This is a genomic window from Arthrobacter silviterrae (genome assembly GCF_011045165.1).
GTDB classification, from domain to species: domain Bacteria; phylum Actinomycetota; class Actinomycetes; order Actinomycetales; family Micrococcaceae; genus Specibacter; species Specibacter silviterrae.
Genome location: NZ_JAAKZI010000028.1, coordinates 1 through 57,199, shown reverse-complemented (window position 1 = coordinate 57,199; position 57,199 = coordinate 1). Strand labels below are relative to the sequence as shown.

General features: G+C 61.9%; 56 protein-coding genes (1 of these 56 cut by a window edge). 31 read left to right on the top strand and 25 right to left on the bottom strand.

Going from position 1 to position 57,199, the window contains the following annotated elements:
* Both mobF and G6N77_RS14835 read left to right on the top strand, forming a co-directional pair.
* Positions 1 to 1,100: the final stretch of a MobF family relaxase gene (gene mobF / locus G6N77_RS14840; RefSeq protein ID WP_165182947.1), read on the top strand. It extends 2,449 nt beyond the left edge of the window; the window shows 1,100 of its 3,549 coding nt (coding positions 2,450-3,549); its start codon lies off the left edge, out of view; it ends in the stop codon at positions 1,098 to 1,100.
* Positions 1,101 to 1,129: 29 nt separating this feature from the next.
* Positions 1,130 to 1,657 carry a DUF4381 domain-containing protein gene (locus G6N77_RS14835; protein ID WP_165182946.1) on the top strand — a complete coding sequence of 176 codons (528 nt, stop codon included), beginning with the start codon at positions 1,130 to 1,132 and terminating at the stop codon, positions 1,655 to 1,657.
* Between the two features lie 118 nt (positions 1,658 to 1,775).
* On the opposite strand, the gene G6N77_RS14830 is transcribed toward G6N77_RS14835, so the two are convergent.
* The 17 genes from G6N77_RS14830 to argH form a co-directional block, all read right to left on the bottom strand.
* On the bottom strand, positions 1,776 to 3,476 hold the full coding sequence (locus tag G6N77_RS14830) for a hypothetical protein (protein ID WP_165182945.1): 1,701 nt from the start codon (positions 3,474 to 3,476) through the stop codon (positions 1,776 to 1,778).
* A gap of 414 nt (positions 3,477 to 3,890) precedes the next feature.
* Complete coding sequence (locus tag G6N77_RS14825; RefSeq protein WP_165182944.1) at positions 3,891 to 5,096, bottom strand: ArdC-like ssDNA-binding domain-containing protein; 1,206 nt, start codon at positions 5,094 to 5,096, stop codon at positions 3,891 to 3,893.
* A 112-nt stretch (positions 5,097 to 5,208) separates the two neighbouring features.
* Positions 5,209 to 5,673: a hypothetical protein gene (locus tag G6N77_RS14820; RefSeq protein ID WP_165182943.1), complete on the bottom strand. Its 465-nt coding sequence runs from the start codon at positions 5,671 to 5,673 to the stop codon at positions 5,209 to 5,211.
* Positions 5,674 to 5,685: 12 nt separating this feature from the next.
* A complete protein-coding gene (locus G6N77_RS14815) occupies positions 5,686 to 7,494 on the bottom strand; it encodes a type IV secretory system conjugative DNA transfer family protein (protein ID WP_165182942.1) in 1,809 nt (602 codons plus the stop codon).
* Positions 7,494 to 8,708, bottom strand: a complete 1,215-nt coding sequence (locus G6N77_RS14810; protein WP_165182941.1) for an ATP-binding protein — start codon at positions 8,706 to 8,708, stop codon at positions 7,494 to 7,496. Before G6N77_RS14810 ends, G6N77_RS14815 begins: the two co-directional genes overlap by 1 nt.
* A 239-nt stretch (positions 8,709 to 8,947) precedes the next feature.
* Positions 8,948 to 10,414, bottom strand: a complete 1,467-nt coding sequence (locus G6N77_RS14805) for an SCO6880 family protein (RefSeq protein WP_165182940.1) — start codon at positions 10,412 to 10,414, stop codon at positions 8,948 to 8,950.
* Entirely contained in the window at positions 10,407 to 11,828 is a 1,422-nt protein-coding gene (locus G6N77_RS14800) for a type IV secretion system protein (protein ID WP_165182939.1), read from the bottom strand. Before G6N77_RS14800 ends, G6N77_RS14805 begins: the two co-directional genes overlap by 8 nt.
* 9 nt (positions 11,829 to 11,837) lie before the next feature.
* Positions 11,838 to 12,128, bottom strand: a complete 291-nt coding sequence (locus G6N77_RS14795; RefSeq protein ID WP_165182938.1) for a hypothetical protein — start codon at positions 12,126 to 12,128, stop codon at positions 11,838 to 11,840.
* A 324-nt stretch (positions 12,129 to 12,452) separates the two neighbouring features.
* A complete protein-coding gene (locus G6N77_RS14790; protein WP_165182937.1) occupies positions 12,453 to 13,661 on the bottom strand; it encodes an amidohydrolase family protein in 1,209 nt (402 codons plus the stop codon).
* Between the two features lie 97 nt (positions 13,662 to 13,758).
* The gene (locus G6N77_RS14785) at positions 13,759 to 15,135 is read right to left on the bottom strand and encodes an amidohydrolase family protein (protein ID WP_165182936.1); all 1,377 of its coding nucleotides are present in this window, start codon (positions 15,133 to 15,135) and stop codon (positions 13,759 to 13,761) included.
* A 75-nt stretch (positions 15,136 to 15,210) separates the two neighbouring features.
* Positions 15,211 to 16,545, bottom strand: coding sequence for an MmgE/PrpD family protein (locus G6N77_RS14780; protein WP_165182935.1), 1,335 nt, complete (start codon positions 16,543 to 16,545; stop codon positions 15,211 to 15,213).
* The gene (locus G6N77_RS14775) at positions 16,542 to 17,444 is read right to left on the bottom strand and encodes a polysaccharide deacetylase family protein (RefSeq protein WP_165182934.1); all 903 of its coding nucleotides are present in this window, start codon (positions 17,442 to 17,444) and stop codon (positions 16,542 to 16,544) included. The genes G6N77_RS14780 and G6N77_RS14775 overlap by 4 nt, the downstream gene beginning before the upstream one ends.
* A complete protein-coding gene (locus G6N77_RS14770; RefSeq protein WP_306986730.1) occupies positions 17,441 to 18,283 on the bottom strand; it encodes a polysaccharide deacetylase family protein in 843 nt (280 codons plus the stop codon). The genes G6N77_RS14775 and G6N77_RS14770 overlap by 4 nt, the downstream gene beginning before the upstream one ends.
* A gap of 4 nt (positions 18,284 to 18,287) precedes the next feature.
* A complete protein-coding gene (locus tag G6N77_RS14765) occupies positions 18,288 to 19,136 on the bottom strand; it encodes an ABC transporter substrate-binding protein (RefSeq protein WP_165182932.1) in 849 nt (282 codons plus the stop codon).
* A 20-nt stretch (positions 19,137 to 19,156) separates the two neighbouring features.
* Positions 19,157 to 19,933, bottom strand: coding sequence for an amino acid ABC transporter ATP-binding protein (locus tag G6N77_RS14760; RefSeq protein WP_165182931.1), 777 nt, complete (start codon positions 19,931 to 19,933; stop codon positions 19,157 to 19,159).
* Positions 19,930 to 20,823, bottom strand: a complete 894-nt coding sequence (locus G6N77_RS14755) for an amino acid ABC transporter permease (RefSeq protein ID WP_205678313.1) — start codon at positions 20,821 to 20,823, stop codon at positions 19,930 to 19,932. Before G6N77_RS14755 ends, G6N77_RS14760 begins: the two co-directional genes overlap by 4 nt.
* A gap of 25 nt (positions 20,824 to 20,848) precedes the next feature.
* Complete coding sequence (gene argH, locus G6N77_RS14750) at positions 20,849 to 22,294, bottom strand: argininosuccinate lyase (protein WP_165182929.1); 1,446 nt, start codon at positions 22,292 to 22,294, stop codon at positions 20,849 to 20,851.
* Between the two features lie 108 nt (positions 22,295 to 22,402).
* On the opposite strand from argH, the gene G6N77_RS14745 reads away from it, so the two are divergent.
* A complete protein-coding gene (locus G6N77_RS14745) occupies positions 22,403 to 23,122 on the top strand; it encodes a GntR family transcriptional regulator (RefSeq protein WP_165182928.1) in 720 nt (239 codons plus the stop codon).
* Between the two features lie 439 nt (positions 23,123 to 23,561).
* Here G6N77_RS14745 and G6N77_RS19960 read toward each other — a convergent pair whose 3' ends face one another.
* The 3 genes from G6N77_RS19960 to G6N77_RS14730 form a co-directional block, all read right to left on the bottom strand.
* A complete protein-coding gene (locus G6N77_RS19960; RefSeq protein ID WP_240902221.1) occupies positions 23,562 to 24,569 on the bottom strand; it encodes a C40 family peptidase in 1,008 nt (335 codons plus the stop codon).
* A 122-nt stretch (positions 24,570 to 24,691) separates the two neighbouring features.
* Positions 24,692 to 25,159 (bottom strand): hypothetical protein, encoded by a 468-nt coding sequence (locus G6N77_RS14735; protein ID WP_165182927.1) that lies wholly within the window; start codon positions 25,157 to 25,159, stop codon positions 24,692 to 24,694.
* A 283-nt stretch (positions 25,160 to 25,442) separates the two neighbouring features.
* Positions 25,443 to 26,459: an RNA polymerase sigma factor gene (locus tag G6N77_RS14730; RefSeq protein ID WP_165182926.1), complete on the bottom strand. Its 1,017-nt coding sequence runs from the start codon at positions 26,457 to 26,459 to the stop codon at positions 25,443 to 25,445.
* A gap of 172 nt (positions 26,460 to 26,631) precedes the next feature.
* On the opposite strand from G6N77_RS14730, the gene G6N77_RS14725 reads away from it, so the two are divergent.
* Positions 26,632 to 26,955 carry an ArsR/SmtB family transcription factor gene (locus tag G6N77_RS14725; protein WP_165182925.1) on the top strand — a complete coding sequence of 108 codons (324 nt, stop codon included), beginning with the start codon at positions 26,632 to 26,634 and terminating at the stop codon, positions 26,953 to 26,955.
* Here the strand turns inward: G6N77_RS14725 and G6N77_RS14720 are convergent.
* Positions 26,909 to 27,409: a helix-turn-helix domain-containing protein gene (locus G6N77_RS14720; protein ID WP_165182924.1), complete on the bottom strand. Its 501-nt coding sequence runs from the start codon at positions 27,407 to 27,409 to the stop codon at positions 26,909 to 26,911. The two genes, G6N77_RS14725 and G6N77_RS14720, sit on opposite strands and share 47 nt — an antisense overlap.
* A gap of 55 nt (positions 27,410 to 27,464) precedes the next feature.
* Positions 27,465 to 27,782, bottom strand: a complete 318-nt coding sequence (locus tag G6N77_RS14715) for a hypothetical protein (RefSeq protein WP_165182923.1) — start codon at positions 27,780 to 27,782, stop codon at positions 27,465 to 27,467.
* A gap of 126 nt (positions 27,783 to 27,908) precedes the next feature.
* Here G6N77_RS14715 and G6N77_RS20465 point away from each other — a divergent pair, with 126 nt between their 5' ends.
* The 7 genes from G6N77_RS20465 (at position 27,909) to G6N77_RS14680 (ending at position 33,383) form a co-directional block, all read left to right on the top strand.
* Entirely contained in the window at positions 27,909 to 28,229 is a 321-nt protein-coding gene (locus G6N77_RS20465) for an ArsR family transcriptional regulator (protein WP_420867316.1), read from the top strand.
* Positions 28,230 to 28,394: 165 nt separating this feature from the next.
* The gene (locus tag G6N77_RS14705; protein ID WP_240902219.1) at positions 28,395 to 29,246 is read left to right on the top strand and encodes an oxygenase MpaB family protein; all 852 of its coding nucleotides are present in this window, start codon (positions 28,395 to 28,397) and stop codon (positions 29,244 to 29,246) included.
* Positions 29,246 to 29,731, top strand: coding sequence for a hypothetical protein (locus G6N77_RS14700; protein ID WP_165182920.1), 486 nt, complete (start codon positions 29,246 to 29,248; stop codon positions 29,729 to 29,731). Before G6N77_RS14705 ends, G6N77_RS14700 begins: the two co-directional genes overlap by 1 nt.
* Positions 29,731 to 30,711: an MAB_1171c family putative transporter gene (locus tag G6N77_RS14695; protein ID WP_306986742.1), complete on the top strand. Its 981-nt coding sequence runs from the start codon at positions 29,731 to 29,733 to the stop codon at positions 30,709 to 30,711. The genes G6N77_RS14700 and G6N77_RS14695 overlap by 1 nt, the downstream gene beginning before the upstream one ends.
* 135 nt (positions 30,712 to 30,846) lie before the next feature.
* Entirely contained in the window at positions 30,847 to 31,905 is a 1,059-nt protein-coding gene (locus G6N77_RS14690; RefSeq protein ID WP_165182918.1) for a DUF4192 domain-containing protein, read from the top strand.
* A gap of 76 nt (positions 31,906 to 31,981) precedes the next feature.
* Positions 31,982 to 32,212, top strand: coding sequence for a helix-turn-helix domain-containing protein (locus tag G6N77_RS14685; protein ID WP_165182917.1), 231 nt, complete (start codon positions 31,982 to 31,984; stop codon positions 32,210 to 32,212).
* Positions 32,205 to 33,383 (top strand): tyrosine-type recombinase/integrase, encoded by a 1,179-nt coding sequence (locus G6N77_RS14680; protein WP_165182916.1) that lies wholly within the window; start codon positions 32,205 to 32,207, stop codon positions 33,381 to 33,383. Before G6N77_RS14685 ends, G6N77_RS14680 begins: the two co-directional genes overlap by 8 nt.
* A 371-nt stretch (positions 33,384 to 33,754) precedes the next feature.
* Here the strand turns inward: G6N77_RS14680 and G6N77_RS14675 are convergent, their stop codons facing one another.
* A complete protein-coding gene (locus G6N77_RS14675; protein ID WP_165182915.1) occupies positions 33,755 to 34,246 on the bottom strand; it encodes a hypothetical protein in 492 nt (163 codons plus the stop codon).
* Between the two features lie 1,339 nt (positions 34,247 to 35,585).
* Between G6N77_RS14675 and G6N77_RS14670 the strand changes: the two genes are divergently transcribed.
* From G6N77_RS14670 to G6N77_RS14635, 8 genes are all read left to right on the top strand, one after another.
* Complete coding sequence (locus tag G6N77_RS14670) at positions 35,586 to 36,575, top strand: ribokinase (protein ID WP_165182914.1); 990 nt, start codon at positions 35,586 to 35,588, stop codon at positions 36,573 to 36,575.
* Entirely contained in the window at positions 36,572 to 37,609 is a 1,038-nt protein-coding gene (locus tag G6N77_RS14665; RefSeq protein WP_165182913.1) for a LacI family DNA-binding transcriptional regulator, read from the top strand. Before G6N77_RS14670 ends, G6N77_RS14665 begins: the two co-directional genes overlap by 4 nt.
* A gap of 74 nt (positions 37,610 to 37,683) precedes the next feature.
* Positions 37,684 to 38,358: an ECF transporter S component gene (locus G6N77_RS14660; protein ID WP_165182912.1), complete on the top strand. Its 675-nt coding sequence runs from the start codon at positions 37,684 to 37,686 to the stop codon at positions 38,356 to 38,358.
* The gene (locus G6N77_RS14655; RefSeq protein ID WP_165182911.1) at positions 38,358 to 39,173 is read left to right on the top strand and encodes an energy-coupling factor transporter transmembrane component T; all 816 of its coding nucleotides are present in this window, start codon (positions 38,358 to 38,360) and stop codon (positions 39,171 to 39,173) included. The genes G6N77_RS14660 and G6N77_RS14655 overlap by 1 nt, the downstream gene beginning before the upstream one ends.
* On the top strand, positions 39,164 to 40,036 hold the full coding sequence (locus G6N77_RS14650) for an energy-coupling factor ABC transporter ATP-binding protein (protein WP_165182910.1): 873 nt from the start codon (positions 39,164 to 39,166) through the stop codon (positions 40,034 to 40,036). The genes G6N77_RS14655 and G6N77_RS14650 overlap by 10 nt, the downstream gene beginning before the upstream one ends.
* Positions 40,017 to 40,811, top strand: a complete 795-nt coding sequence (locus G6N77_RS14645) for an energy-coupling factor ABC transporter ATP-binding protein (protein ID WP_165182909.1) — start codon at positions 40,017 to 40,019, stop codon at positions 40,809 to 40,811. The genes G6N77_RS14650 and G6N77_RS14645 overlap by 20 nt, the downstream gene beginning before the upstream one ends.
* 84 nt (positions 40,812 to 40,895) lie before the next feature.
* Positions 40,896 to 41,843 carry a nucleoside hydrolase gene (locus G6N77_RS14640; protein ID WP_165182908.1) on the top strand — a complete coding sequence of 316 codons (948 nt, stop codon included), beginning with the start codon at positions 40,896 to 40,898 and terminating at the stop codon, positions 41,841 to 41,843.
* A gap of 30 nt (positions 41,844 to 41,873) precedes the next feature.
* A complete protein-coding gene (locus G6N77_RS14635; RefSeq protein WP_165182907.1) occupies positions 41,874 to 42,842 on the top strand; it encodes a nucleoside hydrolase in 969 nt (322 codons plus the stop codon).
* Positions 42,843 to 43,300: 458 nt separating this feature from the next.
* Here G6N77_RS14635 and G6N77_RS14630 read toward each other — a convergent pair whose 3' ends face one another.
* Positions 43,301 to 44,206 carry an IclR family transcriptional regulator gene (locus tag G6N77_RS14630; RefSeq protein ID WP_306986751.1) on the bottom strand — a complete coding sequence of 302 codons (906 nt, stop codon included), beginning with the start codon at positions 44,204 to 44,206 and terminating at the stop codon, positions 43,301 to 43,303.
* 138 nt (positions 44,207 to 44,344) lie between these two features.
* On the opposite strand from G6N77_RS14630, the gene G6N77_RS14625 reads away from it, so the two are divergent.
* The 12 genes from G6N77_RS14625 (at position 44,345) to G6N77_RS14570 (ending at position 56,339) form a co-directional block, all read left to right on the top strand.
* A complete protein-coding gene (locus tag G6N77_RS14625; protein ID WP_370875202.1) occupies positions 44,345 to 45,010 on the top strand; it encodes an ABC transporter permease in 666 nt (221 codons plus the stop codon).
* Positions 45,003 to 46,022: an ABC transporter ATP-binding protein gene (locus G6N77_RS14620; RefSeq protein ID WP_165182906.1), complete on the top strand. Its 1,020-nt coding sequence runs from the start codon at positions 45,003 to 45,005 to the stop codon at positions 46,020 to 46,022. Before G6N77_RS14625 ends, G6N77_RS14620 begins: the two co-directional genes overlap by 8 nt.
* Entirely contained in the window at positions 46,019 to 46,804 is a 786-nt protein-coding gene (locus G6N77_RS14615; protein WP_165182905.1) for an ABC transporter permease, read from the top strand. The genes G6N77_RS14620 and G6N77_RS14615 overlap by 4 nt, the downstream gene beginning before the upstream one ends.
* Before the next feature lie 90 nt (positions 46,805 to 46,894).
* On the top strand, positions 46,895 to 47,827 hold the full coding sequence (locus G6N77_RS14610; protein ID WP_165182904.1) for a glycine betaine ABC transporter substrate-binding protein: 933 nt from the start codon (positions 46,895 to 46,897) through the stop codon (positions 47,825 to 47,827).
* Between the two features lie 2 nt (positions 47,828 to 47,829).
* The gene (fae, locus tag G6N77_RS14605) at positions 47,830 to 48,357 is read left to right on the top strand and encodes a formaldehyde-activating enzyme (RefSeq protein WP_165182903.1); all 528 of its coding nucleotides are present in this window, start codon (positions 47,830 to 47,832) and stop codon (positions 48,355 to 48,357) included.
* The gene (locus G6N77_RS14600) at positions 48,354 to 49,457 is read left to right on the top strand and encodes a mandelate racemase/muconate lactonizing enzyme family protein (protein WP_165182902.1); all 1,104 of its coding nucleotides are present in this window, start codon (positions 48,354 to 48,356) and stop codon (positions 49,455 to 49,457) included. Before fae ends, G6N77_RS14600 begins: the two co-directional genes overlap by 4 nt.
* 11 nt (positions 49,458 to 49,468) lie before the next feature.
* A complete protein-coding gene (locus G6N77_RS14595) occupies positions 49,469 to 50,986 on the top strand; it encodes an aldehyde dehydrogenase (protein WP_165182901.1) in 1,518 nt (505 codons plus the stop codon).
* Between the two features lie 26 nt (positions 50,987 to 51,012).
* Positions 51,013 to 51,981 (top strand): NAD(P)-dependent oxidoreductase, encoded by a 969-nt coding sequence (locus tag G6N77_RS14590; RefSeq protein WP_240902207.1) that lies wholly within the window; start codon positions 51,013 to 51,015, stop codon positions 51,979 to 51,981.
* 1 nt (position 51,982) lies between these two features.
* Positions 51,983 to 53,170: an iron-containing alcohol dehydrogenase family protein gene (locus G6N77_RS14585; protein WP_165182899.1), complete on the top strand. Its 1,188-nt coding sequence runs from the start codon at positions 51,983 to 51,985 to the stop codon at positions 53,168 to 53,170.
* Positions 53,171 to 54,679, top strand: a complete 1,509-nt coding sequence (locus G6N77_RS14580; protein WP_165182898.1) for an NAD-dependent succinate-semialdehyde dehydrogenase — start codon at positions 53,171 to 53,173, stop codon at positions 54,677 to 54,679. It abuts the gene before it with no gap.
* The gene (locus tag G6N77_RS14575) at positions 54,679 to 55,356 is read left to right on the top strand and encodes an SDR family oxidoreductase (RefSeq protein ID WP_240902205.1); all 678 of its coding nucleotides are present in this window, start codon (positions 54,679 to 54,681) and stop codon (positions 55,354 to 55,356) included. Before G6N77_RS14580 ends, G6N77_RS14575 begins: the two co-directional genes overlap by 1 nt.
* A gap of 77 nt (positions 55,357 to 55,433) precedes the next feature.
* Positions 55,434 to 56,339: a DMT family transporter gene (locus G6N77_RS14570; RefSeq protein ID WP_165182897.1), complete on the top strand. Its 906-nt coding sequence runs from the start codon at positions 55,434 to 55,436 to the stop codon at positions 56,337 to 56,339.
* 16 nt (positions 56,340 to 56,355) lie between these two features.
* On the opposite strand, the gene G6N77_RS14565 is transcribed toward G6N77_RS14570, so the two are convergent.
* Positions 56,356 to 56,661: a putative quinol monooxygenase gene (locus G6N77_RS14565; protein ID WP_165182896.1), complete on the bottom strand. Its 306-nt coding sequence runs from the start codon at positions 56,659 to 56,661 to the stop codon at positions 56,356 to 56,358.
* Positions 56,662 to 57,199: the final 538 nt, after the last annotated feature.

Below are 57,199 nucleotides of genomic sequence, written 5' to 3'. Positions count from 1 at the left end.
GGATCATCAAACGCCCGCGAAGGGACGGCAGCGTCCTCGGGCGGCGCGTGGACACCGGTGCAACAGTCCGGCTTGATCCCCGCTATCTCGCTGAATCAGCCGAACTCGGCTACGCCACCACGGCCCACCGGTCTCAGGGCATTACCGTCGACACCAGCCACACCGTCCTCACCCAAGGCCGACTGACCCGCGAACTCTTCTACGTCGGCATGACCCGCGGCCGCACCAGCAACACCGCCTATGTGTGCGAATCCAACCCCGCCGCCGATGAACCGGCCATGACCATCCCGTCATCCAGCTGGCGGCAGATCCTCGGCGAAGTCCTCGCCGCGGAAGGGGCCGAGCGCACGGCCCACGAAGTCCGCACCAACGAGGCCAACAAGGCAGACACGCTCGAGAGGCTCGCCGCAGAATACGACTACCTCGCCCAACTCGCCGCCGGCGAGCACCTTGCCGCGGTCATCGCCAAGGTGATGCCCGACGTCGTCACCTACCTTCAGCAGTCCCCCTCCTGGGGTGCCGGCGTGGCTGCGTGGCGCCGGGCCACCGCATTGAATCCCGGAGGTGCTACGCGGGTGCTGGAGGGCGCACTCCTACACCCAGGCGACGCCCAGGACCACATGGCAGTCATCCACGCACGCCTACGCACAATTACCGGGACAGGACATTCCAGACAGTTGGACGCGCTGAGTGAGGAACTGACCACCACGAGGCCAGACCTGGAGGAGATGATCAACCAGATACGCTCCCGTACCGCCAGCCGCCGCACCCTGGTGGCCAGGGAAGCCCTTACGGGCATGCCCCCGTGGGTTCGCTCCCTCCGAGCCACAGCGGGAGGCGAGATTGACGCCCAACGCTGGGCCGCCGTCGTAAGTGACATTGCCGCCTACCGTGACCGCTGGGACATCGAAACGCCCGCGGATCCGCTCGGCCCGGTGCCCGCCACTTTTGAATGGGAGCAGACGCAGGAACATGACCGGATCCAACGGCTGATCCAGTCGATGCTCACAAGCTCGGCTGGGTTGGCGGACAAGGGCGAGGCTGCCATGCACGCGCCAATTGTCCACAAGCCCCTTATCGATGTCGGGCCGTCGCTCTAAACTGAATGTCGAAAGGAAGCGTGGTGGTCATGAACCCGATGATCAAGCCGGACGTGGTCTCACCGGTTGTCCTCGGCGGGAGCATTGTCGCTTTTCCGTGCACGCTCTACCTGGTTCCGGCGACCGTTGCGAACTGGCCGGCTCCCGGATGGCTGATTGCGACGACAGTTATTTTTCTCGTCATTTCTGCGCTTCTGGTGCTGCGATGGGTGTTCAAGGTCCGCCGTGCCCGGCGCTGGAAAGACAACGCAAAACGGCTGTGGCAGGAATTGGCGGACGTCAAACGAACCAGCGCCACGACCACCGAAGTGACGGTTCTCAGCGTTGAGGAAGTGCAGCCGACCGGTGCCTGGGTCACAATCACGTGGAACCAGTTCGGCTACCGGCAACCCGCCTGGATCGAAGGTGCTGGCGGAACGTACTGGCCGGGATCCGTCCTGCTCATTACTCCGGATCCGAACCAGGTCCACATCGGGCAACCCTGGCCACCGACATACAGGATCGCGGAGAGTGACTGCCGGGCAGTGGCACCGGCAGGCGGGTATGGAGACGGATAAATCATTTCTAATGATAAAAAGTATGACAGTAACCCAACTAAGTAGCCGGAATTGTAGCGGTGGGAAAAAATTATGGAACGAGATTTTCATTCTTTGCAAAAAGATAGGACTTAGATAACTACTGGATCACGTTCCTCCAAAAGATTCGAAGACCACTAAAAATGCTGCGAACGACATCCATATGGGCCGAACCTCCATCCGCAGCGGCGATTGATATCGCTATCGCGATTAATGCGGTGACGAGAGACAAAAGGGAGATCCAAAGAGCCCATCGTTGAACACGCATCCCCTCAATTGATCCTGTCAGCGATGCCACAACCCCCAAAATCTGCCTCGTTTCGGCGTCATCTCGTAGAAGCGATTTCGCCTGCTGCCGTTGATACAATAACATGCTTGAAAGCTGACTTTCAGGCTCTACGTGCTGGCTCACAGACTCAAGAGTGGGTATCAAATTGCGTTCCGTGAAGAACTCCATTACGTTCCATTTGTAATCATTTGGGAAAGTTGTAATCAACCGAACGCCACTGGCTATAGACAGCGTATCTAAGCTACCGCGGAGAAACGACTCGCGAAGCTTTTTGGTACTTCTGACTGCATGGCGGGAATGCAGATCGTGAGCTAAGTCCCGTGAAGCTGCTGAACTTCGTGATTTGAGTCCCAAAAGAGCTGTGATACCGAGACGAGCCAGGAAACGCGGCACGAGCTCGTTCACCTCATTGGCAATGATTCTAATTGACGGCGGCTCACCACCGGACGTCGCATCGTCGTTGTTAGGAATGTCCAACAAACAACCAGAAAGGGAATATAGGTCATACTCACGATTAGGGTCCGATTGATGACCGGGCGAGTATTGCGTGAACGATATCCCGGGCAGTTCGGGAGCAGTTGTTCGAAAGAGCCCGGGACTCAGGCCCAGCGCTGGAAGATAGTTGCCTCCATCTCGGAAAGTGGTCACGAATGGCTTAGCGATCTCAGTGATTATCAGATCCATGGTCGGCAGCTGTTTGCCTCTGCTTTCAGCCGCGAATACTCCAGGCATCCGCCGGACGAACCATCCGCGAGCCTGGTCATGGATTGCAGCTCGTTCCCTTTCTACCCATCGATTTGACTCATCCAATCTGCTTCGGACGCTATGGGCGCCTCGCCCCAAATTGGTGACGACAGGCTCACGTACGGCCCGCAACGCACGGTCCAATCGAAGTGAGTCATGCTGCTTTAGCTCGAAGCCAGCCACCAATGCAGTAAGTGAACTGCCAAGCTCGACTAGGGTTACATCAATGGACTTGAACATCGGTGGCAAGCGTTCCGCCTTATATCCGAATATCCGCCGGCTGCTTTGGTCCATTTCGGCCGGGTCCACCAGCTTGGCAATTGAGCGAGAGCCTAGATTGCCGGATTGCCGTGCCCTGCGAATAATGTTTTCAACGTTCGTCCCCAATAATGGGGAATCTTGTGTCCATCCGGCACGCCTTATCGACCGAAACATTCCGTCTGCATAACTCGGTGGAAACATTTCGACAACCCAAACATAGGGAACGCTGATCCGTTCATCCGTAGGGATAACTATGTTGTAGTTCCCATCGTTGAGGGGCCGAGATTTTTCATGATGGACGGAGCTCAGACGATACAACCATGCAATAAGTACATCGAAGGGCTTATGCACGAATGCAGGTAGTTGCCCGTAGAAGCGGCGACCAGCGAACGAGAGCAATCCATTCTGTAAACGATCGAACCAGGGAAGCCGACGGCCAGGTCCGTCCGGATCTGGCCGTCTACCTTCATCGCCGGTCGAGTTTGGAGGTTCCGTTTCATCCGCCACCAATTCCGCCTCTCTGGACACCGTTTCGCAGGAGTTTTCGAGCGAAATTCTTCGCACCGCGCGGCCTAAGCCGCACATTCATCGTAGCTGGTCAGCTAAGCTCATCTGGCCGTGATCTGTTTAGCCGATCTGTCGATCAACTCATCTGCCCCGCAGGGCGATAGCAAACTGAACTATCCAGTATGAGTGCATGGGGTGCCCATCTGTTGCACCCATCGGGCATACGACAGAAGCGACGCCCGTTCCCGAGGGTAACCAAATCCACACACCGGGTTTGGATACTAGCACCGGTGACGGGTCTTAGTGGTTGCAGTCGTCGCGACAAGGTGCGTGATTGTCGTATTATTCGCGGGGCGTTTGGCTGCACCATCGCACTTAGGAACAGCTTTCCGGTCCGACAGCCAAACCGGAATATCAGTCCAGTCGGTTTTGAAAAATATCGTAGTATTCAATACGATTACCGCAGCCTAATATCAGCCCATTGGTTATAGCGGATCGTGTACGCGTGACAACAGCATGATGCGGCGACCTTGAGGCTAAAGCCAAATCCCTGGATCCAGGCGAGAGCCGACCACCCGAGTCCGCAGGCTGGGTGACGTCCAGGATGCTTTTGGACGCTGACGTCACTCTCGCGAGGACGGACTTGGCAATGTCTGCCCGGGACAGTAATTTGCAGCCGGCGGCTGATTGCATGATTGAATCCGCTTCGGCCTCCAGGACTGCATCTGCCCAACCGGCCAAGTAGCTCGATGACTGCGGTCCGCGGTCGATTCCGTGGGCTTTCAGGACCGTGTAGGCAATCGATTCGGCCTCCACCTCGGCGAGTCCGCGGTGCTCGGTGCTGCTGCCGTAGAGCTTGCCCAGAGCGTCGTCGGGGCCGTGAAGCATGACGTGCCCGATTTCGTGGGCGAGGACCGCAACGCGTTCGACTGGCTCAAGCCATTCACCGACGCTGATGAGGTGCCGAGCAAAGTTGGTGTAGCCGCTAGCCAGCGAGTGCTGACTCTGGGAAACGTCAACAGCGAACCCCCGCTGCCCCGCAACAGTAACGAGTGATTGCCATAGCTCCTGATGCTTACCTTCGATGCTTGGATCAACTTCGGCACCACGGGTCGGCACCATGAGCGGCTCGCCTTCAGTTTGTGAAACGTCGAAGACGGCCTGGCCCCGCCAGCCAACAATCCGTGTTCGCTTGGAGCCGCCAGACTCTGTGGCAGCGGCCACCGACAGTGGATTCTTCGGATCTATCTCCTCTTCAGCCCTTGCGGTTCGTGGCGCGATCACCCACAGGGCGTGTTCACCCTTGAGTACGTACCTTCCGTGGCGTTCCCACTCCTTGTAGCCGGCCACGAGAGTCGGCGGCTCCTTGCCGCGTTCCTGCATCTGGGCCATCAGCATCGCGGCGTTCCCGCCGGAGTAGCGCCAAAGGGTGGCTGAGTTGTCCAGGAGTTTTTGCCAGCGCCACGGCTCGTTGACAGCCTGTTCGAGCAGTTCGATGAGACCTTCCGTTAAAGCCTCCACGCGTTCGGCCGGCGCCGGATGGCTTGGTGGCGGCGGCGCTTGCCGTTCCAAGAGGCCGTCCCCCTTGGCCGGTTCGGATTCCAACGGATCAGCACTCATTGCCGCCACCTCCACCGCATAGATCTTTGGCGGGCTTCCGTCCCGCCCATATGTTCATAGGGGCCAGAACCCCAAACAGCGTGAATTGGGCTGGGTCACCCGGGCCCGAATGCTAAGACTGGGGAATGGGGCCGCCAGGAGGCAATACCCGGCGTACCGTCTCCCTGTGGACCTGCAGGCCGACACACCCCGCCGTGCGCGTGCGGTCACGCATCCGCTCGATGCTGGATGTCAGCCGCTCGTGAAAGGCAATGGGACCGAAGCCGCCGTCGTCCTCGGTGTAGGAGGCTTGCTCGGCCCGCTGGAGCCCGTACAGTTCTGCCACCATGTCGCTGTGCTTCCACCAGCAGTCCGGGATCACAGAGGTGGGCAGGTGATACGTGTCCACCAACCACTGGACCCACTCCCCCAGGTGCTTCCAGACCGTCTCTGCCGTACGGGGATCCATGTCCCGCCACCTGTAGGTCATTGGTATCCGCTTTGACCGCTTGCCTTCGGCGGAGCCAAACAGCATCGCGGCAAATTCGTCCTCCGCTCCCCCGCCGACGGTGTATTCAAATGAATCTTCCTCATCCATTGCTTGCTCCAATCAATCCGTGGTTTCAGTTCTCATTACGACTTCCTGGCGGCGCCGGTGGCCGTCGGCAAGTTCGCGTTCGGTCTCGGCCTTGGAAAGTCCCAGCTGGACGGCGTCCTTGCGCTTGTGCCACTCACGCAGGTCCAGCAGGATGGGACGCGTCCTCCGGCCCAGCATGATCGCCGTCCCTGCTGGGAGCCGGCGAATCTCATGCAGAGGAATGACCGCAGTTTCCCGGACCTGCTCGCCGTGCTGGCTCCCTTGGGACGACCAGGACCTCGTGTTGACCGTGGTGCTGCGCTCCCCGATCAGCCCGGACAGAGCCCGGAGGTCACGTTCGTCGGAGCCGCCGCCGAAGATGACCTTAATAATGGCCGCGTCCCAGATGGTGGCGGCCTCGTCGATGGACCACCCGGACCGTGCCTGGGACAGGGATTGCAGCACAACAATCGTGGAGATTCCGATTCCGCCGCCGTCGGACAGCACCACTGGCAGCCCGGGCCACGGAGAGAGGTTGGCGATCTCGTCCAAAATGAGTGAAAGCGGAGGGTCCAGCCTTCCGCCGGGAGCCACGAAGGCCATTTCCCTGGCGGCGTGGTCGATGTCGTCGATCAGCGCAGACAGGTATGGGCCGGCCGCGGCAGCCCCGGACTTAGTGCCGATCAAATAGAGCGTGCCGCGCTGCCGGATGAAGTCCTTCGGGTCAAATTGCTCCGCCTCACCGCGGGGGTCAAGGGCGGACAGGACGGTTGGTGAGGAGAGAGGTGCGACGGCGGCGCTCACGCCGATCCAGGAATTGGAGGTATTGCGGGGGTCATCGTCGATAATCCCCATGAGATCAGCCTGCCAGCCAAGGGCTGCTTCAGGTCTGCCGAGGATTTCCAGTGCCTCCTTGGCCAGGACCGGGTTTGAGGCCCAGCGGCGGAATCCTCGGACGCCGTCGCCTGACAGGGCTGCGGCATGAAGCAGACACTGAAGGACGATAACGGCGCGCTTCTGCCACGCCGCATTTTCGCCCTTGAACTCGGTGTCCGCGGTAATGACGAGTGCCCGGCGGGTGGCAATGTCCGGGTCCACGCAGCCCCGGACAGGTGACCACCTCAGCGTCGTCGGCAAGCCCGACATGCCCTGTGGATCGAACACCGTCACCGGCCGGCCGCCAGAAGCGCGGGCCTTCATGGTCACCACCAGGTTGTCTGCCCGGGTAGAGGTCGTGACCACAGCGCCGGGTGCGTCGAGTATGGCGTTGATGATCAGGTACAGCCCCTTGCCCGAGCGCGGCGCGCCCTGGATGACCATGGATTCCTCCGTGGAGACGTGGACGGTGACGCCGCGGGACTTCCCCACTGTCCAGGAGACCTGCTCAACGCGCGGTTTGGTCAGCCCGGGGCGCGTATATTTTCCGCGCCGAACAACGGCGCGGGAGCCAAAGTCCCGCACGATCTCGGCACGCCGGGCAACACCCTCGCGGCTGAGAATGTCCTTGCGGAGCCAGGAGCCAGACTGCCGCCAAGCCCGCCACGCGAAGTAGCCGGCAACCGTGAGGACCAGCACGCCTGCGAGCGCGGGGCCAATGATCATCCACACCGATGCTGTTCCCACGTGGCATGAAGCCGGTGCATTGGTGATCCAGTGCATGCGTCCTGCGAACAGGCCGATTCCCGCCGCGGGGCTGAATGTCCAGGGCTCCGCGGCGTGGCAGGACCATCGCACTACGGTGGCTGCAGCGGCTTGGACGAGGAAACAAAACACCAGGTACACGGCCGCGGCAATCAGCGCTGCGTTGAGCTGCGGGTTGCCGTCATCCAACCGGCGCGACATCAGCGCATCCCCCCATCCGTGCCGAACACCGCCATCTCGTCGGTGGTGATGCGGTTGGCGACAATGAATGACCTGTTGCCGACCTTCCAAAGCCCCATGCCCTTGGGCAGGTTTTCGACGTGCTCGCATTCGGCTTCGGTCAGGCCCAGGGCTTCCTTGGTCAGGCGCATGGCGTCATGTTTTTGTCGGTAGATGATACGGGTGTCAGCTTCCGTCAATAGGCCCAGCGCCTTCTGGCGGAGCCCGCTGCTGCCGTCGCCGATCTCGTTGAGGTCGGCCACCTTGTGCATGATCAGCAGGTTGGCGATTCCGTACGTGCGGGCCAGGCGCCACTGCTCGCTCATCTTGGCCAGCATGTACGGGTCGGCGAGCATTCGCCAGCCCTCGTCGTAGACCACGAGCCTCTTGGCGCCGTCGGGATTGGTCACGGCGGCTTCCAGCCAGGTCGCCCCGCAGGCGGCCGCGAGGGACAGCGCCTGCTCGGAGGCGCCAATCAGGGCGGAGGTGTCCATGACCATGATGGGTGCATCAGCGTCGAAGGCCACCGTGGACGGCGCATCGAACATACCTTCGAGGTCACCTGCCACGGTGCGCCGCAGTGAATGCCCGACGCCGGTCCCTCCGTCCCGTCCGACTAGCGCCACGGTCTCGGGGCTGGGGTTGAGCAGGTACTCCAGCACCATGGGCAAAGTGGGGGTGCTGTTGGCCGCCACGGCATCGGTGAGTGCCATGTCCAGGGCGGTGTGTTCCACGGGACTCATGGGCTGGCCCTGGCGCATCAGGGACACCAGCGCCACGAGCAGGTGGCGGCGGCGCTGGCGCACGACGGCCTGCCATTGCTCGTCGGAGACGGACTTTGCCCGGGGTCCGGCGTCGAGCGGGTTGACCCGGGCCGGCTTGCCCGGTCCCACGGAGATGACCTTGCCGCCCAGTGCCTTGGCGACGGGGACCCACTCCCCCTTGGGATCGGATGCCACGGCCGCTTTACGGCCCAGTGTCAACGACCGAGCAACCAGCGACTTCCCGCACATGGACTTGCCTGTCCCCACCGTGCCGATGACCACGATGGACGGGCCGCTGATCACGCCCTTGTCGTAGAGGATCCAGGGATCGTAGGAGAATGCACCGGAGCCGAAGACGTCGGTGCCGATGTAGGTGCCTTCGTGGCCCAGTCCCGACTCGGTCAGGAACGGGTAGGCGGCGGCAAACGTCATGGTCGATGCCCGGTGGGGTGCCGGGCGAAGGCGGTGCGGCCCCCGGAGTGAGGCTGCTTCCCGGCTCCCCCAATCCCCCTGCGAGCGTGACGGGGAACTCTCGCCATCCAGGTGGGCCAATCTGGCCAGGAGCGAAGCACGGGGTGGGTCGAAATCCCCACGTTCGCGCCGCCGTCGTGCGTCCCGGTCCGAGCGGGACTCACCTGCCGGAATGAAGCTCACATGTTCGAAGTGCTTTTTCACTTCAGTCCCCTTCCAAGGGGCAAGGCGCCGGCCACAAAGGCGGGCCATTGCTGGCCGGCCAGGAGGCGCAGTTCGACGAAGGCGCCTGCGGCGGCTGATTCGAGTTCCTGCCGGCAGCGTGAAAGCTCGTCAATGGTTTCCGCGGTGATGGTTACATAAGCTGCCGGTCGCACATCCCCATGCCCGGCCACGATCTCATCCTCTCGCTGGGCAACTTCCTCTTCCTCGGCCCGCTGTTCCCGGGTGAGGGGGCGGTCGAAGCGGACGTTGATGCGGCGCCGGGTGTCGTGTGCTTCATGGGCGGAACGGATGTCACGCAAAGCCTGGTCCGTGGGAATGGTGCGGATGACCTCAGTGACCGTGTGCCGGAAGTTACCCACATACACCAGCGGGTGCATGAAACCGGGGAACACCTTCTGCCGAGGCCATTCAGAAATCCAGAACGTCTGGTGAAACCCGGAATCGGTGCGCAGGTACAACCAGTGTTCCTCCACGGCCATGGGGCCGCCGCTAATGGTCATCGCCGGCTGGCCGCTTGCCGTGGCGGCGGCGAGCCGCGGGACGGCTTCCGGGTCAAAGGCCCCACGCATCACAGCCGTCAGCTTGCTGTCGGACAGCCACTCGTCCACAGTGACTCCGTGAGTTTTCAACCCCGTGGTGAGGGCCTCGACTTCGGACCGGACCACGTGCTCCAGGCCTGCGGCCGCTCCCCCGGCGTCGCGGATCCGCCGCCTGGCCTTCGCCGTATCGATGACCAGGCAGACCAGCAGCTCATGGCTCATCGCCGAGCCGGCGGCCGCGATCAGGTCCAGGTAGGACTTGTCGCCCCAGTTGATCTCGTCAATGCGAGAAGGGACCTTCATACGGTCATAAAAGTCGCGGAGTGCGGAGGACGGGTATGGCACCGTGTAATCCTGCACGGCGATCCGGGCGACGGCGGGGCGCTGCGCCATGGCCGTTTGCACCCTGGACCAGGCTTGGACGGCGTAGGCCTTGTCGTCGTCATCGAGAAGTGCGAACGAGGTGGTGCTGCAACGCAGGATGGCGACAGCCTCCCGGCCTGGTCTGTCGACGATGAACGCAGCGCCGTCCCGTGTCTGCTTGAGCTCGAGCGTGCCAAGCCCGCCGGGGAGGGCGAGCTGGCCGGCGGCCCGGGGCCGCTCCGGCTTGACCAGGTATTTGGTCTGGCCCGTCTGTTGGCGCCAGAAGAACACTGCGGCTGTATAGGCCCACACCGGATACGGAATGCGTGCATACTGCAACACACCAAACAAGATGAGTCCCGCCCATACTGGCGACGTCACGACGAGGGCAGGCGGACCTCCCGCTGCCGAAGCAACGGTGGCCATGAAGACGCCCCCAGCGACAAGGCCCAGTTGGTACCATTGCAGGCCCATGAACAAGCCGTGGCGTTCATGGCGGGGAAACTTGACCGGCTGTAAAGTGCGCGTATTTTCAGACATGGTTGTCCCTTTCCGGGTTCGTGTTCTGCTGGCGCGGGACCGCGGGCTGCTGTATCACCGGGGGTTGCTGCGGCACCGAGGCAGGGCCATGCTGACCCGTTGGCACTCCCCGTTGGGCCTCCGGCGCTCGCGGACTCTGCCCGGCTCCTGCTGGTGGCCCGGATGCTGTTCCGGCGTTTTGTCCGTTCCCGTACTGCGCGCCCGGGTCCCGGTGTGGGGTTCCTCCCCGCCTGACGTACGGCTGGCCATAGGTCTTTGTTTCCGAGCCGGGCGGCGGGTTGGCTGCGCTGGAAGCCGGCCGGCCGCCGTCGTGCTTCACAGCCTCCTGGCCGGCACCCTCGCCATCCACGGGAAGCTTGATCTTTGGTTCCGGTGATGACTGGACCAAGGCGGGGCTCTTGGAACCGACACTGGCCAACGACAGCTTGCCGCCCACCTGCCGGCTGACCTGCCGGGCCGCAAACCCGCTGGTGCGCGTCAGGACATGCCCACCGCCGGCAACCTGGGCGGCAGCGGCCAGTTCACCGCCGGCAAAGCTGACCAGGCGCAGGGCCATCAGAGGTGCAGCACAGGCGAGCGCCATGCCGACAGCACCGGAGGCCAGGCCAGCGAACGAGGTGGAATTGGCAAACAGCTTGACGGCAACTGCCAGAACCGTGGCGGCAAGCGGTTTGGCAATGAGAAGCGCGACGACGGTCTCGCACCAGCGTCGCGTCCACGACTTGGTGCGTTCCCATGGCATCAACATGATGGCCACCGGCGCCGTCGAGGCCAGGATCAGGAGTGCAAACGACCGGAAAATCATGGAACACATCAAGATGAAGGACATGACCCACACGAGCGCCACGGCAGCTACGGTGACAATGACGGGGCCCGCGAGGCCGGCATCGCCGGGACTCACCATGGAGACCAGGTCCCACTGGTGTCCGGATCCGGCCGGCGCCTTCTGAAATCCGAAGAGTCGCATGAAGACGACGTAAGGGTCCGAGCCGAGTGTAGCCAGCATGGCGGTTGATGCAGAGTCCGTAAACTGCGTCAGCTTCTGCATCAGGCTGACGGCGCCGAAGACCACGGGGACGGCGATCCCGCCCGCAATGAGGGCGCGACCGATGCGGCGTGGCTGCTGGCTGACCATGCCACCAAGGAGTTGGAGGATCATGGCGACAACTAGCGGTGTCATCATGACGACGATCCACCAGTTGGTCATCCCGCTGACGGCTGTCCAGTCTGACGGGCCGATGTCAGACACGCCAAAGGCACCGGAGATGAAGGACCACATCCAGGAAGCCATGTTGGCCAGGATGCTGGCGAACATGTCGGTGATGGTCTGGGTAGCGGCGTCCTGGGTTTGGGAGATGAGACCGCATCCGGGCGGCCACCAGCCATTGGCGGCACACTTGACCGTTGGCAGCATTGCTGAGGCCTAAAAGCCGAGGTGGAATGCTGTCTGCGACCACAGGATGTAGCCGTTGATCCCGCCGAGGATGGCCGCGACGGGGCCCGTCCACAGCAGGATCATTCCGCCGCCCGAAGCGAGCCGCGAAGACTGGCTCAACTTGCCGGCCAGGAGCATCGCCGCGCCCAAGATGGCGACTATGGCAATGATGATGAAGGCGCCGACCAGAATGCCGCCGCCAATCTCCTTCAGCGACTCGAGGAAGGGAAAGCTTGCATTGGGTGTGATGCCGGGATCGACCGGCGCAGCCAGGAACATGGTGAACTCCTATCAAGGACTCCCCACGTCTGCGGGGAGCATTCACTTGTTCATGGTTGCGGGAGGGCTAAACAACGTGAGGAGACGTATTCTCGCCGTACCAAGGATCTGCCAGCGGGAGTTCCACAAACGACTTCCAAGACTTCCGGGTGCTCGAGCTCAAGTCATGGAATGGGGAGAGTGAGCAACATGCCCGTGCTGGTCTGTGGCCGCACAGTCACCGTCCGCGCACATAATGGTCACGTATTCCTTGGAACTCTCCAGCTTCACTGGTGGACCTTGCGCACAGCGAGCCTAAGTCTTCCTGTTCGAGGACCTGTCAAGCTACCGGGCCAGAGCAGGATAAGGATAGGCCTCCGCTGGGTGTTGTTCATACATTGACTCAATGAGTGGCTGCCCGTCCGCGACAAAGTGTTTCCCCTTGGCATAGACGTCCACGATCTGCAGTGTGCCGTCCAGGACTAGCAGGTCGGCGTCGCTCCCAGGCTGTATGCGGCCCTTGTAGGCCAGCTGCAACACGCGTGCCGGGTTGCTGGTGACCAGCGGCAGAACGTCGTCCAGTTTCATGCCAAAGTCACTGACCAGCTCCACCGTGGCGCCCCAAAGGCTGCCCAGGTTCTTCACATACGGGCCCCGCGATCCGTCGGGACGGAGTCGAGGAACATTTGCATTGCCGTCCGTGCTCATCGTCAACATGGAGGGGTCTACACCCGCCTGCAGGAGCCGCGGCAGTGCCTCCTGGACACCAATGGCATCCATGACGCCGGCGCGAGGATCCAGCAGAGGGTTCAGGTCCACCGCGCAGCCGGCCTTTGCCAGTTCCACGGACGCGGCCATGGTGTGCTCCGTGTAGTTACCGTGCGTGGCCTGGAACCTATCGGGCGCGGCCTGGCTTTTCTTGATCGCAAACAAGAGCTGGGCCGCCGGATCTTCCGTCTCACCGAGGTGTGCATGGAGCAAGCAAGCTTTGCTGGTGGTCCGGGCCGACCATTCCAGTTCGGAAGCCAAATCGATCAACTCGTCATTGCTGTAGCGGCTGGCGGCTCCTTGACCGAGAAACACCTTCACACCAATCAGCTTTTCAATCAGGAACAGGTCCTTGCGAATCGAGTCGGTGAGCGTCTGGTACGGCCGGCGGCCACCACCGAGGAAGGCGAACGCCGTCAAGCCGTCGGATTCCAAGGCGTACACCTTGGCCAGGACTGATTCCATGTTCTTGGTGAGCATGTCCATGCCGGGAGCGGCCACGGAGGTGGTAATGCCTGCCATGGCCAGCTCTCCCGTCCACAGCTCCGGGGCGCGGGAGGCGTACCCCTGCAGCCCGCATCCGCCCACCTGGTGCAAATGCCCGTCAACGAGGCCTGGAACCAGGGTTTTGCCGGTCAAGTCGACGACGGCGGCCCCCGGGATGCCCTCAACATTCAGCTCCGCGCCGACGGCCAAGATTGACCCGCCTCCCACAAGGACATCGGTCACCCCCAGCTTTTGCGGGTCGAAGACTGTGGCGTTGTGCAGAAGCGTGAGGGGGGACATTGGCGATACCTCCATGGGTTGGCGGATGTTGGGTTGGACGAGTAGAGCGGAGCGGACTGGAAAGGCTGGCGACACGCGGCCTTTCTGCCGGGCGCCGTTAGAGTTGGATGCCTTGTTGTTCGGCGCGTTCCCAAAGCCGGCCCACGGCCTCGACCCCTGCAGAGATGACAGTTGCCTCGTCCATCCCTACCGGCTTTCGTCCCTTGAGCAGCACCTGACCGTCCACCATGACGGTAGTGACGTCGGGGGCGGAGGTGTACCAGATGAGGTTCTTGATGGGATCCCGCACGGGTTGCAGTCCTGCGCGGCCCAGGTCAACGATCGTCAGGTCCGCCCGTGCGCCAACTTCAATCCGTCCCAGGTCGGACCTGCCCAGTGCGGCCGCCCCGTCCTCGGTTCCGGCCTTCAGCAATTGCGCTGCGCTTGCCACATGGGATTGTTGAAGCTTCAGTTTGGACACAAATCCGGCCGACCGCATTTCCTCGATGAAGTCAAAACCATAGCCGTCGGTGCCTATGCCGGTGCGTATGCCGTGGTCGGCGAAGCGTTGATAGGGGGCGCTGTAGCCTCCGCGGGCGAATGTCAGCGGACAGCTGGCCACGGATGTTCCCGTGTCCCGGAGTATCCCAAGATCTGCATCGCTCGCGTATACGCAGTGGGAGGCGATAACGTCCGGCCCGGTAATGCCGTGGGCGTGCAGGTATTCGATCGGGGTCAGTCCGTAGCGGTCCTGTATGGTGGCGACCTCGGGTTGGCTTTGGGCGGCATGGATGGTGACCAGGGTGTCAAGCTCGTTGGCTGTCCTGCGGACGGTTTCCAGCAGCTCAGGGGTACAGGTGTCCGTCCCATGCGGCCCGAGGACAATCCTTATCCGGCCTGACGGTCCCTCGTCATATTCGTCAAAGATCTCACGGAAAACGGCCATCTGCTCGCGTTCATCTGCCTGTCCGTAAGTGGGAAGGCCCTGGGAGTTGACGCCGGTTGGTGGGGTTGAGAGCACATAGGGAGCACCATAGGCGCGCAACCCCATTTCCTGGGCAACGGCCAGGAAACCGCGGTGGGCTGGCCGCCACATGTCCAACATGGTGGTGGTGCCGCTCTTGAGCATGTCGAGCAGGGCGAGCCGGTATATCGCCCGGATGTCCTCTTCCGATGTCCCATGCGTGGAAAGGTCACCCAGGGGCATGAGCAATTTGTAGATCAGGCTTCCCGCGCTGGCAGTGCGGTCGTAGTCATCGGTGATGCCCTTCAACGTGGGGCCGTTGAGGGCATGGTTGTGCAGGTTGACGAAGCCCGGGATGAGAACACCTTCCTCGACGGTGATGAACTCGTCCGCGCGCGTCACCTCCTCACGCGTGACGGCCACGATCGTGTTGCCTTCCACGATGACGGTCGCATCGCGGATGACTTCCTGGTGGACGGCTCCGGGGACGACGGTATATCGGGTGCGGATGGCGGTGCGTCCGGGTTCCATGATGCCTGCTTCCTCATTCCGGCCCCTTGCCTGGGCCGATCGTGGCCAAGTACGGGGCCAATTCGTCGCTGATGTTTATGTTCGGTCGGTCGCCATCTCTGGGAAATGCGGCGACGGTGTGGCGGGAAGTTCCCGGACAAACCGCTTGATGGCTTCTGCCGTGGCAATCCCGACGTGTTCTCGGACCAACTCGTCGAATTTGGCTTCAACTTCTGCCGTGGACAGGGCCAGCGGGGCGCTTCCCCTGGCTGTCGTGTGCCGGTTGGAAAAGGTTCCGGCGGTTGTCCGCAGGCGCACCAGTGGTTCCGCGGCGGGGTCGTCGTCATTGACGACAACGGTGGTGCGCTGCAGCCAGGCGGTTGTCGCTGGTGTGGCGAACAGATCAAAGTCGGCGGGTGTGAGGGCCCTGCCCTGCAAGAGCAGGGCAAGGCAGACCGGCAAACTCATGCGTGCGGCACTGACCGTGGCCGGGCGATCCGGACAGATCATGGGCAGCAGGAACGAGGTCACCTCCACTTCGAGGCCGGTAATGTCGTCTGGGCGTAGGCACCCGTCCTCCAGTAACTCGAGCACAGCGTCGATGGCCGAATGTGTGCTGCGGCAGGACGCGTAGGGCTTGATGGCCGAGTGTGAGAAGTGCCAGGTGGTGCCGAGTCCCCGGGTGAGTTCGCCGGGACTTGCCGTGGCGTTGCCGTGGGTTTGAAACAGTCCGCCCCATACGGGCTCGAAAATGTTCAGTGGTCCGCTGGCGCCAGCGGCGGCCAGGCGGGCTGCGTCGATGCCGTTGGCGGCGGCGTTGCCGGGGTGGAGTTGTTTCGTTATGGCACCGTCGCGGGCGAAGGCCCATCCCCCGGCACTTGAACTGGCTGCAATAGCGAGGGCGGACGCCGCCTGGCCGGCATCCAGTCCAAGCATGACGGCGGCAGCGGCGGCAGCGGCAAATACGCCGCAGGTTGCGGTCGAATGCCAACCGGAGTCGTTGTGGGCGTTGTAGCCGCCCAGGGACAGCTGGACGCGGCGGCCCACCTCGTACCCGGCAACGAGTGCTGTGAGCATCCGGGACCCGCCGACGCCGGTTTGCGCGTCCTGCAGCGCCATCACCACGGGGACCACCACGGCCCCTGAATGGTCGCAGCCTTCCGTATCGTCAATTTCGAGGGCGTGGGCGGATATGGCATTGATCCGTGCAGCATCGCGCAGTTCGCGCGGCATGCCGGCGGTAAGCAGGCGCACCTGCCCGAGCGTCGCGAAGACTTGCTCCGCTATTCGCACGGGTTCGCTGTTGCGCCCGGCGATCGCGGCGCCGAGGGTGTCGAGCAGGTGGTCTTGGGCCTTGGCCTGCAGGGTGCCCGGTATGTCTTCCCAGGCGAGCCCGGCGCACCAGTCCGCCAATATTTCAACGGCAGTCATGGAATGGCCTTGGCGACTGCCGGTGCGGAGGCGGCCACACCTGCGCTGAGCCTGGTGAACAGGGAGTACGGGTGGTTGTCCTCCGGGTGTGGCTGCGCTGACGCGAAGTGGCTGTGCAGTTCACCGCAGCTTGCAATCCAGGCGGTGCCGGATTGCTGAATTTCAGTCAGGAATTGGCGGAGCAGTTCTGCCCGGCCGGGGGTTCCCATGATTTCCGCGTTGAGCCGGAGCAGGAAGAGCGTCCCCCACCGGTTTGCCGCTTCAAACTCGATGCGCCAGTTCTCGCGGACTGTTTGGTGGCTTGCTATGCGTGACTGGCCGGGTGGGAAGGGCGGATCCAAATTGAATCCGAGGTATTGCAGGTCTTCCAGCTCATAGCGGAAGGGAATTTCCAGCACCCCCGTCTCCGCGAGCCAGAATGGCCGGTCGTCGCAGGGAAGGGAGGAGGACCATAGGAACCCTTCGTCCGCCATGGATTCAACAAACCCGGGACCCCACTCCCCGGCCGGTGTCCTGAAGCCGGTGACGGGCGTGCCCAATACTTCCTCGAGCATGGCGCGCCCGGAGAGGATTTCCTCCACCTGCCCGGGGGCGTCAAGCGTGTCAAAGTCGAGGTGTTCGGTTCCGTGGCAAGCCACTTCGTGCCCGGTGGCCGCGATGTGGCGCACGAGCTCCGAGTAGGTTGTTGCGATTGCGCCGGGAACAAACCAGGTGGCCCTGATGTCCAGGTCCTCCAGGACAGCGAGGAGCCTCTGGGCGCCATGGTCGGGCCCGTACAGGCCCACGGAACGGGATTTGAGCCGGTCCCGATATTCCGGGTCGAGTGCCAGGAACGGGAGGTCCCCGTCGATGTCGATGGTGACGGCGACGGCGCACCGGGCATTGTGGGGCCAGTTCATGCAGGATTCCTTTCAGACCAGTGCCGGGCGATGGCGTCGCACGTTTCAAAGCGGATGCCCGGGTTCTCCACCAGCTCGCCGATAAACTTCTCGAGCAGCAGCGCCCGTCCCGGCGTCCCGATGACCTTGGGGTGCCAAATCGTGGCCACCGTTAGTCCTTCGGGAACGGCCGCCAGGATTTCCTCGCCCCAGGACTCGAATACGGGGGTGTAGGCGGCCACCCTGTCCAGTCCTGCCGGGAAATTCGGGGCCCGGTGGTAAGCGAACGCCGTGTAGTCGTCGAAAAGCGACTTGGCTGGAATCTCGATGAGGGAATGGCCGTCGTGGCGGAAGGGCACGTCACCATTGCGCAGGGAGCTGGAGTAGCTGAACCCGCATTCGGCCAGCAGTGAGGCGGTCTGCGGGTGCCAGTCGCCCGAGGGCGCCCGGAATCCCGTGGCCCGAACTCCCACAGTGTCCTCGAAGATATTCTGGCTTCTATTCAGGATGCTCCGCTGCTCCTCGGCCGAAAGCCTGAAGAAGACTTCGTGCTTGTATCCGTGGTTGCCGATTTCGTGTCCCTCTGCCACGATGCGTCGGCAAAGGCCGGGCCAGTGTTCCACCACCCATGCCGGGGTGAAAAACGTGGCCTTCACGCCGTGGGCGGCCAGCATGTCCAGGATCCGGGGCACGGCCCGGTGTGGCCCGTAGGCGCCCAGGCCGAAGTAGCCGGGTTTGTTCCAGATGGAACCGCTAAGCATGGCGTCCCCGGTGGGACCGTCAAGGTCGAAAGCGAGGGCCAGCGTGGCTTGTTGAAGCACGCCGGCCCCCGGCTTGTCGGTTGAGGCTTTGAGGTCCACGGAGCTACTTGACACCATTGATGGCGGGGGCCATCAGGCCGTAGCCCACATTGTATTTGTCGAGGATTTTCTTGGTGGTCCCGTCGGTGTTCATGGCAGCAAAGGCGTCCCGCACCTTGTCCGCCAGAGCGGTGTTGCCCTTCTTTACGGCAGCACCAAAGGGGGTGTTGGTCAAGTCGGGCAGGACCATATCGTACTTGCCTGGATCCTGCTGGGCAAAGTAGACAAGGTTTTCTGCTCCTTGGATGGCCAGGGTGGCACGACCCTGGTCGAGCTGCAGGCGGGCGGCAGCACCAGAATCCGTGGGGATGATGTTGACGGCGGGGAGCCCGGCAGATTCGCAGGTGTCTTTGCTGAATTGCTGCAGCTTGGGGAAGTAGTCGGTCGCCGAGCTGACGGCCACGGCTTGGCCGCAGGCGTCTGTTGCCTTGGTGTACTTGGCCTTGTTCGCAGCCAGTGTGTAGAAGCGGCCCACGGACTTGAAGTAGTCCACGAAGTCGACCGTTTTCTGGCGGGCCACGGTGTCTGACATGCCGGAGAAGGTGATGTCCACCCGTTCCGTCTTGACGGAGTTGACCAGTTGGTCGAACTTCTGCTGGGTGAATTCCACTTTTAGGTTCAGCCGTTTGGCGATTTCATTGACCAGGTCGACGTCGGCCCCGGTGAGCTGGTTGGTTTTGGGGTCCAGGTATTCCATCGGAGGGAAGTCCGGGGACAGGCCCACGGTCAGGACTCCGGACTTGATGGTGGACAGTCCTGCGCTGCTGGTGCTGGAAGTGGCGGCACCCCCGCAGCCGGCCAGCATGAAGATGGCGGAGGCGGTGGCGGCGACCTTGATAAATGTCGATTTCATAATGTATTCCTCAGGGTTGATTACGAGAGAACTCGGGAAAGGAAGGCTTTGGTACGTTCGTGTGATGGTGTGTCGAGGACTTCTGCGGGCGTGCCTTGTTCGACGATGACGCCGTCGTCAACGAAGATCACGCGGTCGGCCACTTCGCGGGCAAAGCCGATTTCATGCGTGACCACGATCATGGTGAGGCCCCCCGTGGCAAGGTCCTTCATGACCTCCAGGACGTCACCCACCAGTTCGGGGTCGAGGGCGGATGTGGGTTCGTCAAACAACACCAGCTTTGGTTCCATGGCCAGGGCCCTGGCAATCGCCACCCGCTGTTGCTGCCCACCGGAAAGTTGGCGGGGATAGGCGCCGGCGCGGTTCGCCAGGCCTACCTTCTCCAGCAGGTCCATGGCTGTGGCTTTCGCCGGCCCGGCAGCAATGTGCTTGACGAGGCGGGGGGCATGGGTGATGTTTTCCAGGACTGTCATGTGCGGGAAGAGGTTGAACTTTTGGAAGACCATGCCGATGTCCTGGCGCTGGCGCGCGATTTCCGACTCCCGGACCTGCTGCAGGACGGCGGCATCAGGCGTGCGCCTGTGGCCGATGATCTCGTCCCCTACAAAGATGAGGCCGGCGGTGGGCTCTTCGATGAAGTTGATGCATCGCAGGAGTGTGCTCTTCCCTGAACCGGAGGGGCCAAGGATGCAAACCACCTCCCCGCTGTGCACTTCCATGGACACACCCTTGAGCACTTCTTGGGGGCCGAAACTCTTGTGCAGCCCTTCGACCCGGACCAGTGGTTGGGTGTTCATGCCAAGCTCCTTCGGGTGGTGAAGAACCAAACAATCTTCTGCCAGGGGGTCAGCGGCAGGGCCTTGCTGGAGCCGCCCTTCGCGAAGCGGCGTTCAATGTAGTACTGGATGATGGAAAGGATGGAAACGGCGATGAGGTACCAGATGGCCGAGACCAGGAGCAGTTCCATGATCATGTTGTTTACCAGGTAGATGTGTTGGGACTCATTGAGGACTTCCGAGGCGCCGATGGCCGAGGCCAGAGAGGTGGTCTTGAGCATCCCAATCGTCTCGTTGCCGATCGGGGGAAGGATCACCCGCATCGCCTGGGGCAGGATCACCGTACGCATCAAGGCACCACTCGGGAGGCCGAGGGCCTTGGCGGCTTCTCCCTGTCCTTCGTCGACGGAGAGAATTCCGGCCCTAACGACCTCGGAGGTGTAGGCGCCCTGGTTCAGGCCAAGGCCGAGGATGGCAGCCACAAAGGGGGTGACCAGGTCCACCGTCCGTCCGCTAAATACTCCCGGTATCCCCACGTGGGGAAAGATCAAGGCGATGTTGAACCACAACAGGAGCTGCAGGTAGACAGGTGTCCCACGGAAAATCCACACATACAGCCAGGCGATGCCGCTCACGACAGGGTTGGAGGAGAGGCGCATGACCGCCACCAGCACCCCCAGGAGGATGCCGATCACCATGGCAACAACGGTCAGCACGATCGTCACCATGAAGCCCGTGAGAATCGTGTGGTAGGTGAAGTACTGGCCAACAACCGACCAGTCAATTTCGGCCCGGGCAAAGGAAACCACGATGGAGGCCAGAAGGGCAACCGTGACGATGCCGGCAGCCAGGCGCCCCCAATGCCGCACGGGGATGACCCGATAGCCCGGCTTGGCGGCATCTGTAGTCATGTTGTCCACTGTTGCTGCACTGTCCCTAGTCATCTGGTCCGCCAAAGAGTCCCAGTGCCTCGGACAGCTTCGCCTCAACTTGTCTGCGCTGCACGTCAATGTTTGACGGCGATGTCCCGCCGGGTCCGTTTCGTCGTGCCAGGGCGGATTCAACTGTCAGCCGGGCCAGGGCGTCGCTGCTGATGCGGGCGTCGATCTCCCGTGCGGCCTGCAAGGTCAGCTGCCCTAAAGTGATGCTGTTCATTTCACAGTGCTTCACCACCTGGCCCGTGACGTCATGAGCCTCGCTGAAGGGGACGCCCTGCTCGGCGAGCCAGTCGGCAAGTTCCGTTGCTAGGGTGAATCCCACCGTCGCCTGGCGTTCCATGGCCTCGGCGTTGATCTTGAACGTCCTGACCATTCCGGCTACGGCAGGCAGGACAAGGGCCAGGGTGTCGGCGCTGTCAAAAGCAAACCGCTTGTCTTCGCTCAGGTCCCGGTTATAGGCGAAGGGCAGGCCCTTGAGCACGCCGAGCATGCCGGCAAGGTTGGCGTTGAGCCGTGACGCCTTGCCGCGGGCCAGTTCGGCAATGTCGGGGTTTTTCTTCTGCGGCATGATGGATGACCCGGTGGAAAATGCGTCGTCGAGCTTTATCCACCCAAACTGGATGGTGGACCACAGGCAGAATTCCTCGCACAGGCGGGAAATGTCGGTGGCCAGCATCGCGGTTGCGAAGAGGAACTCCGCCACATGGTCCCTGCTCGACACGGCATCAATGGAATTCTCGGAAATTCCGGTGAAGCCCTGCTCACGGGCCGCCGCCAGGGGATCCACGCTTAAGGACGATCCCGCGAGTGCGGCGGCGCCCAGCGGGGACAGCGAACTCGACTCCCACGCATGCTGGAGCCGCGTGACGTCACGGGTGAGTGCGAACGCGTGGGCCATCAGCTGGTGCCCGAAAACAATCGGCTGCGCCGGCTGCAGGTGGGTGAACCCGGGAGCCACCACGTCCTTCGCCTCCACGGCACGTGCCACCAGGACCTCCACCAGGCGCCCGGTGTCATGGGCCACGGACCGTGCGGCGTCCCGAAGGTAAAGGCGAAGCTCATTGGCTGTCTGGTCATTGCGCGACCTGCCTGCCCGCAACTTGCCGCCGAGCGGTCCCAGCCGCTCCACCAAGATCCGCTCAAGGTAGCCGTGAACATCCTCGTCACCTGGCGACGGAACAATGTCACCGTTCAGGTGGTCAGCCACGATTTCATCGAGGGTAGATTCAATCACCTCCCGCTCCCCCGCAGTTAAGAGTCCTTTGCGAACCAGCTCGCCGGCGTGGGCCTTTGAACCGATGGCGTCGTAGGGCACCATGCGGAAATAGTCGCGGGGTGAACGGGAGAGGTCTTCCAGTGCAGGGTCAGTTCTGGACGCGAACCGTCCGCCCCAGAGCTTGCCAGCCGCGTGGCCGCCCGTACTGTCTACTGACGTCGTTGTCATAAATGCACCTCAAACTAGTGGAAAGAATGTCTGACAATGTGGTGAATGTCTGACAATCATCTAACCAAAAGCTGGCGCGGTCAAGGTTTTATCTGACAAAATGGATTTATGACCATCATTCGTCCCGAGAAGCGTCCACCGGCGGCTGCCCGGCACCAAAAAAACACGCCGTCATCCGGAGCCCTGACGGCCGACGTCATTGCCGAAGAAGTGCGGAATTCAATCGTCAGCGGCGAGATACCGCTGGGCACAGCCATGACGGAGAAGTCGATGGTCGCCCAGTACGGCGTGTCCCGTGCTACCGTTCGCGAGGTCATGCAGTACCTCATCGCCGAGGGTTACCTGGCGCGGCGGCCTTACCACAGCGCCTATGTCCGGGCGTTTTCGTCCAAGGAAATCCGTGACCTCCTGGAAGCCCGCGAACTTCTGGAAGTCCACGCCGGCCTCCAATCCATCAACGCCGATGCAAACGCCAAGGCACGCCTCCGCCGCGCCCTCACCGACTACCTGACGTCTTTCGATGAAGAAGACCTGGCAGAAAGCTCACGCCGGCATCGCGACCTGCACGTTGCCTTGGTCGGAATGACCGGCAATGACCGCCTCATGCGCCAGGAAGAGCAGCTTATGATCGACTCCAGCCTGGTCGTGGCCGTGATCGATGCCCGACGGGACGATGTCGACAAGATGAAACGAATGCATACTCAACTGGTGGACGCATTCCTGGACGGCGACCAACAACTTTCAGCCCGTCTTGTCCGCGAGCACCTCGACATGGTCCACCGTGCCGCCTTGGAAGAACTAGACGCCGTCGAACTCGCCAAGGACTAAGGATCGACTAATGCGCCGAATCAATTGCCGGCGTTGTTCCTGATCAAGAGGGCTCCGGAAGCCTAGGCCGCGTGCAGGACCTCTCGAAGGAGCAACGGAGTTCCATTCCGGCTGTTTGCCAGCTTGAGCGTGCCGGGACCAGATTTTTCATTGCGTCCGAGCCGGGCTTGGACTTGCCAGATTTCGATGTCAATCCGTCCCGTCCCTCTCGGCAGCCGGCGAGCCGACTCCCACCACGCGATGCGTTCAATCCAACGAACGGGCTTGGCAATGACTGTTCACGGGTGGCCGTTTATATCCAAACTGTGCGGCGTTCCGGCTTCGCCGCGGAATACCCTTGCTAGTTGATTCATGGTTTCGATGCGGTCACAAGGCTCCGACATTGCCACTCGGAGTCTCATCCTCGGACCTCTGAATCGTGCCGCAGCCCGCCGATCGTCTATGTCCCGGCGCGCAAAAGTGCAAAGTACCGGGTCCCAACATTCCACGCCACCGGATGCAACAAGGTCCCAACCGTTGGATTCAATGCACTGAACATCATGCCGTTGCCGGCGTATATCCCGACGTGGCCCCAGTGGTTGGGTCCGTCCGGATTCTGGACGACCAGGTCGCCCGGCTGAGGCACTGACGTTGGATGCCCACCGGTCCACTGCTCCGTCCGAGGCAGCGGTATCCCCGCCTGTCCGTAGACCCATTGGACGTAACCGGAGCAGTCCCACGCCTTGAACGCTGTTCCGCCCCAGACATAGCTCCCGCCAATGCCTTCCTCGGCGTAATGGATGATGTCGCGCCGCAGCTTGCTGAGGTTGGCAGGAAGCTGCGGATCCTGGACGGAGCCAACGGCTGAAGGACATTTCGCCACATGAGTCCCGGATTTGAGTGCCGCGACTATGGCATGGGCTTCCCCGTCCCATTGCGCATACAGTTCCGGAAACGCCGATTCCTGAACACTCTGCACCGCAGCGCCTTTCGGCATGGACGCCCAGCCAGGGATGTCGAGCAGGCCGCGCGGGGATCCATGGTTTGGCCCGGTCGGCCCGCCGAAGAACGCCTCGGCGTCATACAAAGGGTTCATCAGGTCAGTCACGGTCCCCCACCCGGCCGAGGGTCGCTGCTGGGCCGTCCCAAGTGAGTCATGGTCGGAGCCGACTCCGTCGTGGGCGAAGGCCAGGGAGCTCGCGACAGACGAATTTGCGAGTACCCGGAGCCCCGATTCCTGCAGCGACATCATGATGGCGATCTCCAGGCCACTGTCAGGAACTCCCAGTGACTTGCCAACGGCGATGTAGGCCCGTGCCACGGCAAGCTGTCCCGCGGAGAGAACGATGGGAGGTCCGGAACCCAACGGGATCGACAGTCCGTTGCCCGACTGAGCTGGCGTGTCGGCGACTGTCGAGACTGTGGTGAGGCACGCCGTCGTACTTCCCTGTGCGGCCGTCGTCGTCATAAGGGCCAAGCCGCCACACATGGCCATAATGAGGACGGGGACCAAGAGTCCAACGGCGCCGGTCACGAGCCGAATAAGAGCGCGCCGTTTCGCTACCGTCAACAGAACTGCCGGCACAGCCATCAGTACACGATCCTGCCCGCTGAGGCGTAGAAGCCCACCATCACGCAGCGGTCGGCGGGCGCGTTGGCGGCGGGAGGACAGTTGACCATGACGCTAACGGGTGTCGTGTACGTGTTCGTGCCACCCTTCTGGTGTTCAGCCACCTTGAGTGTGAACGTGCATACGTGGAGCCCCTGCCATGGGGGCGGGTTCTGCTGGAATTGGGCCAGCTGGGCATCGCAGGCGGCCGTAGAGATAGCAGCGGTCCGGTAGGCGTCCATGCCTTCCAGCGATGCGAACGATGCCGCGGTGACACCGGTAGCCTGGAATTCCTGGGCCAAAACGGTTAGTGGATTGGACCCGTCGGGCAGCACGTCCCACCATGACCGCAGACGCTCGTAAACCTGCGAATATGTCGAAGACCGCGCGTCCCAGGTGTAAATCGCCTGCGCCGCAGCAGCAGCCAGCATCCGGTAGTTCTTGGTCATTGGTTCGTCCGGCGCCATGACTGGTTCAGTACGCGACGGCGGTGGTACGACGGCGGGCACCTCCCCGGCAGGCGGCCTCACCACGGTGGGGCTGGGCTTGGGCGCCGACGCCGAAGGGCTTGGAAGTGGCGGCCGAGCGGCGAGAACGACTGCCACAAAGACGACGACAGCTGCAGCAAGCACCAGAGCCAATAAGGCCCGTCGGCGCCCCGCCAAGCGGCGAATCAGATCAACCATTACGGACATGAAAACCCCCTCAACTATTCATGGTTCTCGGGAGGTTCTACAACGTGAGCGCCCTTCCATCGAGGGCCAGGGCATCACACTCAGCCGAAGGTCGGATATCGGTTAGCGTCGCGTTGCCGGCCGCCGCGTGTTCGAGGATTTCGAGGGCAGCGAAGTACATCCGCCGGGCATGGCCAATCTTGGATTCAAGATACCGCCAGCTAGTGGCGGTTTCGGCAGCCAAGTCCGTGAGACGGGCGGCCCGTTCAGCGCCCTGGACACCAGTCAGGACCAACCGTTCGGCAACGATCTGCAGCAGCGGGCTCGGAAGGCAGGAGACGGCGGTGGCGATGGTGGTGGGTTCGTCGCACAAGGTTGCCGGTTCCACATCCAATGCCGCCCTCACGGTGAAGGCCATCTGCCGCACGATTGATACGGCGTCCCAGCGCTTGCGCTCTTCCCACCCCGGGTGATGGGCCTCAGTGCGCGGCCGCGGCGTTGAAAGGCATTCGACCGCCCAGTCCCACTTCTTGGCCGGTACATTTTTGCGGACTGCAGTGATGACCTCCTCGGCCCACTCGTGCCCGGCAACCTGGTCCATGCTCTCGGTTGCCGAGTAGTCAATGGGAGAGAGACTGTCCCCGTCCGGATCAAACATCAGCGGCAGCAGAGGGTGGGCAAGTACATGGCGGATATGGTCAGCGCAAAGGTGAACGGCAATTCCCTGCACCCACCCGCCAAACGTAGTGCCAGGCAAATACCGGTATTGCTGTTTTACAAGCCCCTCCCAGGCGGCGACGCGGATGTCCTGCATGACGTCGTCGACGTCGTCGATCCTGCCCAGGCGCATAAGCCTGGAGCGGACATACTTCTGGGTGTTTTCAACAGCTTGCATCAGCTGGTCGATGGGGATGTCGGGCTCTGGGAGGTGCTCCAAGGATGCATCTGTGGTGAGGCGGATCTTGCTGTCTGGTTCGTTGGACTTGAGGCCCATCTTATTCACCGGATTTCGTGCCTGTGGTGAGTATTCGACGAGCGGCGTCGATTCAAGCGCCGTTGTTGGAGCTTCCATCATGGGACCGTGTCACGCGAGGGAAGCGAGCCGGAATTCCGGGCTCTGAAGCAATCCACCAAGAGTCTTGGGCAACCGCTTCTGCATTTGGATATCTTTCCATTTTTAGAGCTAAGTTAGTTATTGTCAAGGAAGAAGGCTGCACCTGTGGACAACTTTGGGGCAGAATGGTGCCATGCCACACATCACGCAGCCTGAAGACGCAGACTGGTCTCCCGAGATTGAGGCGGCCGTGGCCACTTTTGGAAACCGGGCGCGAAGTGAAATCCTGCGCTATTTGGCCCACCACGGCCCGGCCACCCGCGGGGACATCGTGGCAGCCGTCAGCTCGGAGGCCCCGAGCGTTGCAAAGCACCTCTTGATCCTGGAGGAAACTGGCGTCATCAAGGCCGACGTCGAACCCGGCCTCAGGCGCGGAAGGGCACCACGCTATTCAACAAACAAGGCTCGCATCAGGGAGCTGATGGCGGCTCACCGACGCTATCTTCTTGACCTGTAACGGCTTTGCCGGCCCGGTGCCGTTTAATGTCATCATTGAGGTATTTGGTGATCACTCGCAGTGTCTCCGGCGAAACCTCGCCCAGGGCCCGAGCGGCAAACGACTTCACCTTTGCAGCCCTTAACGCTTTCAGGAATTCCAGGCGCGAGTCTATGACCTCCGGCAATTCCGGACCCCCGTTTCCCAGCAAGTAGTCCGGGTCCACGCCAAAGACTTCACTAATCGCGGTGAGAAGCTGTGGATCGGATACTAGTCGGCCAGAACCGTCCTTCATATAGGACCACCGGGCACGAGAGAGTCCCACGCCGCGGGCGGCCAGTTCCTTTTGTAGCTCGAGGAAGGTGAGCGGGGCGCCCCGTTCTTCCGCAGCAACATCCAGGAGTAGATTGAGGCGGCGTGCAAGGAGCTGCTGAGGCGACGGACCTGACTCCGCCTCGTTTGCGTTCTCTGGCAATTCCGGCTCCCACTGGTGGCAGTTATGGCGCAGACCCGATGCAATGAAAGCGCCCTTACTGACCCCCAGTATTCCGCGCCGCCGACACTGTCGCAATACGACGTTCGATCACATTGTCCACTGCGGTCACCAGCAGCAGCTCGGCACTGACAGTCCCCGCCCACGGCCTGAGACGCGCAGCGCAGACATATGCAGCCAGACCGTCAGGGTCCATCGCTTGGTATGCGTCCAGGTGATAGGCCACCTCAGAGACCACGCCAGCCAGTGCCCTCAGAAATTCAATCTCATCGTCGTCGTTGCGGTGCCAGTACCGCTCAGCCCGCATCAGTTCTGCGGCCTGACGGAATGCTTCAACTTGCGGATGCCCGTGCATGGGAGTCTCCCTCCGCTGTCGCCCTCAACCGGCAGTCGTTGAACGGCCTGCCGGTTCCTTATTTGTTCATGGTTGGCCACACTTCTTCCAACGTGAGCGGATCAGGCGTACATTAATTCATTAGACATGTCCACATCGGTAGCGAAGCTGAGGGCGCAACGAAGGGTGGCTCCAGTCATGTCGAGAATATTATTCACATCCATAAGCGCCAGGCTGCTGCACCTCTTGTCAGCTGCCGGGCCAATGGGTATGCCCGAAATCTGTGCAGCATTGGATCTGAAACCCGGCCGCGTTCGGCACAAGCTTTGGGTGCTTCGCCGGGACGGCTATGTCAGCATCACGGATCCATCGGCAGCGGGAGTGCACCCCTGCTACATGGCGGATCGAAGCCGGGTGGAGCGGGGTCTCTCGGAGCTGTTGGCAGACTTCGGGGCAGAGCCGCCGTAGCTGCGCCGCTGGCCGGATCCGCCAAGTATCGAAATGAGGCGCCCGCACGCCAAAACTGACTTACTATGGAAAACAGCTCCCAAATTCGGTACCGGGCGGCAGTCGCCGGCTGGTAGTTGGTCTCACTTTTGGAGGTGCCCTGTGCATTCAAGCCTTGTTGAGAGCTTGCGCAAGCAGCAATCAGCCTCGCCCGAAGAATGGGAGGGCACGTTCCGGCGGATGGTCCTTTTCGACCTCGCCAAGGACATGGAATTCGGCAACTTCCTCTCCTACTACCGCAATTTCGCGGTCCCCCAGCTGGCCCAAACGCTCGCCAGGAATGGGGAAATCACGGCACGCCCCACAAAGAGGTCGTACGACACCGCCATCGTCATCTACGAAATCATCGCAAGCGGACTGGACAGTCCGCGCGGTCAGGAAATGGTTTCCCTGCTCAACCGCGTGCACAAATACGTGCCCGGCAAACCGGAAGACTTCCGCTACGTGCTACTCACCCTTCTGGTGGTGCCCATCCGCTGGTGTGAGCAGCATGCATGGCGCAAGCCAACCGACACCGAAGTGGACGCCGCGACGCGATTTTTCACGGAACTTGGACGCCGAATGCACATTGTCCAGTTACCCAGTTCCTTCTCCGACGCTGCGGCCATCCTGGATGACTACGAATCCGAGAATGTCGCGCCCAGCCCGGCGGGCCTGGAACTCATGAATGCGACCGTCCAGATCCTGCAGGGGACCCTGCCGACACCTGTGCGACCTTTCACCCGGATCCTGCTCAGTGCCATGTTCGACGACGGCCGCCTCGCCGCTGCTCTCGGCCTGCCGCGCCCGCGCCTTTGGTCCCGTGCGGCACTCAACGGGGCCTTGAAGGCCCGAAACGTTCTCAGACGGTGGCGTCCGCTTTCGCAGGAACCCCGGTTCACGCCGGGCAGGCCCGTCAGCGCCATCTACCCAAATGGCTACAAGCTGGCCGACCTTGGCCCGGTTAACGTCATGACCTCGGCAGATCGGGTCCGGTAATGGATACCCGGCCAGCAAAGCTGCAGGCTCAAATCGCCGAACAAAGCCTTAAGCTGCCGCCCAGATTCACGCTTCAGGCCCTGCAGAGCTATCTCGCCGTCGAACGGGGCACGGCAATCATCGTTGACGAACTGCCGGATCTGCCGGGAACCGATGTTTGCGGGATGTGGATCGGATTGGAAACTCGGGACCTGATTCTTCACGCTACCCCGCGAACGCCCTGGCACGGCCAGCAAATCGTCCTCCACGAGTTTGGGCACATGATTCTCAGGCACGACATCGGTGCGATTCCTGCTGAAGCGAACTTGTCCCTCATCCCCAACATTGATCCGGCCACCATTCGGCATGTGCTGTTCCGAGGCAGCTACTCGGCTGCCGCGGAGCGTGCGGCTGAATTGCTGGCCGACCGCCTATCCCACCGGATTCTCAGCAAATCGACGAAGGCTGTGGCTGAGCACCTGTCCTTCGGCGAAGTCTTTGGCTGATGCAATACCTCCCCGCGGCTATCCTTTGGTCATTGGCGCTCGTCCGCATTCCCCATGCCAAAGACGCCCGGGGCCGGCATGTCTTCTGGGCCGCATTGTTTGCAGCCGTTGCCTGTACCTTGTACGTCCCGGACGTTTACTTCGCCGTTGACACGGTTCTGGGTGGGCGGAACTTGGTGAAACTGGCCACCCTCCTGTCCGTCATGCTCGGCTTCTGGCAATTTCGCAGCGCGATCCTCGTCGCGGTCTCCACCGACCATACAAGCAGCCGACGGCGTCTGTTGGCTGGCCGCTGGGCCGTAGCCGCCGCTGGGACGATCGCCGCCGTCGGCTTTTTGACGAGCAATCCAGGTGCTACCAGCGGAAATCTCCAGGTCGCCTATGCGGACGAACCGGGCATGAAAGCGTTCCTGTTGTCCGGCTCGGCATTCTTGGTATGGTGCGGCCTGGACCTGGCAGTCATGTGCATTCGTTCGTGGAAGCACCTGCACTCCCCCGCATTTCGAATTGGGTTTCTGTTGATCGCCATCGGTTGTGCGGCGTCATGCGCGGCCATCATTGATCGCGTTGCCTATGGTTCGATCAGCCAAGGTGCCCGCCCGTCTACCTCGCTTGCAGCATTCCTTGATTCCGCCTACTGGCCGGCCGAGGCCGTGGCGGTCACCTGCATCGGAATCGGCCTCATCATTCCGGCCGTGCAGAACCCTGCGCGGAGCGTCTTGCAAAACCTCGAGGCACGGGCGCTCCTCCTCCAATTGAGGCCCGCCTGGTTGCGGGCAACGGCAGGCCGGCGCGACATCATCCTCAACCCGTCACCGTTCGGGATGTTGACTCCATTCGCCCCGAACGCCAAGATGCACCTGCACCGTCGGTACATTGAGATCAACGACGGCGTCATGCGATCCGGCCAATCTGGCCTTGTTCTCCCGAGCGAGAGCACCTTGCTCGCACGTGCCGAACAGCTGCTGAGCGGGCACTAGTTGTTGGCCACCAAAGCCTAACTTTCCATACCGATTGGCCAACGCTGAACACCGGCGCTCACGTAGTTTCGGCTCCCCACCACCATGAACAGTCAAAGGAGCTCCGGCTCATGGACTGCTTTGCTCGGAGGAATTGTGGAACGGCTCAGAATCAAGACCCCTGACGATTTCATCAGTCTCATGGGGCACAGTCTCGGATACTGGCCCCAGGAAAGTCTGGTGTGCATGGTGCTGGATGACCGCCGGATCGGCGGCACCCTACGGGTGGACCTGCCATCAACTACGACAGACGAAGCGCGGTACGTCGACCATGTAGTGCGCTACATCCAAACGGACCGGCAAGCGACCGGGGTCGTTTTCGCCCTTTTCACTCACGCGGCATGGAGCCCTGGCGATCCCCGCCCCCATGAAGCGGTCATGGAGCGGCTCACCGGCGAACTCTCTCAGCACGACATCATCCTTCGCGACGGATGGTTGATCGGTGAAAAGTCATTTACAAACTACCTTCGAATGACCAACGACCCCGTCAAGACCTACTCGCTGGACCGCATCACCGGCAGTCAGCTCAACGCCGAGCTCGTATTCCGCGGATCCAGCATTGCCCCGGACCCGGGATTTCACGTACCCGTTCTTGCCCAGCGGGATATCCACGATGAAATCATCAAGCACTGTGGACGGATTGAGGCAATGAGTCCCCCGGTTGCTATCGCAAAGGCACGGACGCTGTGGGGAAGCTTCCTTGAGGGCAACAAAATGCCGTCCGACGACCAGTCGGCCGAATTGTTGGCGTACTTCAAGTTTGTGTCGGTCCGCGATCGGCTGCTTGGCGACGTCCCAGGGCTCAATGAAAACTTGCGTGACCTGCTGTTGGCTCAGACCATCCAGGCTCCGCATTGGGCCCGCGTAGACCGCGCGACCGACCTTCTGCTCCACCTGTACAGCCGGGCCGACCAGGCAGATGCAGCACCAATACTTACCAGCTTGGGAGTCATCCAATGGTGGGAGGGCCGTGGAAGCCGAGCACACGAATGTTTTCAACGCGCCATCGAGGCTGACCCTAGCTACCGGCTGGCACAGCTGACCGACCAAATGGTCAAGTCCGGAATCCTTGCCCCCTGGGCGACGGACCGCAATGCGTCTTACCAGCCGCCCATGAACCGTGGACCGAATATCGAGGGCCTGGGAATGGCCTGAGCCGTCAAGGTCCATAGATATCCGGCCCGAAACGTGAACACGTTGAAGTGATCAAAACACAAAATAGGAGATTCCGATGACGCAGCAACTTAACACGGCCGCTTCGGCAACCAGCACGACTGGCAACGTCGAGGAATGGCTGACGCCCAAAGAGATCTGCCGTGAGCTGCAGATCCCGGAACAGACGTTCTACCAGTGGCGCGTCAAGCACCTGGGTCCGAAGGCCCACCGAATTGGCAGGCACCTGCGCATCAGCCGTACGGACCTCAACGCCTGGCTGGCGACAACCGAGGACGACTTTGGTTAGGCAGCGGCTGGCATTGGGGACCTGGGGGCAGATAACGCGCTATCAACTCAAGCCCAAGACTTGGCGCGCACGTGCCAAGTTCCGCTCCTTCGACGGCGTGGTCCGCCGGTACGAAGCATGGGGCCCTTCTGGCCCGAAGGCAGAGGCTGCGCTGGTCCACAAGCTCACTCAACTTGTGCCGGTCAATGAAGAAGAAATCAGCCCTGACATGCAATTGCGGGAACTATCCAAGGTCTGGTGGGCAGAGTTTGAGGACCTAGGACGCGCCGCCAATACCAGCAGGAGGTATCGCGAAATCATCAACACATACATCCTGCCGGGAGTAGGTGACCTCACCATCAGGGAAGCCACCGTGAACTCACTGGACAGGTTCCTCAAGACGGTTCGCACCAAGAACGGCAATTCAACGGCCAAGATGTGCAAGACCATCCTGTCCGGCATGTTGAGCCTTGCCACACGCCACGGCGCCGTAAGCGCGAATCCACTCCGAGAAGTAGCTCGGATTCCCATCGCCACCAAAGAAGTCAGAGCCCTCACCTTGGATGAAGCGGTGGAGCTTCGCAAGGGTGTCTACGATTGGCAGCAGCCCACCGGAGGTCCCAACGGACTCCACGAAAAGGACGTCTTGGACGTTGTGGACATCATGCTGGCCACGGGAGTGCGTATAGGCGAGGCGTTGGCGATCAGATGGGTCGACGTCGACCTCGATGCCGACAAGCCAACGGTGGCCGTCAACGGGACCATCATCAATCTTCGCGGGAAGAACGGGTTGATCATTCAAGACCATCCGAAGAGCGCCAATTCCAGGCAGCGGTACTTCCTGCCGCTCTTCGCCGTCGAGATGCTGCGCCGACGCCAGGCCGACACGGCTCGAACGAATAAGTTGGGTCTGGTCTTTGCCTCCAGTGTCGGGACGATTCGTGATCCCAACGGCTTCCGGAAGCAATGGCGCGACGCCCGGACGGCCATCGGCTTTGAATGGGTGACGCCGCATACGTTCCGGAAATCAGTTGGGACCATTCTGGCCAACACCCAAGGCATGGCAGCTGCAACGGCGCAGCTCGGCCACTCAAGTGAGAAAATCACCAGCAAGCACTACGTCCAGAAGACGCACCAAGCGCCAGACAACACCGAGGTGCTGCAGGCGTTCGGCCGGTCCCTACCTGAATAGTCGGATGGCGTCGGATTTACTGACATTCGGCCAATCTACATAAATCTGTGGAAAACGGAAGGAGAACATGGCCATGCCAAAGATCGTGCACCCAATAGGGCCAGGCTGGACGGCCGATGTAGACGCTGCGATGCAGCTGTTCGGCAACCGAGGCCAGAATGAAATCATTCGGTACCTGAATGGGCATGGGCCTGTTAGACGCGGCGAAATCGTTGAAGCAGTGACCTCCAGCGAGGCGAGCGTTGCCACCCATCTCATCTCCCTCGAAAACTCCGGCGTCATCATCGTGGACACCGTCCGGGGCCGGCGGCACGGCCGCGCGCCACGCTATTCGGTCGACCTTGACCGCGTCAAGGAACTGATAGGGGCACTTATGGAATATCTGCTGAATTGCCAGGCGCCTCCCCCTCGCCAGGATGTGGAGCAGAAGCCTGACCCAGGTAGTCAATAATCTCGTCCAACGTCTCAGGCGATACGTCACCGAGTGTACTTTCCACAAATGACTTCACCCTGGCGGCCCGGAACGCCTTGACCTTCTTGAGCTGCTCGCCTGTCATGGCCGGAGTCTTAACTTCCTCGACACTGAGCAAATAGTCGGGATCCACTCTGAAGTAGTCAGCCAACGCAGTCAGCAAGGCACGGTCCCGAATCAAGACACCCTTGCCATCCTTCATGTAAGCCCACCGAGCCCTGGACAGTTTCACCCCGCGGACGGTCATTGCGGCCCAAATGTCTGGATATGACACCGGCCCGCCGCGCGCCACGACAGCGTTGTCAAGCAAGAGGTGGAGCTTTCGAGCGAGTTCGCCTTGAGGTGTGCGCCTAGCCATGTCGCCTGCACCGGGTGATTCCTTGTCTGCCATGTTTCTCCAATCCGATACTTTGAAGTGCTTCCAATATGGTCCGGCCACTTGAACGCTTCAACGAGCCACGAGACGTGAGCCGTTCGTAAACACGCCCCGCATTATCAGCAATGCGTTGCCAATCCCGTGCACTCGAACGTTTCCATTTCTGTCCAGGCTCGGGAACTCCGCTATCCACCAGGGGTGGTCACTGCCGTAGGGAACCCGTCTGCACGTAGCCGGCGTCAGACGAGTCGGCTGCCGTCGTTCTTCCGACATGCCAACGGTCGTCTGTTGTGGCAGCCACGCGTCGAAAACCGTGCGGCTGATGCAAACGTGGCGGCCGATCCTGTGGGCCCTCGGCCCCGCGTGCTTGACGCACCACTGGTAGAAGGTATGCTCGGTCAACGAATGCTCCTATTCAATGTTGGTCTTCCCCCTTCCATGCTGCAAAGACACCGAAACCACATGACTTCTATTGGCTAGAGCAAAAAACGTCGCACCGGCGATGGTCGGCAAACGGGGTGGCGGATCAGCCTAGTTGGTACAGGTGGTCCACGTAGTGGGTGTGTAATCTCGCTACATCGTGGACAGTGAATATCACCCCATTCGTGGACAGCGGGTCTCAGTACTTTGGACTACGTGGACTAGCAGTACCAACCGGAGCTATCCGCCAATCGGGGGCACATTGAAATCATTCGACACCGGAATAGACACGGCCCTGTGAGACGCGGCAACATCGTTGAAGCAGTGTCCGCCAGCGAGGCGAGCGTTACCCAGCACTTGATCGCGCTCGAAGACTACGAGGTCATCATCGTGGACACCGTACGGGGCCAGCTGCACGGCCGCACGCCACGCTAGTCAGTGGATCTAGACCGCGCCAAAGAGCTGAAAAGGGCGCTCATGGATGATCTGCTGAATTGCTAGACGCTTCTCCCACACCAAAATGCGGAGGAGAAAAATACCGCTCCGGGCAGCCGAAGAATATGTCTAGAGACTCCGGTTCCATCTCCCCCAAATGCCATGGAAGCAAATGACTTGACCCTGGTGGCCCGAAACGCCTCCACAACCTTGAGCTGCTCCCCGGCAATTAGGTCTTGCTCGTGGAGATTGACGCGACCGTCATCTCCACAGACAACGCGTCGGGCTGACCATGCCCGACCGGCCCAACGTCAACCTGCCACCGGGTCACGGCGTAACAATAGGCAAAAGTGGTGTAACTCTCGCGCTTCTTTGACATTCCCTTCAAACATTGCCTACTGTGTTCTACAACACAATCTACGCGCGTAGACAATGCGCGTAGAACCACTAACTAACGGCCCTTTAAACTTTATGGGCATGTCTCGATGGGGAGAACGATTTGAGCATCCTGGAGTCCATGTGCGGGGTCATGATCTTGGGGTCCGTCAACGTCGACACCTTCATTTATGTTGACGAGTTTCCGGCACCCGGCGAGACCATCCTGGCAATGGGCGGCGACATGGGTCTGGGTGGCAAGGGCGCAAACCAGGCAGTGGCCGCTTCATTGTTGGGAACACCCGTCGAATTCATTGGCCAGGTGGGCCATGACGGTTTCGCCGACTACATCCGCGGACAATTTGATGCCTACGGAATAGATGGACAGACCTTGGCAACGTCAGACTCGTATCCGACGGGTGCCGCCTACATCACGGTCAACAGCGCTGGGGAAAACACCATCTGCGTCGTATCAGGCGCGAACACGGGGATCGAGCCGCAGGATGTTCAAGCCCGTGTGCGGCAGCGCTTCGAAGCGAACCACGAAAATGGCACGATCGCATTGGCCCAAGGCGAAACAGACATCCGCCTCACCGAAACATTCGCCCACGAATGCTCTTCGCGTGGCGCCCGGTTCGTCCTGAACCTGGCACCTTTTGTGGCCCTCTCCCAAGCAACCCTCCATCTGGCCAACCCTTTGATCGTCAACGAAGGTGAAGCCCGGCAGCTGCTCGAGTCAGTCATCGGTGAATATGAAACCCTGACGGGCGTCGAATCCGCCCAAACGGCGGCACAAATTCTGGCAGCGCGGGTCTCGCCATCCGTCATCATCACCCTCGGCGCCGACGGTGCCGTCGCTGCTGAAGGCGACAGCAGCTGGCACCAGCCGGCACCGGTCCCGGAAAAGATTGAGGACACCACGGGCGCTGGAGACGCTTTTGTTGGTGCAGTCGTATCTGTTCTGGCACGTGGGGACTCCCTGCGTGAGGCGGTCCGTTGGGGAGTTGCCGCCGGTTCCATCGCCGTCGAGCGTCGCGGCACGACCAGTTCATACCCCACCTTGGCTCAATTGGAACTTTCACTGCTGTCCCACACCCCTGTGGGTGCCCCGTGACGGGGAAAAAATCGACCCGGGCGACCAGGGAGGATGTTGCCCGGCAAGCGGGCACCTCGGTTGCCGTCGTCAGTTACGTCGTCAACGGCGGCCCGCGGCCGGTCGCCGAGGCAACAAGGGACCGAGTCCTTGCCGCCATCGATTCCGTAGGCTACTCCCCCAACGGAATTGCCAAGGCGCTGGCCTCCGGGGTCAGCGGCGCGTATGGGCTTATCGTCCCGGATATCTCCAACCCGTTCTTTGCCGCCTTGGCCCATGAACTCGAGGAGGCGGTCGCAGCCGAAGGCAAGGTTCTGCTTCTCGGGGATTCTGCCGAGAGCAAGGAACGTGAAGAGACGCTGCTCAAGTTGTTCCTGCAACGGCAGATCGACGGAATCCTCTTCATCGGAGTGGATAGCAAACCCGATGTGCGTGCCGCTCTCAGGGCCGGCGTCCAGCTGGTCATCCTGGACAGGGTGGACAACGACGCCGGCGTTTCCTCAGTCGCGGTCGATAATATTGCCGGCTCTTATGCCGCCACGAACCACTTGATCGGGCACGGATACACGCGAATCGGCATTATTTCGGGCCCAGGCAACCTTTACACGGCCAGGGACCGCAACCTCGGCTGGGAAACGGCCATGGCCCAAGCACAATTGGAAGTGGACCCGCGTTGGCGGCTCGAGGAGAACTTTTCCCGCCACGGGGGACGGGAGGCCGGGCGCAGGCTGTTCTCCCTCCCCCAGCTTCCCGAAGCAGTCTTTGCCTCCAACGAACAACAGGCAGTAGGACTGCTGGCAGCGGCCGCCGAATTCGGCGTTCGTGTCCCCGAAGACCTCGCCATCATGACCTTTGATGGCACGGACGATTCGGAATATGCGACACCCGCGATTTCCACCGTCGTCCAGCCACTGAACGAAATCGCCAGGGTGGCAGTGAACCTGCTCGCCAGGCCACCGGGGCATGAAGTCGTCCAACACGAGTGCGACTTTACGCTCCGCCTCAGGCCGTCCTGCGGACCGCACGCCGGCCAACCAGTGCCGGACCACAATTGACCCGGCACCACGAAAACTTATCAACGCAAAGAATGCCGTTTCTTGCGGCACTCCCATCTAAAAAAGGTAACAAAATGAAAAATCAACGAGGATTTTCCGCCCTGATGCGCAGCTACGGACGCCTGACCATTTTCATGATTCCCATTGGCATCGCCACGAACTTCATTGGCGGGCAGATCGCCATTCTCCTCAAACTTCCCATGTATCTGGACAGCATCGGCACGATCTTGGTCGGTGCCCTGTGCGGCGGACTCCCAGGCGCCCTGGTCGGCCTGATCTCCAACCTCATCAACTCAATCACCTCGCCCACACTGGCACCCTTTGCCACGTTGAGCATCCTCTTCGGCTTCCTGGCCGGCTGGCTCTCCAAGCACGGAGTCTTCAAGAGCCTGTGGAAGACCCTGCTGTCATCTATTCCTTTTGCCTTGATCGGGAGCATCCTGGGAGGCCTCATCACCATCTGGGTCTTCGGCGGCCTCAGCGGCAGCGGCGGCGCCTTGATCGTCGGCGCACTTGTGGCGGCCGGTATGGACATTAACGCGGCCGTCTTCGCCTCCGGTGTCCCCATGGACTTCCTCGACAAAATCCCCACGGTCCTGGTGGTCTTCTTGATTCTCAAGCGGATCCCCACCCGCCTGTTCGTCAAGCTGCCCCTGGGCCACGTCTACCTCAACAAGGACAAGACCGCGTCCAAGAACCCTGCTGTCGCCGTCGTTGACGAAGAAGATGATGAATTGGCGCTGGGATAATGAGCACTCCCATCATTGACGAACTCGACCAGGAGTTCATTGACAGCTTCCGGTCCCCGGCATCGGCAGGCAACCGGATCCGGGACCTGAACCCCATCAGCTTCGCCGTCATCATGGTCGCCTGCGCGGTCGCCGCCGTAACACTGCCGGGGCCCTGGGGCCCAGCGGCCATCTGCCTCATCTACGTTGCCGTCTCGATCGCTGCGGGAGTGTCCAAGGCATTTCTACCGGCCTACGGCAAGCTCTTCGCCGTCGTCGGCCTAATCCTGTTCGTCCTCCGCGCAGCCTTCCTGCCCGGAGAACACGTCCTGCTTCGACTCGGGCCGATCGCCATCAGCGCCGAGGGCATCGCCCAGGGCCTGGACTTCGCGCTCGTGGTCATGGCACTGTGCGGCGCCATGACCTTATTCTTCACGGTCACCCCCATGAAGAATCTCATGCTGGCACTTGAACTGCGGGGTGTGACACCGCGGGCGACCTACGTCATCCTGGCCTCCTTCCAGGCCATCACGGACCTGGGAAAGAACACCAAAGTGGTCATGGACGCCCAGAAGTCTCGGGGTATCGAAACAGAGGGAGGGATGGTGGGCCGCGTCACGGCGTTCGTACCCATCCTTGCCCCGGTCTTTCTGGCGGCCATGAGCCAAACCGAGGAACGCGCCTTGGCCCTTGACGCCAGGGCATTCAACTCCCGGAGCAGGCATTCGTACCTCGTTAGCCTGCAGCCCGTCGGTGCCGCCGAAATTGCGTTGGTGTGCGCAGTAGCCGCTTGTGCCGTCCTTTCAATTGTTGGAGCTGCATTCATATGGAACTAGTGTCACTGCGGAACGTCGGATTTACTTATGCCTATGGCGACAAGCCCGCCCTCAACGACGTCTCCCTCACCATCGAGCCAGGCCTCCTCTACGGAGTGGTTGGCCTCAACGCCAGCGGCAAGAGCACCCTGTGCAGCGTGGTCCGCGGCATCATCCCCCACTTCCACCACGGTGAACTCACGGGGGAAGTAAAAATCAAGGGCAGGGACCTTTTGGAGTGGGACCCGGCTGAACTTTCAAAGTCAATCGGCTATGTTTTTCAGAACCCATTCACCCAGATCAGCGGGGTGAAGGACACTGTCTTTGAAGAAATCGCCCTGGGGCTTGAAAATCTGGGCGTCGATCGGGAAGAGATGATCGATCGCGTCACCACGGTCGTTCGTGAGCTCGGCCTGGAAGCGCTGATCCGCAAGAACCCAAACGAGCTCTCGGGCGGCCAGCGGCAAAAAGTTGCCTTTGCTTCCATCATCGCCATGGACGCTGACTTCATCATCATTGACGAGCCAACATCGCAACTGGACCCGGACGCGTCCGAGGCGGTTTTCGGCATCATCCGAAAGCTCAAGGAACGCGGCAAGTCCATCATTCTCGTCGAGCACAAGATTGACCTAATGGCCGAATACGCCGACCGCATCATCGTCATGAAGGCTGGACGCGTAGTCATGGAGGGCCCGGCCCGGGAAGTGCTGGTTTCCGACGAGCTCTCCCAGGCAGGCGTGCCATATCCCGAAGTCACCGAGTTGGCATTCGCTCTGGCCAACGCAGGCAAACCCTTGCGCTCGGTCCCCATCACCCGCGCCGAAGCCAGGGAACTGGTCTCGGCTCGAATCAAGGAGGCACCCCATGCCCATAGTGCTCTCTGACGCGTCGTTCTCCTACCCCGACGGTTCGCTGGCGGTGGACTCCGTAACCCTGAGAATCAACGACGGCGAACGCATCGCCATCGTCGGCCAAAACGGCGCGGGCAAGACGACAACGGTCAAAATGATGAACGGTTTGCTCAAGCCAAGCAGCGGATCCGTCACGGTCGATGGCCTCGCCACAACGGATCAGACCACGGCAACCACCGCTCGAACCGTCGGCTACGTGTTCCAAAACCCTGACGACCAAATCTTTGGCAGCGACGTTCAGGGAGAACTGGAGTACATGCCTAAGTACCTCAAATGGGATGCCGAAGTGACCGAACAGCGCGTTGGTCGGGCCGCCAAGATGACCGGGATCCGCCGATTCTTGAAGGTCAATCCCAATGACCTGCCGTTCGCCATCAAAAAGTTCGTCGCCATTGGCGCCATCCTCGTGGGGGATTGCAAATACGTGATTCTGGACGAGCCGACGGCCGGCCTCGACGACCGTGGCCTGAAGCTGCTCAATCGCATGATGGACCAGTTAGAGGCCGAAGGCGTTGCCGTCATCGCCATCACCCATGACATGCGCTTCGTCGTCGACTCATTCACCCGCGTCGTGGCCATGGCGAACCGGAAGATCATCGCCGACGGCAGCTGTGAGGAAGTCTTCGGCAACGACGATGTCCTGAGCCGGGCCAAGTTGAAACGGCCGGAAGTCCCCCAGCTGGCGCGCGAGCTCGGCCTCAGCACCACGGCCCTCCACTTGAACGCCGTCGTCGCCCTGATCCGCTAAGCCACAGGTCGGGCACCGGCCCGCCCTGTGGTGACCAGACCGGCGCCGCCGCGTCCGACTACCGCCCCCAATGAAGGGAAATCCATGAAGAATGTCATCCTCGACGTTGACACGGGCAACGACGACGCCGTCGCAATCATGATGGCGGCACTGCACCCAGACATCCGGCTGGTGGGCTGCACTACCGTTGCCGGAAACCTGCCGGTCGAAAACACCACCGACAACACCCTGCGCGTGCTCAGCCACATTGGCCGCGACGATGTTCCGGTCTACCGCGGTTTGGCAAAGCCGTTTGCACCCCACCCGTTCCCCGTCCCGGAAGGCTTCACAAGTTCGGCGACCCCGGTCCACCAGGAACAGCTGGCACTGCCCGAAGCCACAACGCGGGCCCAGACTGCCACCGCCGTCGAATGGCTCGTCGAAACACTGAGGGGTGCTACGCAAAAGGTCACTCTGATACCGGTTGCCCCCCTGACGAATATCGCCGCCGCCATCACCGTAGCCCCCGAGATCATCCACGCCGTGGAAGAAATCGTCATCATGGGCGGCTCGGCCACACACGGCAACGAAACCTCCCAGGCCGAATTCAACATCTACAAGGACCCCGTCGCCGCACAGGTCGTCTTCAATGCCGGATTTGAGCGGCTGGTCCTGGTAACCCTGGACGCAACCCGCAAGGCCCTCGTCTCCGACATCCAGTGCCAGGAATTGGCTGCCCTTGGCAGCCCGGCCGCACTTGCGACCGCACAAATCCTGGACTACTACATCCGCGGCAATGACACCCAATCGGTCGCAGCTGTCCATGACGCGCTGTGCGTCGCCTACGCCATCGATCCAACTGTCATAGGCGTGCAACGCCTCAACGTGGACGCAGACACAGTTGGATTTCACACATACGGGCGAACGATCGTTGACCTCAAGGGGATCAGTGGCCGGCCACCCAACGCCTTCGTAGCCCTCGATGCCGATCCCGGAAAATTCTATGAGCTGCTCAAGCACACCGTTTCCCGCACAACCGCCACAGCGCGATAGCCACCCCACCACAGAAAGAAGGAACAAACCATGAAGCACACCATCATGATGGATGTAGACACAGGAATCGACGATGCCATGGCCATCATGTTCGCCGTCAAGAACCCAGACATCGACGTTCTGGCGATCAGCTGCGTGTCGGGCAACGTCGGACTGGACAGCGTGGTGGAAAATACGCTCAAGATTCTCGATGCCGTTGAAGCCCCCGATATTCCCGTGGCCGGCGGTGCAACCCGGCCGATCATCGAAAAGGCCCGAAGCGCCGCCTACGTACACGGAGAAGATGGACTCGGCAACGTCAACCTACCGGCGACCAAGCGCAGGCCACTACCCGTGCACGCCGTTGAAATGATGCGCCAAGTCCTAACAGACGCACCCGAGCCGATCACCCTCGTGGCCCTCGCCCCGCTGACCAACATTGCCCTACTGCTCCGCACCTACCCCGAATGTACCGCCAAAATCGACCGCATCCTCTTCATGGGCGGCTCGGCATCCGTCGGCAACGCTACCGCCGTGGCCGAATTCAACATCTGGCACGACCCCGAAGCCGCCCACATGGTCCTCAACAGTGGCGTACCGCTGACCATGTACGGCCTGGATGTGTTCAACACCGTCGGCCTTGATGCCGAATCGGTGCAGAAACTGGCCGGATCCGACAACGCTGTGGCAAAGGTGCTCGGCGGCTTGCTGGCCTTCCGCGTACCGGGACCCGAAGGCGAACCGGACCGCGCGTTCAGCCTCATCGGGGATGCCGGTGCAGTATGCGCGCTGGTCGCCAACGAGCTAATGCATAGTGAAACCTGCCCGGTGCAGGTCCAGCTCGCGCCCGGGGACAGCCGCGGCCAGACCATCGTCGACCGTCGCGTGCACATCGGCGAAGACACTATCCACGGCACCGCCGGCCAATGGCCGACGGCCGACGTCATCTTCAGCGCCGACATCCCCAAAGTCCTTGACCTGTTCCTCTCAACGCTGGGCGTGCAACCAGTGGCAGTCTGACCATTTACCGGGATCGGCCGGGCGGACACGCCTGGCCGATCCCACCGGGGACATCAGAAGTGCGACAAGGAGCCCGGCATGCGAGTTCGTGAATCGGACCGCACGAAGTCACCTTGACGCAGCCAGTACCCTAGTCAAAACGGGCACCTCATGCTCTCAAATGCCAGTTACAGACCACAATTTCAACACAGGTGGCCTCACTCACCACGCGCCATTACGGGACTAAAGTCAATATCCGCTGTCAGCCGGACACATGAGCGACCGCTGCTTAAACGAGGTGGCTGGCAAAATGGAAGGAACATGTGAGACAGCGGGGGCGGCCGTTGTGCGTTTGGTGGCACCGGCGTCGGCCGTTTCCGGCGTCTGGCCCCGCTGTCGCAAGGGCACGTGGATATGGGCATTGCTCCACCAGCGGCATGGGCAAGCGATGTCCTGCGCCGGCGCCCGACCGAGGTCCCCTATTTTCTGGGGATGGCTTCCCCTGTGCGGGCGCGCCGCCGGCTGGTGTCCGCGCCAAGCGTTTCGGAGAATTCCAGGGCAACCGCCGCCGTGAGGACCCCCGCCTGTTCCAGGTGCCGTCCAAACCGCTGCTTGGGTGCGCTGACGTTAAACGTGGCAACGATGCGCTGCTTGAAGTCATAGACGGGAGCTGACACCCCTACCACGCCGGATTCAAATTCTTCATCAACAACTGCATACCCCCGCTCGTGTATCCGTGCCATCTCGGCTTGAAAGTCGGCGTAGGACTGGATCTTGTTGGAAACCCGCACGGGAGGCACCGAGGAGCTTTGCCCCATCAAAAGTGCCGCCGGTTCTGTGGTTGGGTGGTTTATCGTCGCGTTGGTTTCGTACCAGTCGCGAAGGGCGTCTTCGTCCCAGTCGCTGACAAGTACCCGCCCGGACGAAGTTCCCCACGCGTCAACGCTCACGCCCTCCCAGCCAAGGGCCCGGTAGGTGTGGTTGGACATTTCACTCTTCAAGGTCAGGACCGTGCCCCCGCGTAGCACGCACAGGTGTGTTGTCTCATGGGTTGTCATGGCTATGCGTTTGAGAAACGGCGTGGCCGCGCCGACCATGTGCGCCTCGGCGGTCTTGGCCGCCAGGGCATAGAGGCCGTAGCCGAGGCTGTATTGGAGCGTGTCGGCATCCCGGGTGACCAGCCCTGCTTCTGCAAGGGTGGCAAGGGTGCGTGAAACCTGGGCCTTGTCGCGGCCAGCCAGCTCGGAGACTTTACTGACACCCAGCCCGGACATGGCAAGGGCCTGGGGTGATCCGAGGATCTCCAATAGTTCCAGGTCCCGCCGAAGCCCCGATGAGTTTCGCCGCGCAGGACGCGCCTCGGGATGTGTTTGAAGTTTGCTCACGTTCCCACACTAACCACTTCGCGTTGACATATCAACAACAGCTATTGTGCATACTGAACCAACAACGTACTTTGGTGATGTGGCTCACGGAATGCCGGGGCCAATCCTTAACCCAATGAAGCGAAAAGGAGGATCACTTTGGACAACTCGTTCTTCACGCGGTTGGGTTCATTTCTTTCCACAAGATCTGCCGACATTGCAGCATCCGCCACGGAACATCTCGTCGTCGTTCTTGTGTCACTGCTGATTGCAACGGTCATCGGCGTCGGGATCGGCATTCTGGTCTGGGACCGGCCCATCTCCCGGTCCCTGGCCATTGCATCCGCCGGCGTCGGACTGACCATTCCGTCCATGGCACTGCTGGCCCTCCTCATCCCGATTCTGGGCCTTGGCTGGCTTCCCACCATTGTTGGGCTTGCCTTCTATGCCCTGCTGCCCATCATCCGAAACACCGTCGTCGGTCTTCAGGAAGTCCCGGCCGCGGTGAGCGAATCGGCCCGCGGCATGGGCATGGGGACCACCAAGACCCTGTTCCTGGTCCAGCTCCCCATGGCCTGGCCGGTTGTCCTCACCGGGGTTCGCGTCTCGGCGCAGCTGACCATGGGGATCGCGGCCATCGCGGCCTACGTGGGTGGGCCGGGACTTGGAGAAATGATCTTCAAGGGGCTTTCCAGCCTGGGCTCCAGGAACGCCGTCAACTACGCCGTCGTGGGAACCGCCGGCGTCATCATTCTCGCCCTGCTTCTGGATGCCGCGTTTGTCGCCATCCGCCGCCTCACTACCTCAAGGGGACTTCGTGTCTGAACAAACCAACCGTCCGTCCGCCGGCGCAAGGATCATCCTTGAGGACATCACCAAGGTCTATCCCGGCCAGCAAGCCCCCGCCGTGGAAGCGTTCTCCATGGACATTGCCCCCGGCGAGCTGATCATGTTCGTCGGGCCCTCCGGCTGCGGCAAGACCACCACGATGAAGATGATCAACCGAATCATCGAACCGTCCTCCGGATCCATCACCATCGACGGCGAGGACGTCCTGTCGTTGGAACCAAATCAACTGCGCAGGCGCATTGGCTATGTCATCCAGCAAATAGGACTGTTTCCCCACATGACCATCGCAGAAAATATTGCGATCGTCCCCAAACTTCTAGGATGGGACAAGAAGCGCACCCGCGACCGCGTCGAAGAGCTGTTGGCAGTGGTTGAACTGGACCCGAAATCCTTCGCCTCACGCTATCCTCGGCAGCTATCCGGCGGCCAGCAACAACGTGTGGGAGTGGCACGGGCACTGGCTGCAGACCCGCCCGTGATGCTCATGGACGAACCGTTTGGCGCAACCGACCCCATCACCCGGGAAAAACTGCAGACCGAATTCCTTCGCCTGCAGGAAAAACTGAGCAAGACCATCGTCTTCGTCACCCACGACTTCGACGAGGCCGTACGGATGGGAGACCGCATTGCGGTACTCTCCGAACGCTCGCAAATCGAACAGTTTGACACGCCCGCCAATATTCTCGCCAACCCCGCCAACCCCTATGTGTCACAATTCGTCGGCCACGGAGCCGCCCTCAAACGCCTTGGCCTCATTCCCGTCAACCAAGCCACCCTGGGGCCCCACATCACCTCCCGTGGCGCCCTGGATGTGAACATCGGCGATTCACTGCGCAATGCCCTCGATTCCCTCGTCCTCTCAGGAGGCGCCCCCGTCGCCGTCGTCGACAACAACGGCCGCCCGGTCGGATCCATTGACATCGAGAGGATCTCCGCCGCCCTCGGAGGGGAATTCCTCCCGGAGTCCATCATCGGGGTGCGGCAATGAGCGTGCAGGCAAGCCGGGACATCGCCACAGCGTTCGGAACAGCCTCCAACCGCCGCGGCAAGTACTTCTCGGTAAAACGGTTCGGCACGCCAGTGGTGATCGTCGTCGTACTGGCCGTCCTCTTCTGGTGGTTGTCCTCGCTGACCCTGGACTCCATCGAGCAGCGCACACTGAACTGGCCCTACCTCTGGGAACGGACCTACGAGCACCTGCGCCTGACCGTGATTGCCTCCGCAATCATCGCGGTCATTGCCATCCCGGCCGGCATCATCCTCAGCCGTGTCCGTTCCAAAGTTGTACACGCTGTTGTCTTCAGCATCGCCAACATCGGCCAGTCCACTCCCGCGATCGGCCTGGTAATCCTGCTGGCCATCGTCTGGGAAACCGGCTTCAAGGTGGCACTGATCGGCCTGGTCGCCTACTCCGTCCTTCCGGTCCTGCGAAACACGCTGGTCGGGATCCAGCAAATCGATGCCAGCCTCACCGAAGCGGCGCGCGGAATGGGCATGAAACCCCTCCAGGTGCTCCTGCGGATTGAGCTGCCGCTCGCCGTCCCCGTCATCATCGCCGGACTGCGCACGGCGTTGGTGTTCTGTGTGGGCGTCGCCACCGTCGCCACCTTCATCAACGCCGGCGGCCTCGGCGACATGATCGTCAACGGCCTCAAGCTCCAGCGCTGGCCCGTACTCGTCACCGGGGCCGTCGTCGTCTCCTGCATTGCCCTGGCCATCGACTGGCTCGCCGGCCTGGCCGAGGACCTCATCAAGCCCAAGGGCACCTAAAGCCAACTCCTGGCACAAACCTGCCACCTCCTGCACCCTCCGCATTCGACCGCAGACACTACCGCCTGCCCCAACAGCAAAGGATCCACCATGAAAAAGCCACTCCTCGCCATTATGGCAACCGGCGTCGCCGCCCTGCTCTCCCTCACAGCCTGCGGCGGAAGCACCCAGGCCCAGACCGACTCCAAGGGCACCGAACTCGCCGGGCTGACCGGGGTCATCGGCGCAAAGGACTTCTCGGAGCAGTACATCCTGGCCAACATCACAGCCCAGCTGCTGAACGCCCACGGTGCCAAGATGGACACCAACACCAGCATCGTTGGCTCCGCAAACGTCCGGACCGCCCTGGAAAGCAACAAGATTTCAGGGTACTGGGAGTACACGGGCACCTCGTGGATCACTTACAACAAGAAGACTGAACCCATCAAGGACAAGCAGAAAATGTTTGATGCAGTCAAGGCCGCCGATGCCGCCAAGGGCATCGCCTGGCTGGCCCCGGCACCGCTGAACAACACCTACGCACTCGCGATCCGGCAGAGCAAGGCACAGGAACTGGGCGTCAAGACGCTCTCCGACATCGCCAAACTGCCCGCCAGCGAGCAGACGTTCTGCCTCGAAAGTGAATTCTCCACCCGCGACGACGGCTGGCCGGGCCTGAAGAAGGAATACGGCTTCAGCCCCAACGCCAAGGTATCCATGCTCGACACCGGCGTCATCTACACCGCCACGCAGAAGGGACAGGACTGCAATTTTGGCGAGGTCTTCCAAACTGACGGCCGCATCCCGGCCCTGAAGCTGACCGTCATGCAGGACGACAAGCAGTTCTTCCCCATCTACCAGGGTGCCTTCACCATCAAGGCCGACATACTCGCCAAATATCCGGCCATTGCCGACATCATCGCCAAGGTCTCCCCCAGGCTGACCACCGAAGTCATGCAAACCCTCAATGCCAAGGCCGACGTCGACGGCGACGAGCCGGCAAAGATCGCCACGGACTGGCTCAAGTCGGAAGGCCTGATCTAACCATGGGAAAGCAAGCACAACCGGTGCAGCTGGGCGAATCGTTCATCGGCGACGGCTCAAACGCCGCGCACGTCAACACCGTCTTCGGCCACCGCGACGGCCCCGTCGGAACGGCATGGGCCACAGCCCTGGCAACGCCCAGCGCCGGACACGTACCCTTCGTCACGGTCCTGCGCCCGTCCCTGCCCGTCAAGCCGTACACCCTTTTCGTCACCAAGGCCGCACCCGCCAATGACACCCACGGCAACCTGATTTGGGGAGCCGCCCAGGCAGGGATAGCTGCCGGCGTGGCGGACGCCCTGGCCAACGGCACCATCAGCGAGGACGAGGCTGACACCCATGCAATCGTCGCCGCCGTCTGGGTCAACCCCTCCGCCGACGACGAGGAGGCCGTGTACCGCAACAACCGCGAATCCGTCCGCACAGCACTTGAAAACGGGGCCCGGCAACTGCCGTCCACCACAGCGGTCATTGAGGCCCGCAACTCCCCCTCAAACCCGTTCTTCACCCCCAAGGCAGGCAACAAATGAAGATCACCGCCATACGCCTGACCCGCATGGTCCTGCCGCTGGACCCGCCTTTCAACGCCGCCTGGGACCCGGAGCCCCGGACATCATTCCCCGCAACACTGGTGGAAGTGGAAACGGACGAAGGAGTCACAGGTGTCGGGTCCGGGGACACCATGGACGGCTTTGAAGCCTACGAACACCTGTTCATCGGCACCAATCCCCTGGCCATTCTCAACCAGGTCCGCCGCATTGAGACCATCAATTTTCATGGCGGGCGTTACTGGCCCCTGGAAGCCGCCCTGTGGGACATCATTGGCCAGGTGGCCGGCCTGCCCGTGGCCACGCTATTTGGCGGAGCGCGTGACAAACTCATCGCGTACGCTTCCTGCGGGGAATTGAAGACACCTCCTGCCCGTGCGGAGTCTGCCATCAAGGCCAAGGAGCGCGGCTTCAAGGCCATGAAGATCCGCATTTCCCGCGACCACTTGGAGGAAGGCGTCGCCGCGGTCCGGGCCGCCCGCGAGGCCGTTGGCGGTGACTTCGACTTGATGGTTGACCTCAACCAGATGTGGCGGATGAGCGGTGACATTGAACCGGCCCTGGAACTTGCAAAGGTCCACCGGTTGGCAGCCCAGCTGGCCGAACTGAACGTCCGCTGGCTCGAGGAGCCCCTGCCCCAGTCGGATGTCAGGGGTGCCCAGCGCGTTCGCGAACAGACCGGCATCCAGGTCTCAGGCGGTGAAATGGTGCGCAGCATGCCGGAAATGATGGCCTTGATTGAAGCCGACGCCTACGACATCTACCAGCCGGACGTGGCCTTGTCAGTGGGCATGTACCGTGCCCGCCAGGTGGCCGAAACGGCAAACCTCAAACACCGGGCCTTCACCCCGCACACGTGGAGCAACGGCCTTGGCCTGCTGGCAAACCTCCACGTTGCCGCCGGCGTGGATGCCGGCCCGTACCTGGAATTCCCCTACGACCCGCCAGGCTGGACACCGGAGCGCCGCGACTTCTTCATGGAACCTCTCCACACCGACGCCGACGGATACCTGCGGGTTCCGGACCGGCCGGGCCTGGGGGCCACCATTGATTACGGCGCCGTCGAGAAATACAAGATCTAGGAAGATTCACCATGACCACAAAACAAGGATGGATCCAACGGGCCGCGACACTCAAGCCTTCGTCTGGGCTCTACATCGACGGCGCCTTCCGCAGCGCACGGGACGGCCAAACCTTCCCCACGGTCTCCCCCCGCGACGGGACGGTCACGGCCCACATCGCCGCGGCCGGCGAGACTGACGTCGACGACGCGGTCACCGCCGCGCACCGCGCCTACGAAGCGGGTGCCTGGTCTCGGACGGACCGCCGGTACCGCCAGGACGTCCTGGTCCGGCTCTCCGAGCTCATCCTGGAAAACGTGGAAGAGCTGGCGCTGCTGGAATCAACCGACACCGGCCACCCCATCTCCGATGCACTGGGCGTTGACGTCCCCAGCTGCGCCCGAACCTTCCGCTGGTACGCCGAAGCCCTCGACAAGGTGTATGACGACGTCGCCCCGACCCCGCGCAACGCCCTGGCCATCATCTCCCGCGAGCCCCTCGGCGTGATTGGCGCAGTGGTCCCGTGGAACTACCCCTTGATCATCTCCGCATGGAAGGTCGCCCCTGCCCTGGCCGCGGGCAATTCCGTTGTCCTCAAGCCTTCGGAGCAGACCAGCCTGAGCGCCCTCCGCCTCGCCGAGCTGGCCACCGAAGCCGGAGTTCCCGCCGGCGTTTTCAACGTCATCCCCGGGCTGGGCCACGTGGCAGGTGCCGCCCTGGGCCGGCACCCGCTCGTGGACAAGATCACGTTCACCGGCTCGCCCGAAGTGGGACGCTACTTCCAGCTCTACGCCTCCGAATCCAACGGCAAGCAGGTGGCCCTGGAACTCGGCGGCAAGTCGCCACAGGTGGTCCTCCACGACGTGGGCGACATCAAGGCCTGCGCTTCCGCCGTCGCCTGGGGCATCTTCTACAACGCCGGCCAAACCTGCCACGGCGGGTCCCGGCTGCTGGTCGACGAACGGGTCCACGACGAGCTCCTGGCTGAAGTCATCAAGGTGGGGCGGTCCCTGAAACTGGGCGACCCGCTGGATCCCGAAACACAAATCGGGACCATCATTGACGACACCCAACTCCAAAGCATCCTGGGGTACTACAAGGTGGCCGAGGCCGAGGGCATCACCGTCGCCTCCGGCGGCACCCAGGTAAGGCCCGACGGCGTCGAAGGCGGCTACTATCTGGAACCGACGGTGCTGGACGGCGTTGACAACGCCGGGCGGATCGGCCAGGAAGAAATCTTTGGGCCAGTCCTTGCCGTGAGCACCTTCCGCGGTGCAGCCGAAGGCATCCGCCTGGCCAATGAATCCAAATACGGACTGGCTGCAAGCATCTGGACCCAGGACATCACCACAGCCCACACCGCCGCCCGGGAGCTGCGTGCAGGGACCGTGTGGGTCAACACCTTCGACGTCGCCGACATCATTACCCCCTTCGGAGGGTTCAAGGAGTCAGGGTTCGGCCGTGACCGGTCCCTGCACGCCCTCGATGCCTATTCGGCACTAAAAACCACATGGATCCACTTGGGCGACGCGCCCCTCGGCGACGACTAACCCTCCAGGAAATGAGAAATGACGCAATGACCGCAACAGAAGTAACCACCCCGATGCCGGTGCAGGAACAATTCACCCCCGCCACCGCCACCATCGGATTCATCGGCCTTGGCAACATGGGCTCGGGCATGACCAAAAATCTCCAGGCGTCCGGTTTCAAGCTGGTCGTCAACGACGTCCGCAAGGATGCCGCCGCGGCACTGATCTCCAACGGCGCCCGCTGGGCCGACACGGCCGCAGAAGTCGCAGCAACAACGGACGTCGTGATCACCATGCTCCCCACCCCCAAGCACGTTGAGGCCGTGGCCGCCGGCCCCGGCGGCATCCTGGAAGGAATGCCCGACGGCGGGACCTGGGTCGACATGTCCACCTCGGTCCCCGACGTGGCAAACCGCGTCCGCGAATCCGTGGCCGGCCGCGGAATCCGCGTCCTGGACGCCCCCGTCAGCGGCATGTCCGTGGGGGCCGCCAAGGGAATGCTTCAGATCTTCATCGGCGGCGACGCCTCCGACGTCGACCGGCTGCGCCCGGTGTTCGAGGCCATGGGCGATCCGGAACGTATCCAGCACGTGGGCAGCCACGGTGCCGGATACGCAGTCAAGCTCATGATCAACCAGCTGTGGTTCTCCCACCTTGTTGCCACCGCAGAAGTCCTCAGCACCGGCGTGAAGGCCGGGGTCGACTTGGAAGTGCTGCGCCAGGCCCTGATTGCAAGCCCCGCCAATTCAAACTTTGTCCAAAACGACGTCCTCTCGATCCTCCACCACGGCGACTACGACGAGGGGTTCGCCATCGCCCTGGCCTGCAAGGACCTGGGGCTCTCCGTCGACCTGGCACGCTCCGTCGGTGTCCCCGTGGAACTGTCCTCCCTCGTGGAACAGCTGTACCGCCGGGCCAAGGCCCTATACGGCGACCGGGCCGGCGAGATGACGCCGGTCAAACTCTACGAAGACGCCATCGGCACGCAGCTGCGCACCGCAGCGGAAGGAAACTGAAATGCAAACCCCATTGCTGGTCCACGCCGACCTTGCCTCGACCGAACTGACCCTGGACCCCAAGCCGACCGCCTACTTTGGCCGGGGCAGGGTCGCCGAAGTCGGCGGCATCGTCACCGCACTTGGCGCAACGCACGCCCTCATCGTCACCGACCCCTTCCTCGCCACGACCGACGTCGCCGCCGCCGTCCGCGCCTCCCTGGAAGGCGCCGGCCTGGCCGTCAGCATGTTCGACGGCGTGACCCCCAACCCGACCACCACCTGTGTTGACGCCGGCTCAGACCTCGCCGCAGCGTCCGGGATCGACGTCCTGGTCGCCGTCGGCGGAGGCTCGTCCATGGATGCCGCGAAAGGCATCTCCCTCGGCGCCGTGAACAGCGCACGCGGCGCCGGCCTGGACTACACAAACTCCTTCGAAAAGCCCGCACTGCCCATCGTGGCCGTACCCACCACGGCCGGCACGGGAGCTGAAGTCAACGCCTTTGGTGTTGTCACCGACGTCGAAGCCCACCGGAAGTTCTACGTGGGTCACGACTCCGCCCTCCCCAAGGCCGCCATCCTTGACCCGGAACTGACGCTTGGCCTGCCACCCAAGGCAACGGCAGCAACGGGCATGGACGCGCTCACCCACGCCATCGAATCGTACAGCTCAATCCGGCCCAACCCATTCTCCGACGGCATTGCCCTGCAGGTCGTAGCCATGGTCGCCGAATTCCTGCCCCGCGCAGTTGCAGACGGTTCCGACATCGAGGCCCGTTCCCAGCTGCTCCTGGCCTCCCACATAGCCGGCGTCGGCTTCTCCCACACCGGCCTGGGGCTGGTCCATGCCATCGGCCACCCCTTGGGCGGCCGCTTCAACATTCCCCACGGACTGGCCCTGTGCCTGGTCATTGAGGACGTACTGCGGTTCAACCTGCGCACCAGGCTGGACAGGACCGCCCGCCTGGCCTTTGCCCTCGGCGTTGGCAACACCGCCGCCTCCACGGAGGAAAACGCTGAATCCGCCATTGCGGCCGTGGCATCTCTGGCCGCCCAGGTGGGCATGACCGGCAGGCTCTCCGACTTCGGCGTGAGCGCAACCGACCTGGACACCTTGGTCGCAGACACCCTGGCAGATTCGGTCATCAACAACACCCCCGTCCCCCCGACGGCTGACGAAGTCCTCACAATCTTGAAGAAGGCCCTGTAAATGACATTCAACCTTGACCTTGACCCGGCCACCACCGCGGGCCCGGCACTCTCCGAGGAGGCCTTCGTCGCCACCTTGCCAAAACAGCTGTACATCGATGGTGCCTGGACCGACTCATCCGACGGCGGCACCTCGGACGTGGAAGACCCGTCCACCGGCGCCCTGCTGGCCCGCATCGCCGACGCAACCCCCGAGGACGGCCTGAGGGCACTGGACGCGGCAGCGCGGGTGCAAAGTTCCTGGGCCGCCACTCCCCCGCGCCAACGGGGCGAAATCCTCCGCCGCGCCTTTGAAATCGTGACCGCCCGCGCCGATGACTTTGCCCTGGTCATGACACTTGAGATGGGCAAGCCCCTGGCCGAGTCCCGAGGCGAGGTTGCCTACGGTGCGGAGTTCCTGCGCTGGTTCTCCGAGGAAGCAGTCCGAATATCCGGCCGGTACTCCATGGCACCCGACGGCAACTCCCGGCTCCTGGTCTCCAAACGGCCGGTGGGGCCGTGCCTGTTCATCACGCCCTGGAACTTCCCACTGGCCATGGCCACACGAAAAATTGCCCCCGCCATCGCTGCCGGATGCACGATGGTGCTCAAGCCCGCCAACCTGACGCCCCTGACCGCACTCTTGATCACCCAAGTGTTCGAGGAGGCAGGACTTCCCGCCGGTGTGTTGAACGTCATTCCCACCAGCCGGCCCGGCGAAGTGACCGGACCCCTGATCCGCGATCCACGGCTGAGAAAACTCTCCTTCACCGGGTCCACCGGGGTCGGTCGCCAGCTCATCGCCGACTCCGCCCACCAGGTGCTGCGCACCTCCATGGAACTTGGCGGAAATGCCCCCTTCCTCGTATTCGAGGATGCCGACCTGGACGCCGCCGTCGACGGCGCCATGGTGGCCAAATTGAGGAACATGGGCGAAGCCTGCACCGCAGCAAACCGGTTCATCGTCCACGAATCCATCGCCGCCGAATTCAGCCAGCGCCTGGCCCGCCGGATGGCAGGGCTCCTGCTGGGACGCGGCTCCGCCGAAGGAACCAACATCGGCCCGCTCATCGATGCCAAAAGCCGGGCAAAGGTCGAAGACCTCGTCCAGGACGCCGTCGACGGAGGCGCCAAGATCCTCACAGGAGGCGTGGCGGCCGCCGGAGATGGGTACTTCTACCCGCCCACAGTCTTGGTGGACGTGCCGGAATCGGCGCGAATCCTCCAGGAAGAAGTGTTTGGGCCGGTGGCGCCCGTCATTAGCTTCCGCACGGAAGGAGAGGCAATCGCCTTGGCCAATGACACCGAGTTCGGCCTGGTCGCCTACGGATACACGAACAATCTCAACCGCGGCCTGCGCCTCTCGGAACAAGTGGATGTTGGCATGTTCGGCCTCAATACGGGCATAGTCTCCAATCCTGCCGCCCCATTTGGCGGTGTCAAGCAATCCGGCCTGGGCCGTGAAGGCGGCGCCGAAGGCATCGAAGAGTACCTGGAAACACGATACATAGGCATCGCGGACCCGTCCTGATGAGAATACTGGTTACGGGCGGCACCAGTGGAATCGGTGCCGCCCTGGTCCGTGAATCCCTCCTGGCAGGGCACTTAGTCTTCACCACGGGCAGGCACCAAGACAGGCTGGCGCGCTTCCTTGAGTCCTGCGCCCCGCTCGGCCACGTGGACGGGGTGATGGCCGACGCCGGAGACTGGCACCAGTCCCTGGCCTCTGTCGAACAGGCCATTGACTTCATGGGCGGAATCGACGTGGCAGTGGCCAACGCAGGCTTCTCCGTCGGGGGCGACCTCCTGGATGGCGACCCCGAACAGTGGCGGGACATGATATTGACCAATGTCTACGGCCCCGCCATCCTGGCCAAGGCGTCCCTGCCGCAGCTCACCGCCAACCGCGGCACCATGGTCTTCATTGGCAGCACCGCCGGCCGGAAGGTCTACCCGGGAAATCTGTACACGGCCACCAAATGGGCTGTAACGGGTCTGGCCGAATCCCTGCGTCAACAGCTCGTTGGGACCGGCGTGAGGGTTTTGAACATCGCACCGGGCCACGTAGACACTGCGCTGTGGACAGAGACCCCCGACGCTGCAATCGAACCCGAGACAGTGGCAAAGGCCATGCTCTGGGGACTGTCGCAGCCAGCCAGCGTCGACGTCTCTGACATCACCTTGCGGGCCACCGGCCAGGAATTCTAGGCCCCTACGACAAGACGCCAAGATGCCTGGGCCGTGGAAGGGACCAGAACGAAATTGACCACGAGTGGAGCAAGTTCTTGAAAGCAGCACTGCTACGTCGGCCCGACGTGCTGATGGTCATTACCTCAGCACCGGCCTATGTTGCCACGGCCGAAGTCATCAAGGTAGTCAGCCCCCTGAACCTGACACCGCTCAGATTCCTGCTGTCAGCGTTAGTCCTGGGCTCCTACTTCCTCATCACGAAGCGGAGGATTGTCCTCAGACCTCCCAACGCACCAAGAGTATTCGGCATAGTCATTCTCGGCTACGGCGTCTACGTCACGCTGCTCAACCTCGGACAAAGCACGGTATCCGCCGGAACAACAAGCATGTTGGTCAATACGGCACCAGTGTTTGCCTTCATTCTGGCCCGTGTGTTCTTGAAGGAGCGCACGTCCCGGGTCGGGCTTATCGGGTTGGCGACGGCGGTCCTGGGGACAGTGATTGTGACACTCTCCGGATCCACCGCCCTTGGATTCGATAGAAACGCACTGCTCATAGTGGCAGCCGCCCTTGCCCTTGGAATCTTCCTCATACTGCAACAGCCGGTCTTTGCCGCCATTCCACCTGTCGAGCTGGTATTTTGGGGGTGCCTCGTCGGAGGCCTGGCAACACTTCCATTTGCAGATTTCAACATCCACCTTGAAACATGGGCGCCCTCAACTCACGTAGCCTTGGCCGTCTTGGTCATCTTCAGCACGGTGCTGGCCTGTACCTATTGGAATATCTCACTCGCGGCGACAAGTGTGGCCACGGGAGGCTCTCTCCTGTTTGCGATTCCGGTATTTTCTGTCGTCCTGGGGTGGCTGCTGCTGGGACAAGTCCCCTCCACCGGTGCCATTCTTGGAGGTGCCATCGCCCTCGGGGGTGTCGCGATCCTCGGGCGGCAGGGCACTGTCAACCGTGCTAATGCCCCACATGAACCAGACGTGAAGTGCACGTAACCGTGCGGTGCCGCATCTACTCTTCCGCGCTTCCCTCGTAGCGCTCGACACGGCGACTGGTCAGCAAGGGGATGATCTGGCCGGCACCAATGCGCTGAAAGTGTTCCGAGTCCCGGTGTCGTTCGAATCCGGCGGCATCGACATAGCGCTCCAAAATCACGATATGTTCAGGATCCTCCCCATTCTGGAAGAATTCGTAAGACAGGTTCGCCGGTTCCTGACGACTGGCTCGGGCCAGCTCTGCCAACAGGGCCAGGACAGCGCGGACTTGGTTGGGGCGGGCGAAATAGTGGGCAATAACCTGATAATGCGTAGCGGTCACTTCAGCCGTCTTTCGTGGGGTTTACTCTCCAATTCAGTCTCGCACGAAGTTCTCATGGCCGTCGGTTCGAGTCCGCCCCGGGGCACCAATGTGGCCTTGGCCTGCGGTTATGTCCCGCAGGCAGCGCGTATTTCAGTCCAACTCTCCATCTAGTCCCCCAATTCAGCAAAAGAATCTTCCGATTTGACTCCCCTTTTCCCTGGGTTGGACTCCCTCTTTTGGCGCCTGGAGAAATAGAATTCGACGGAGCCCGAGACGATTGCAGGGCCGCCCAGGCCGTCAAACCCGGCTGGACGGCCTCCTCACGGGCCCTACCCATTCATGAAACGAAGCCGTTGTCATTGCCAACCCTATCTGTGGCAATTGAGTCTGTGCGGCGTGCCCGCCACCCCCGGTCCGACCGTGCTGTCCCTGCCCTGATGCAGTGGGAGCGGGCGGGGATCAGTTGGACGGGAAGTTGTAGCTGGCGTCGGAGGCGTGGGAGGGTTCGGGCCAGCGGGAGGTGACCACCTTGGCGCGGGTGTAGAAGGCCACGCCT

Bases quoted from the DNA above. Each gene is read 5' to 3' on its own strand.
- G6N77_RS14835 (WP_165182946.1), top strand. From the start codon at position 1,130: ATGAACCCGATGATCAAGCCGGACGTGGTCTCACCGGTTGTCCTCGGC.
- G6N77_RS14825 (WP_165182944.1), bottom strand. From the start codon at position 5,096: ATGAGTGCTGATCCGTTGGAATCCGAACCGGCCAAGGGGGACGGCCTC.
- G6N77_RS14820 (WP_165182943.1), bottom strand. From the start codon at position 5,673: ATGGATGAGGAAGATTCATTTGAATACACCGTCGGCGGGGGAGCGGAG.
- G6N77_RS14815 (WP_165182942.1), bottom strand. From the start codon at position 7,494: ATGTCGCGCCGGTTGGATGACGGCAACCCGCAGCTCAACGCAGCGCTG.
- G6N77_RS14810 (WP_165182941.1), bottom strand. From the start codon at position 8,708: ATGACGTTTGCCGCCGCCTACCCGTTCCTGACCGAGTCGGGACTGGGC.
- G6N77_RS14805 (WP_165182940.1), bottom strand. From the start codon at position 10,414: ATGTCTGAAAATACGCGCACTTTACAGCCGGTCAAGTTTCCCCGCCAT.
- G6N77_RS14800 (WP_165182939.1), bottom strand. From the start codon at position 11,828: ATGCTGCCAACGGTCAAGTGTGCCGCCAATGGCTGGTGGCCGCCCGGA.
- G6N77_RS14795 (WP_165182938.1), bottom strand. From the start codon at position 12,128: ATGTTCCTGGCTGCGCCGGTCGATCCCGGCATCACACCCAATGCAAGC.
- G6N77_RS14790 (WP_165182937.1), bottom strand. From the start codon at position 13,661: ATGTCCCCCCTCACGCTTCTGCACAACGCCACAGTCTTCGACCCGCAA.
- G6N77_RS14785 (WP_165182936.1), bottom strand. From the start codon at position 15,135: ATGGAACCCGGACGCACCGCCATCCGCACCCGATATACCGTCGTCCCC.
- G6N77_RS14780 (WP_165182935.1), bottom strand. From the start codon at position 16,545: ATGACTGCCGTTGAAATATTGGCGGACTGGTGCGCCGGGCTCGCCTGG.
- G6N77_RS14775 (WP_165182934.1), bottom strand. From the start codon at position 17,444: ATGAACTGGCCCCACAATGCCCGGTGCGCCGTCGCCGTCACCATCGAC.
- G6N77_RS14765 (WP_165182932.1), bottom strand. From the start codon at position 19,136: ATGAAATCGACATTTATCAAGGTCGCCGCCACCGCCTCCGCCATCTTC.
- G6N77_RS14760 (WP_165182931.1), bottom strand. From the start codon at position 19,933: ATGAACACCCAACCACTGGTCCGGGTCGAAGGGCTGCACAAGAGTTTC.
- G6N77_RS14755 (WP_205678313.1), bottom strand. From the start codon at position 20,823: ATGACTACAGATGCCGCCAAGCCGGGCTATCGGGTCATCCCCGTGCGG.
- argH (WP_165182929.1), bottom strand. From the start codon at position 22,294: ATGACAACGACGTCAGTAGACAGTACGGGCGGCCACGCGGCTGGCAAG.
- G6N77_RS14745 (WP_165182928.1), top strand. From the start codon at position 22,403: ATGACCATCATTCGTCCCGAGAAGCGTCCACCGGCGGCTGCCCGGCAC.
- G6N77_RS19960 (WP_240902221.1), bottom strand. From the start codon at position 24,569: ATGACGACGACGGCCGCACAGGGAAGTACGACGGCGTGCCTCACCACA.
- G6N77_RS14735 (WP_165182927.1), bottom strand. From the start codon at position 25,159: ATGACCAAGAACTACCGGATGCTGGCTGCTGCTGCGGCGCAGGCGATT.
- G6N77_RS14730 (WP_165182926.1), bottom strand. From the start codon at position 26,459: ATGATGGAAGCTCCAACAACGGCGCTTGAATCGACGCCGCTCGTCGAA.
- G6N77_RS14725 (WP_165182925.1), top strand. From the start codon at position 26,632: ATGCCACACATCACGCAGCCTGAAGACGCAGACTGGTCTCCCGAGATT.
- G6N77_RS14715 (WP_165182923.1), bottom strand. From the start codon at position 27,782: ATGCACGGGCATCCGCAAGTTGAAGCATTCCGTCAGGCCGCAGAACTG.
- G6N77_RS20465 (WP_420867316.1), top strand. From the start codon at position 27,909: ATGTCCACATCGGTAGCGAAGCTGAGGGCGCAACGAAGGGTGGCTCCA.
- G6N77_RS14700 (WP_165182920.1), top strand. From the start codon at position 29,246: ATGGATACCCGGCCAGCAAAGCTGCAGGCTCAAATCGCCGAACAAAGC.
- G6N77_RS14695 (WP_306986742.1), top strand. From the start codon at position 29,731: ATGCAATACCTCCCCGCGGCTATCCTTTGGTCATTGGCGCTCGTCCGC.
- G6N77_RS14685 (WP_165182917.1), top strand. From the start codon at position 31,982: ATGACGCAGCAACTTAACACGGCCGCTTCGGCAACCAGCACGACTGGC.
- G6N77_RS14675 (WP_165182915.1), bottom strand. From the start codon at position 34,246: ATGGCAGACAAGGAATCACCCGGTGCAGGCGACATGGCTAGGCGCACA.
- G6N77_RS14660 (WP_165182912.1), top strand. From the start codon at position 37,684: ATGAAAAATCAACGAGGATTTTCCGCCCTGATGCGCAGCTACGGACGC.
- G6N77_RS14655 (WP_165182911.1), top strand. From the start codon at position 38,358: ATGAGCACTCCCATCATTGACGAACTCGACCAGGAGTTCATTGACAGC.
- G6N77_RS14650 (WP_165182910.1), top strand. From the start codon at position 39,164: ATGGAACTAGTGTCACTGCGGAACGTCGGATTTACTTATGCCTATGGC.
- G6N77_RS14645 (WP_165182909.1), top strand. From the start codon at position 40,017: ATGCCCATAGTGCTCTCTGACGCGTCGTTCTCCTACCCCGACGGTTCG.
- G6N77_RS14640 (WP_165182908.1), top strand. From the start codon at position 40,896: ATGAAGAATGTCATCCTCGACGTTGACACGGGCAACGACGACGCCGTC.
- G6N77_RS14635 (WP_165182907.1), top strand. From the start codon at position 41,874: ATGAAGCACACCATCATGATGGATGTAGACACAGGAATCGACGATGCC.
- G6N77_RS14615 (WP_165182905.1), top strand. From the start codon at position 46,019: ATGAGCGTGCAGGCAAGCCGGGACATCGCCACAGCGTTCGGAACAGCC.
- G6N77_RS14610 (WP_165182904.1), top strand. From the start codon at position 46,895: ATGAAAAAGCCACTCCTCGCCATTATGGCAACCGGCGTCGCCGCCCTG.
- fae (WP_165182903.1), top strand. From the start codon at position 47,830: ATGGGAAAGCAAGCACAACCGGTGCAGCTGGGCGAATCGTTCATCGGC.
- G6N77_RS14600 (WP_165182902.1), top strand. From the start codon at position 48,354: ATGAAGATCACCGCCATACGCCTGACCCGCATGGTCCTGCCGCTGGAC.
- G6N77_RS14595 (WP_165182901.1), top strand. From the start codon at position 49,469: ATGACCACAAAACAAGGATGGATCCAACGGGCCGCGACACTCAAGCCT.
- G6N77_RS14590 (WP_240902207.1), top strand. From the start codon at position 51,013: ATGACCGCAACAGAAGTAACCACCCCGATGCCGGTGCAGGAACAATTC.
- G6N77_RS14585 (WP_165182899.1), top strand. From the start codon at position 51,983: ATGCAAACCCCATTGCTGGTCCACGCCGACCTTGCCTCGACCGAACTG.
- G6N77_RS14580 (WP_165182898.1), top strand. From the start codon at position 53,171: ATGACATTCAACCTTGACCTTGACCCGGCCACCACCGCGGGCCCGGCA.
- G6N77_RS14575 (WP_240902205.1), top strand. From the start codon at position 54,679: ATGAGAATACTGGTTACGGGCGGCACCAGTGGAATCGGTGCCGCCCTG.